This is a genomic window from Pseudomonas sp. Xaverov 259 (assembly GCF_019352915.1).
Taxonomy (GTDB): Bacteria; Pseudomonadota; Gammaproteobacteria; order Pseudomonadales; family Pseudomonadaceae; genus Aquipseudomonas.
Map to the genome: position 1 here is coordinate 294,329 of NZ_JAAAFV010000031.1, position 42,232 is coordinate 336,560.

Sequence of the window (42,232 nt, forward strand, 5' to 3'; positions counted from 1 at the left end):
AGACTTTTTGGTTACTTTTGTGTCTTTACAAAAGTGACCCGCCGTCAGGGCGGAACCCCAAGCCGCCATCACCGCAGCAACGGATATGTACACCACCAAAAGACCGCCACAGCACGCAAACCAGCCCCCACCTGCTCAGATCGCAGCTAACGCAACCGAGGTGGCAGCCGTGCGAGTTTCTACGCCGAGCTTCACATACACATGCTCCAAATGCTTGTTCACAGTGCGCGGGCTCAACCCCAGGATATCGCCAATATCCCGATTGGTTTTCCCACACGCCACCCAGCGCAGTACCTCCACCTCACGCTCGGTCAACTGAAACCTGGCCGATAACAGCCTCTGCGCCGGTGCGTCCTCCAGGGTCAACACACTCGGTTGCGTCGCCGCGCGTGCCGACAGCAGGATGCGCGACGTGCGCAAATGCGCCGCCACCCGCGCCAGCACTTCATCGGTCTGGATCGGCTTGGTCACGTAATCACTGCCGCCCACCTCAAAGCCCTGCACCACATGCTTGCTGTCGGTCAGCCCGGTCATGAACACCACCGGGATGTCCGCACTCTCAGGTTGCGCCTTGAGCCGACGGCAGGTTTCGAAGCCATCCAGGCCAGGCATCATCGCGTCCAGCAGTATCAGGTCGGGGCGCCTGCGTTGCACGCGGTTCAAGGCGCTGAGGCCATCGAGGGCCACCAGCACCATGTAGCCGGCGTCGTCGAGGGCGTCCGAGAGCATGGCGAGGTTGTCCGGTGTGTCGTCGACGATCAGCACCACGCCGGGTTCAGTGCTGCGGGTGAGTGCATTCATCTTCGGCCTCCTTAAGCGTTCGGTTGAGTTCATCCAGGCGGAAACCCTTGAGCAAACCACGCACTTTGCTGATGAAGGGTTCAGCGTCCGGGTTGCGTTCCAAGATAGTGTCGAGTTTTTCATGCAGGCCGCGCACATAGCCGATGGCGCTGAGTTCGGCGAGCACGGCGAGGTCTTCGCGGCTGGGCAGCACGCTGTGCCGCGCGGGTGCCATGAAGGTTTTGGTGCGGCGCAGCCATTGCAGGTCCAAATGCTGTTGCAGGCTCCCGAGCAGCTCCGGGGTGCGCACCGGTTTGGCCAGGTAGTCGTTGCAGGCGGCGGCAATACTGCGTTCACGGTCGTCGGTAAAGGCGTTGGCCGAGATCACGATAATAGGCGCGGTGGACAGCGCATTGCGGCGGATCAAGCGGCTGGTCTCATAGCCATCCAGGGTCGGCATCGACAGGTCCATCAGGATTAGGTCCGGCGCCATTAACGCCACCTGGCGGATCGCATCCTGGCCATTACTCGCCTGGATCACTTCAAAGCCCAAGGGCGTGAGCAGGCCGCTGAGCACTTTGCGATGGTCCACATGGTCGTCCACCACCAGGATGCGTCGGCGTGCGCCCTGATAACCGACAATGTCATGCTCCACATGCACCACCGCTTGCGGGGCGCGTACCTGGGACAGAAACAGGCGCACCTGGAAGCAGGTGCCCTTGTCCCGTTCACTGGTCACGCGCAGCTCGCCGCCCATCAGCGCGGTGAGCATGCGCGTGATGGTCAGCCCCAGGCCCACGCCCTTGTCCTGGCGCATCAGGTCGCCGCGTTCGAACGGCTGGAAGATCCGTTCGATCTGCTCCGGGTCAATGCCAATGCCGGTGTCGATGATTTCGAAGTTGGCGGTTTCGCGCATGTAGCTGACCCGCAGGCACACTTCGCCGCTGTCGGTGAAGTTCACGGCGTTGCCGAGCAGGTTGATCAGGATCTGTCGCACGCGTTTTTCATCACCGCGCACTACGGCCGGGATCTTGCCCACGCAGTCCAGGCGAAACCCCAGGCCTTTGTCCTGGGCCTGGGGCGTGAACATCTGTTCCAAGTCATGGATCAGCTCGGGGAAGGGGATTTCGGTAAGTTCCAGGCGCAGCTTGCCGGCTTCGATCTTGGCCACATCCAGCAAGCCATCGATCAGCGACACCAGGTGCGAGCCGCTGCGCAGGATGGTCGCCAGGGCGTCCTGATGTTGCTCGGGCATGGCCGGGTCGCGCTGCAGAATCTGGGTGAACCCGAGGATGCTGTTGAGCGGCGTGCGCAGTTCGTGGGACAAGCCAGTGACATAGCGACTCTTGGCCGCGTTGGCGGCTTCCGAGGCTTCCTTGGCCTGTTGCAGCGCCTGGTCGGTGAGGCTGTGGGCGTCGATTTCCTGCATCAGCAGCAGGGTCTGGCGGTCGGATTCTTCCTGGGCGACGCGCCGGCTTTCGCGGGTCAGCACCACCCACCAGGCGAGTACGGCGGCCAATACCGACAGGGTCAGGAAGGCCTTGAAGAAGGCTTGGTAAAGGGTTTCCGAATGCGGCAAACCCTGGGCAGCCTGCACGTAGATCAGCGCCAGTGCCCCCGCAAGCATCAGCACCAGCGCCAGCAACAACCCCAGGTAATGCGCTAACCGTGTGTGCAAACGCGGCATCAAGGTGTTGGGTAGTAACCCGCGCAACAGGCTTTCAAACTGGTTGGCCAGCCGCCCATGGGGTTTGCAGCGGTCACCGCAGCGCGCATCCAGTGAGCAGCACAACGAGCAGATTGGCGTGCTGTAGGCTGGACAGAACGCCATGTCGGCGGTTTCGAACGGGTTGCTGCACAGGCCGCAGACCGCGTGGGTTGCAGGCGCTATCGGGTGAATCAAATGCACAGGGCTGGTGCGTGCGATGTAGTACTTGCCGCGCGTCAGCCATGCGAGCAGCGGCGCCATCACCAGCGCCGTTCCCAGTGCCACGAACGGCGGTGCAGCCTCGGCCAGCGCGCCGAACAGGCCGAAGTGGGCGAGGATCGACAGCAGCGACGCGATCAGCATCGAGCCGACGCCCACCGGGTTGATATCGTAGAGGTGCGCGCGCTTGAACTCGATGTGTTTGGGCGACAGGCCCAGCGGCTTGTTGATCACCAGGTCCGCCACCAGCGTGCCGATCCAGGCAATCGCGATATTGGCGTACAGCCCCAGCACCTGATCGATCACATCGAATACGCCCAGCTCCATCAGCATCAGCGCGATGGCCACGTTGAACACCAGCCACACCACGCGGCCGGGGTGGCTGTGGGTAACGCGGGCGAAGAAGTTCGACCAGGCCAGGGAGCCGGCGTAGGCGTTGGTCAGGTTGATTTTCATCTGCGAAATGAACACGAACAGCACCATGGCACCGAGTGCCCATTCCGGCGAGCTGAACACGTAGCGGAACGCGACCAGGTACATCTGGGTCGGCTCGGCGGCGCGCTCCATGGGGATTTCATGTTGCAGGGCCAAGAATGCCAGGAACGCGCCGGCGAACATTTTCAATGCGCCGGGGATGATCCAGCCGGGGCCGGCGCAGAGCAGAGCGGCCCACCAGCGTTTGCGGTTGGCGGCGGTTTTTTCCGGCAGGAAGCGCAGGTAGTCGACCTGTTCGCCGATTTGCGTCACCAGCGACAGCGCCACGGTGCAAGCCGCGCAGAACGCCAACAGGTTAAAACTGCCGCCATCGCCGCTGCGCCCGACAAAGCTGGTCCAGTCGCTGAAAGCGTCGGGGTTTTTCCACCACACGAAGCCGTACGGCAGCACCAGCAACAGCAGCCAGATCGGCTGCGTCCACAGTTGCAGGCGGCTGATCAGGGTAACGCCATAGGCCACCAGCGGAATCACCAGCAGCGAACAGATCACGTAGGCGATGGCCAGCGGAATATGGAAATACAGCTCCAGCGCCAGGGCCATGATCGCCGCTTCCAGGGCGAAGAACAGGAAGGTGAAACTGGCGTAGATCAGCGAGGTGATGGTCGAGCCGATATAGCCAAAACCGGCGCCGCGGGTCAGCAGGTCCATGTCCACGCCGTAGCGTGCCGCGTAATAACTGATGGGCAGGCCGGTGAGGAAGATCACCAGGCTGATGGTCAGGATCGCCCAGAAGGTGTTGGTGAAACCGTAACTCAAGGACAGCACACCGCCGATGGCTTCGAGCGCCAGGAACGACACCGCGCCCAGGGCCGTGTTGGCGATGCGCAGTTCCGACCATTTGCGAAACGACTTGGGCGTGTAGCGCAGGGCATAGTCTTCCATGGTCTCGTCAGCGACCCACGTGTTGTAGTCGCGGCGGATCTTGATGATGCGCTGGGTGCCGGAAGGAGGGTGCACGGTGGGAGGCTCCGGGAAGAGGGCGGGTATAAATGAGCAAGTTCCATGCCCCGATTCAAAATGTGGGAGCTGGCTTGCCTGCGATGGCGCTGGGTCAGCCACTGCAGATGTGACTGGATAGACCGCTATCGCAGGCAAGCCAGCTCCCACATTGATCTGCGGTGGCGGGGCGGGCGCGATCCTGCCCTGAAAAGGTGCGCAGCGGCATACGTCAAATGACGTACCCCGTTACGTCAGGCTGCGTATACCCGTGCTGGCTGCCTGCCGCCATGCTGAACCCCTCATTGCAGAGGAGTCGCCCCATGGCATCACGATTGATTCGCTCCACACCGCTGTTGGCCTTGTCATTACTGGCGGCCGCTCTGTTCAGCCAGGGCGTGCTGGCCGATAACGAAGGCTTGGCCGTGACCCCCACCGAAGTCACTGTCGGCCAGTTGCACTCGGCCACCGGCACCATGGCGATTTCCGAGACCGGCTCGATCCAGGCCGAGCGCCTGGCCATCGAGCAGATCAACGCCTCGGGCGGGATTCTGGGACGCCAAATCAAGGTGATCCAGGAAGACGGCGCCTCCGACTGGCCGACCTTCGCGGAAAAAGCCAAGAAGCTGCTGGTCAACGACAAGGTCGCTGCCGTGTTCGGCTGCTGGACCTCGGCCTCACGCAAAGCCGTGCTGCCGATCTTCGAGAAAGAAAACGGCTTGCTCTACTACCCGACCTTCTACGAAGGCCTCGAACAGTCGAAAAACGTGATCTACACCGGCCAGGAAGCGACCCAGCAGATCCTCGCCAGCCTCGATTGGATCGCCAAGACCAAAGGCGCCAAGACGTTCTACCTGGTCGGCTCGGACTATATCTGGCCGCGCACCTCGATGAAGATCGCGCGCAAGCACATTGAAAACGTGCTGCACGGCACGGTGGTTGGCGAAGACTACTACCCGCTGGGCAACACCCAATTTGGTTCGCTGATCAACAAGGTCAAGCTGAAGAAACCGGATGTGGTCTTCGCAGCGGTCGTGGGCGGCTCCAACGTGGCGTTCTACAAACAGCTCAACGCGGCGGGTGTGAATTCATCCAAGCAAACATTGCTGACCCTGTCGGTCACCGAAGACGAACTGCTGGGCATCGGCGGCGAAAACATGGCCGGTTTCTATGCCTCGATGAAGTACTTCCAGAGCCTGGACAACCCCAACAACAAGGCCTTCGTTGCAGCCTTCAAGGCCAAATACGGCAAGGACGCGGTGATCGGCGACGTGACCCAGGCCGCCTACCTCGGGCCGTGGTTGTGGAAAGCAGCGGTGGAGAAGGCCGGCAGTTTCGACGTGGATAAAGTCGTCGCTGCAAGCCCTGGCATCGAGCTGAAAAACGCGCCGGAAGGCTACGTTAAGGTCCACGAAAACCACCACCTGTGGAGCAAGTCGCGCATCGGTGAAGTGCAGCCTGATGGCCAGTTCAAGGTGATCTACGAGTCGGATCTGATCGAGCCGAACCCGTTCCCCAAAGGCTATCAATAAGTTTCAGGCACCCACAGATCCAACTGTGGGAACTGGCCTTGTGTGGGAGCTGGCAAGCCAGCTCCTACATAAAGCACAAGCAGATTGCATTTCAACCTCCCGCTCAGGAGACCATCATCATGGAATGGCTATCGGAATTTGGGGCCATCGCGGCAATGCAGGGGTTCAACGGTTTGTCCGTGTTCTGCGTGCTGTTGCTGATGGCATTGGGGCTGGCGATTATCTTTGGTCAGATGGGCGTGATCAACATGGCCCACGGTGAGTTCCTCACCATTGGCGCCTACACCACCTACGTGTGTTCCAGCCTGACTGCGCACTTTGCGCCGAGTTTTCAACCCTATTACTTCTTCTTCGCCATCGCCCTGTCATTCCTGGTGGCCGGGGCCGTCGGCTGGCTGGTGGAGTGGGCGATGATCAGTCGCCTCTACAAGCGCCCGCTGGATACTTTGCTGGCCACCTGGGGCTTGTCGCTGGTGATGCAGCAAACCTTCCGTTCGGTGTTCGGCGCCCGTGAAGTCAGCGCCGAACCGCCGGCTTGGTTGATGGGCTCGGTGAACTTCACCGATGCCATCGAAATCCCGCGTAACGGCTTGTTCATGATGGGCCTGACCTTGCTGCTGACCGCTGCGATATTTTTGATGCTGTACCGCTCGCGCTGGGGCTTGCAGGTGCGCGCCACGGTGCAGAACCGCTTGATGAGCCGCGCAGTGGGCATCAACACGCGCAAGGTCGACCGCATGACCTTCGCCCTCGGCTGTGGCGTCGCGGGTGTGGCCGGTGCGGCGTTTACCACCATCGGTTCCACCGGGCCGACGGCGGGTTCGCAGTACATCGTCGACACCTTTTTGGTGGTGGTGTTTGGCGGCGCGCAAAGCCTGTTCGGCACCATCGCCTCGGCGTTCGTGATTGCCCAGACGCAATCGCTGTCGGAGTTTTTCCTCAGCGGTTCGATGGCCAAGGTACTGACCTTGTCGTCGGTGATTCTGATCCTGATGCTGCGCCCGCAAGGGTTGTTCTCCATCAAAGTGCGCAAGTAGAGGCGAGCAGATGAAGGCTTTAGACAAGCTGCTGGGTGGCCAGCAAAACCTGATCGGCATTGTGCTGTTGGCGCTGCTGATAGTGGTGGTATTCCCCCTGACGCTCGATGCGTTCCGCCTGAACATGGTCGGCAAGTACCTGACTTACGCGTTCGTCGCGGTCGGGCTGGTGCTGTGCTGGGGCTATGGCGGCATTCTCAGTTTGGGCCAGGGCGTATTTTTCGGGGTTGGCGGCTACTGCATGGCGATGTTTCTCAAGCTTGAAGCATCTGACCCCGAGAGCACTAAAATCCAGTCCACACCGGGCATTCCGGACTTTATGGACTGGAACCAGATCACCGAACTGCCCTGGCTGTGGCAGCCGTTCCACAGCTTCAGCTTTACCTTGGTGGCGGTGATTGCGGTGCCGGTGCTGCTGGCGTTTGTGATCGGCATGGCGCTGTTCAAACGGCGGGTGGGCGATGTGTATTTTTCCATCGTCACCCAGGCGATTGCGCTGATCCTTACGGTGCTGATCGTCGGCCAGCAAGGCCTCACCGGCGGCGTCAATGGCATCACCGACCTCAAGACCCTGCTCGGCTGGGACCTGCGCACCGACAGCGCGAAGCTGATTTTGTATTTTATCAACGCCGGTTTGCTGTTTGGCTGCATCTTTATCGGCCGGTTTATCCTCGCCTCTAAACTCGGCCGGCTGTTGATGGCCATGCGCGACAAGGAAGAGCGTGTGCGTTTTTCCGGCTATGACGTGGCCAGTTTCAAGATCTTCGTGTTTTGCGTGGCGGCTGCGTTTTCGGCGATTGGCGGGGCGATGTTTGCCTTGCAGGTGGGCTTTATGTCGCCTTCGTTTGTGGGCATCGTGCCGTCGATCGAGATGGTGATTTTCGCCGCAGTCGGCGGGCGCATGTCGCTGCTCGGCGCGGTGTATGGCGCGCTGCTGGTTAACTACGGCAAGACCTACTTTTCCGAGTCCTTTCCGGAGTTGTGGCTGTACCTGATGGGCGGGCTGTTTATTGCCGTGGTCATGTACTTTCCCAATGGTTTGGCCGGCTTGTGGGAAAGCCATGGGTGTCAGGCCCTGGCCAGGTTGCTGCGGCGCAAACCGGTGGTCAAAACTGCCACCAAAGCCGCCACTAAAACCAAGATCCTGGAGACCCAGCCATGACCGCCGTCGGCTTCGAAATGAAAAAACCGGTGCTGGCCATCGAAGGCCTCACCGTATCGTTCGACGGCTTCAAGGCAGTCGACAACCTCAACCTGTATATCGACCGCAACGAAGTGCGCGTGGTGATCGGCCCCAATGGCGCCGGCAAGACCACGGTGCTCGACCTGATCTGTGGCAAGACCCGCGCCACCAGCGGCAGCATCCAGTTCGATGGCCAGGAACTGACCAGGATGCGCGAGTACAACATTGTGCGCGCAGGCGTGGGGCGCAAGTTCCAGAACCCGTCGATCTACGAAAACCTCACGGTGTTCGAGAACCTCGAGATGTCGTACCCGGCGGGGCGCAAGGTCTGGGGTGCGCTGTTTTTCAAGCGCAGCGCCCAGGTGGTTGCGCGGGTGGAAGAAGTGGCCAGGGAGATCTTCCTCGGCGACTTGCTGCAACAACAGGCCGACCTGTTGTCCCACGGGCAAAAGCAGTGGCTGGAAATCGGCATGCTGTTGATGCAAGACCCCGAGTTGCTGATGCTCGACGAGCCGGTGGCGGGCATGAGCGTCAATGAGCGCGCGCAAACCGCTGAATTGCTCAAGCGCATCAGCCAGGGCCGTTCGGTGCTGGTGATCGAGCACGACATGGAGTTCGTCAAAAGCATCGCCCACAAAGTCACGGTGTTGCACCAGGGCAAGGTGCTTGCCGAGGGCAGCATGGAGTCGGTGCAAAGCAACCCTAAAGTCATCGAAGTGTATTTGGGCCACTGAGGAATCCGGCATGTTCAAGATCGACCAGTTGTCCTGCGGCTATGGCCAGAGCCAGATCCTTCATGACTTGGACCTCAACGTGGCCAAGCGCGAAATCGTTGCGGTGATGGGGCGCAATGGCATGGGCAAGACCACCTTGTTCAAGAGCCTGATGGGGATTTTGCCGCAGTGGAAAGGCCAGGTCAGTGTGGACGGGCACGACGTGTCGGCGCTGGAAACCCATGAGCGGGTGGAGCGTGGAATTGCCTATGTGCCCCAGGGTCGCATGATTTTCCCGAGCATGACCGTGCTGGAAAATATCCAGACCGGCTTGCCTGCATCCGCGCGCGGCAAGGTGCCGGAGGATTTGTATGCGCTGTTTCCGGTGCTGCATGACATGCAGTCACGCAAGGGCGGCAACCTTTCCGGCGGCCAGCAACAGCAGTTGGCAATTGCCCGGGCGTTGGCGACCAACCCCAAGGTGTTGTTGCTCGATGAGCCGACCGAGGGCATCCAACCGTCAATCATCAAGGACATTGCGCGCACGCTGAAGGAGATTCGCAACCTGCGGGATTTGACCATTGTGGTGTCCGAGCAAGTGCTGTCGTTTACCCTGGAAATTGCCGACCGGTTTTTGGTGATCGAGAAGGGCCGCTTCGTGATCGAAGAAACCCGCGACCGGGTGGATGAGGCGACTATCAGCCGCTACCTGTCCGTCTGAACAACACATGGCTTAATTGTGGGAGCTGGCTTGCCTGCGATAGCGGTCTATCAGTCACAGAAATGTTGACTGGACAACCGCTATCGCAGGCAAGCCAGCTCCCACTGTTTTGCGTGCGTGTCATACGTCATCCAACGTATTCCCCGTTTTACCCGGCTCGTCGAGACTGGATTCAACACTTCACACCATCCGTCCAGGAGCCTGTCCATGACCGAAACGCTGATCAAAGTCGACCTCAACCAACCTGTCACCGAGAACGAGCAGATCCATAACCGCTGGCACCCGGATATTCCGATGGCCTGTTGGGTCAAGCCCGGCGACGACTTCATCCTGGAAACCTATGACTGGACCGCCGGCGCGATCAAGAACAACGACGACGCCAGTGATGTGCGCGATGTGGACCTGTCCACCGTGCATTACTTGTCCGGCCCGGTGGGCGTGCACGGTGCCGAACCGGGCGACTTGCTGGTGGTGGATTTGCTCGATATCGGCGCCAAGGCCGACTCGCAGTGGGGCTTTAACGGGTTTTTCTCACGCCAGAACGGCGGTGGTTTTCTCACCGATCACTTTCCCAGCGCACAAAAAGCCATCTGGGACTTCAAGGGCATGTTCACCAGTTCGCGGCATATTCCAGGGGTTAATTTCGCCGGCTTGATCCACCCAGGGTTGATCGGCTGCCTGCCCGATCCGGTGATGCTTGCCGACTGGAACCGCCGCGAACAGGAACTGATCGACACCAACCCCACCCGCGTGCCGCCGCTGGCCAACGCGCCGCTGGCCGCGACCGCGCACATGGGCAAACTCAAGGGCCAGGCCCGCGACGATGCCGCCGCCACTGGCGCGCGCACCGTGCCGCCGCGTGAGCATGGCGGTAACTGCGACATCAAGGATTTGTCCCGTGGCTCGAAGATTTTTTTTCCGGTCTACGTCAACGGCGCCGGGTTGTCGGTAGGCGATTTGCACTTCAGCCAGGGCGACGGCGAAATCACCTTTTGCGGCGCCATCGAAATGGCCGGTTGGGTGCATATGAAGGTCGAGCTGATCAAGGGCGGCATGGCCAAATACGGGATTAAGAACCCGGTGTTCAAACCGAGCCCGATCACGCCGAACTACAAAAACTACCTGATCTTCGAAGGCATCTCTGTGGATGAGCAAGGCCAGCAGCATTACCTGGATGTCAATGTTGCTTACCGCCAGGCGTGCCTGAACGCGATCAACTACCTGACCAAGTTCGGCTATTCGCCAGCCCAGGGTTATGCGTTGCTCGGTTCGGCGCCGGTGCAGGGGCATATCAGCGGCGTGGTGGACATTCCCAACGCCTGCGCCACCTTGTGGCTGCCGACGGAAATATTCGAATTCGACATCAACCCCAACGCCAACGGCCCAACCAAGTTCCTTGACGGCAGTATCGACCTGCCCATCGCCCCGGACCTGTAGCCATGCCGACCTACGAATACGCCTGCCAGACGTGCGGCACCTTCACCCTGCTGCGCCCGATCGCGCAGCGCAACGAGCCCAGCCAGTGTCCGCACTGCGACGGGCCGGGAGGGCCGTTGCGGGTCTCAGCCCCGGCGCTGCAAACGCTGTCGGCCAACCAGCGCAAGGCCATCGCCGGCAACGAACGCAGCGCCCATGCGCCGCAGACCGTCGGTGAATATCAGCAGAGTCGCCGGCATCCGGCGGGGTGCAGTTGCTGTGGCACCAGTAAAAAAGTCGAGCCGAGCAAGGCCAACCCCTTGGGGCTCAAGACCAAGACCGGGCCACGGCCGTGGATGATCAGCCACTAGATCCCAATGCAAGATAGTTAATCAGCGAATTGTTGTTGTTGTTGTTGTTGTTGTTGTTGTTGTTGTTGTTGTTGTTGTGGCGAGCAGGCTTGCCCTGCGTTGGGCTGCGCAGCAGCCCCAAAACCAAGCACTGAGTTCTTGCAGGAAAAAACCGGCGCCTTTACTGGGGCTGCTTCGCAGCCCAACGCAGGGCAAGCCTGCTCGCCACAAGGGAACGTGGCGGCACACCTATGAACTTAATCAGGAGTGTTGTTATGCGTCATGGCGATATTTCCAGCAGCCCCGACACCGTCGGTGTCGCGGTGGTCAATTACAAAATGCCGCGCCTGCACAGCAAGGCCGATGTGATTGAGAACGCCAAAAAGATTGCCGAGATTATCGTGGGCATGAAGCAGGGCCTGCCGGGCATGGACCTGGTGGTGTTCCCGGAATACAGCACCATGGGCATCATGTACGACTACGACGAGATGATGGCCACCGCTGCGAGTATTCCCGGCGAGGAGACCGCGATTTTCTCCAGCGCCTGCCGCCAGGCGAACACTTGGGGCGTGTTTTCCCTCACGGGTGAGCGGCACGAAGAACATCCACACAAGGCGCCGTACAACACGCTGGTGTTGATCAACAACCTCGGTGAAATCGTGCAGCGCTATCGCAAGTGCATTCCCTGGTGCCCCATTGAGGGTTGGTATCCCGGCGATCGCACTTATGTGTGTGACGGGCCAAAAGGCATGAAGGTCAGCCTGATCATCTGCGATGACGGCAACTACCCGGAGATCTGGCGCGATTGCGCGATGAAAGGCGCCGAATTGATCGTGCGCTGCCAGGGCTATATGTACCCGGCCAAGGAGCAGCAGGTGCAGATGTCCAAGAGCATGGCCTGGGCCAATAACTGCTATGTGGCCGTGGCGAATGCCGCAGGTTTCGATGGGGTGTATTCGTACTTTGGCCATTCGGCGATCATCGGTTTTGACGGGCGCACCTTGGGCGAGTGTGGCGAAGAAGAAATGGGCATCCAGTATGCGCAGCTTTCGGTGTCGCAGATCCGCGATGCACGCGCCAATGACCAGTCGCAGAACCATCTATTCAAGTTGCTGCATCGCGGTTACACCGGCATGCATGCCTCGGGTGACGGTGACAAAGGCGTGGCAGACTGCCCGTTCGAGTTCTACCGCACCTGGGTGCTGGACGCGCAAAAGGCTCAGGAGAATGTCGAGGCGTTTACCCGCAGTACCGTCGGTGTCGCCGAATGCCCGGTGGGGCAGTTGCCCCATGGTGGCAAACAAAAGACGGCGGAGTAGGGCATGCGTTTTACCTTTGAGCCGGCCCAGGTCATGGCCTTGCTGCGCAGCCGTATCGTCGGCCAGGACGCAGCCTTGGCCCAGGTGGAAGGGCTGCTAAAAGTGGTCAAGGCCGATATCGGTGAACGCGATCGGCCACTGAGCGTCAACCTGTTCATGGGGCCGACCGGCGTCGGCAAAACCGAAATCGTGCGCCTGCTGGCCCAGGCGCTGCACGGTCGCGCCGACGGTTTTTGCCGCATCGATATGCACACGCTGGCCCAGGAGCATTACGCCGCCGCGCTCACCGGCGCGCCACCGGGGTATGTGGGCAGCAAAGAAGGCATCAGCCTGTTCAACAGCGAGTTGATCCAGGGCACCTACAGTCGTCCCGGCATTGTGCTGTTCGATGAATTGGAGAAGGCCAGCCAGGAGGTGGTGCGCAGCTTGCTGGGTATTCTCGAAAACGGCCAACTGACCCTGGCCGGAGGCACGCGAACGTTGGATTTTCGCAACAGCCTGATCTTCATGACCAGCAATGTCGGCGCGCAACAGGCGCGTCGGCATCGCCAACGGTTTGGCCAGGGTTGGCGGCGCTGGATACGCGCCTTGGTGCGGGGTGAGGCAGCGGTGCTGGAAGAGGCGCTGCACGCGCACTTCGAGCCGGAGTTCCTCAATCGCATCGACCGCATCCTGATGTTCGAACCTATCGACACTCAGTGGCTGAACGCGCTGCTGGAGGTGGAGCTGGGCAAGCTCAACCAACGCTTGGCAGCGCAACAGCGGTCATTGCATGTGGATGCGCAGGCGAGGGCGTGGCTGTGTCGTCGGCACGATGTGCGTTTTGGTGCGCGGTCGATGGGCCGACGCCTGCGGGTGGAACTGGAACCGGCGATTGCTGAATGCCTGCTGCGCGAACCCGCCGTGCAAGCGATGCGCGTGATCCTGCGTGGCGAGCAGTTGGAGGTTTCAGCGCAATAGCTTGCGAATTAGTAAATTATCGCTAATATAACCCGGGTAAAACAAATAACATCCGGGTAATAAGCTATGCCTACGCAAAACATACCGCTGTGCACTGCCTTTGTCCGTCACCAACGCGTGGCAGCCGGTGCCTATTCCCAGGTGGCCGAAGCGCTGGCCGGCCTTGAGCTGCCCACCGGCAGTTTCCTGGTCTTCGACGATGCCACCGGGACTCAGGTCGACTATCCGTGGCCTGCGGGGTATGCGCCTGTGCAAGCGACCCTGGCCGCAGTCGATGAAGAACAGCCTGCGGTACCTTCGGTCGGGCGCCCCAAGCTGGGCGTGGTTGCGCGGGAAGTTACCCTGCTGCCGCGCCACTGGGAATGGTTGGGCCAACAACGTGGCGGCGCGTCGGCGGCGTTACGCCGGTTGGTGGATGAAGCGCGCAATGTTCACGCAGCCCATGATCAAATGCGCCAGGCCAAAGAAGCCAGCTATCGTTTCATGAGCGCCATCGGCGGTGACCTGCCAGGGTTTGAAGACGCGTCACGGGCGCTGTTTGCGCAAGAGGGGGCTGACTTTTCCCATAAGATCGCGCATTGGCCGGTGGACGTGCAAACGTACCTGGCCTGGCTGTCACGCAATGCCTTTACTGCATAACAATAATTCTAGGATTCAAACCAGCATGGACGTCACCCCAAAGCGGCCGTTGTGGCAGATCTACCTGATGTTTCTGGCACCCATGGTGCTGTCCAACTTCCTGCAAAGCTTTTCCGGCACCCTCAACGGCATCTATGTCGGGCAGATGCTCGGCACCCAGGCGCTGGCGGCGGTGTCGGGGATGTTCCCTATCGTGTTTTTCTTTATTGCGTTGGTGATCGGCCTGGGGGCGGGCGCTTCGGTGTTGATCGGGCAAGCCTGGGGCGCCCAGGAAACCGCAATGGTCAAGGTGATCACCGGCGCCACCCTGACACTTGGCGCGCTGGTGGGCTTGATCGCGGCAGTGCTGGGCAGCCTGTTCGCGCGCCCGGCGTTGCAGGCGTTGGGTACGCCAATCGACGTGCTCGACGACGCGGTGGGCTATGCCCAGATGATGATGTTGATCATGCCGCTGCTGCTGGTGTTTATCCTCTACACCCAGCTGTTACGGGGCGTCAGCGATACGGTTTCGCCGTTGCTGGCGTTGATGGTCTCGACGCTGGTCGGCCTGCTGCTGACCCCGGCGCTGATTCGCGGCTGGATCGGCCTGCCGCCCATGGGGATTCAGAGTGCGGTGTATGCAGGCTTGGTGGGCAACGCGGCGGCCATGCTGTTTCTGATTTTGCGCTTGCGCCATAAAAACCATGTGATGGCGCCGGACCGTGAACTGCTCGCGGCCTTGCGCCTGGACCGGGCGATCCTCGGCAAAGTCCTGCGCATTGGCTTGCCAACCGGTTTGCAGATGGTGGTGTTGTCGCTGTCGGAGCTGGTGATTCTGGCGCTGGTCAACGGTCATGGCTCCCAGGCCACGGCCGCCTATGGCGCGGTGACGCAGATCGTCAATTACGTGCAGTTCCCGGCGCTTTCGATTGCGATCACGGCTTCGATACTCGGTGCCCAGGCGATTGGTGCCGGGCGCCTGGAGCGCATCGGTCCGATCCTGCGCACCGGGCTTATGATCAACCTGTGCCTCACCGGTGGCCTGATCCTGTTGGGTTACCTGCTGTCCCACTGGTTGCTGGGTTTATTCATCACCGACGACGCGGCGCGGCTCAATGCCGAGCACCTGCTGCATATCATGCTGTGGAGCATCCTGGTGTTCGGGTTCCAGGCGGTGATCGGCGGGATCATGCGCGCCAGCGGCGTGGTGTTGATGCCGGTGGTGATTTCAATCTTCTGTGTGCTGTGTGTTGAACTGCCGATGGCGTACCTGTTCAACGCGCACTTCGGCCTGGAAGGCGTGTGGATGGCATTCCCGGTCACCTACCTGGCGATGCTGGTGTTGCAGAGCGCCTATTACCGCTTGGTGTGGCGCCACAAGCAGATCAAACGGCTGGTGTGACGGGGTGCTTCAGGCCTTGCAGTAACAGTTCCAGCGCCTGCAGACCTTCTTGCAGGCGCAGGTTCGGTTGGTCATCGCGGGCGATCCACAGGGCCGTGTTGACCAGGCTGCCATTGATCAACTGAGCCAGCGCGACGCTGGGGGCTTGCGCAATGACACCGGCCTGCATCATCGACTCCAGCAACTGGCGCAGGGATTCCACGCACTGTTGCTGAGAGCCCGTATCACCGAGTACGGCAGGCGCATCCTGCAACACGATGCGTTGAATCTCGCCATCCTGAGCCATGCGCAAATAGGCGCGGCAGCGTTCGCAAAAGCCGCTCCAGGGCTCTTGCGCCTGGTCGCTGATGCCTTGCAGGCGCGCGTCCATTTCCGCGTCGAGTTGGGCGACTACCGCGGCCAATAAGCCTTTCTTGTCGCCGAAGTGGTGGTACAACGCACCGCGGGTGAGGCCGGCGCGCGCGGTAAAGTCATCCATCGAGGTGTTGGCGTAGCCTTGTGTAGCGAAAGCTTGGCGAGCGCTGGCGATCAGCCGGGCGCGGGTGGCGTCGATCATTTCGGTACGGGCTCGGCTCATGGGTAAGGCTCGTGTTAGCTCAGTGAGTGATTGACATACGCTGCGTATGTTACGCATGATTTGCCACATACGCACCGTATGTATTTTGCCTTGATACCTGCAAATCGCAAGGTTAAGGCGCTGAGGAAGAGGTTGAGCAGGATGGCAAATCCCTACGCCGAGTTATTCCAGGCCCCAGGCAGCCGGGCTTTTGTACTGGCGGGCATGCTGGCGCGCATGCCGATCTCGATGACCGGTATCGGCCTGATCACCATGCTCTCGCAGGTGCATGGCGGCTATGGCCTGGCAGGCTCGGTGGCGGCGGTGTTTGCCTTGGCGACGGCATTCTGCGCGCCGCAGGTATCGCGCCTGGTGGACCGCTATGGCCAGGGTCGGGTGCTGCCGGTTGCGGCGCTGATCGGCGGCGGAGCGTTGTTGCTGCTGTTGCTGTGCACACGTTTGCAGGCGCCAGCCTGGACGCTGTTTGTGTGTGCCGCACTGGCCGGGTGCATGCCGAACATGTCGGCCATGGTGCGGGCGCGCTGGACCGAGCTGTACCGCGGCCAGCCCAGGCTGCAAACCGCGTTTGCCCTGGAGTCGGTGCTCGATGAAGTGTGTTTCATCATCGGCCCGCCGATTTCGGTAGGGCTGAGCGTGGTGCTGTTCCCGGAAGCAGGACCATTGGTGGCAGCGGTGCTGTTGGCGGTTGGCGTCACCACGTTTGTGTTGCAGCGCGCGACAGAGCCGCCGGTGCATGCGCAGCAAGACCACCACGGCCGCTGGTTGATCGCCTCACCGTCGGTACTGATCCTGATGATCCTGCTGCTCGCCATGGGCGTGATCGTGGGTGTGGTGGATGTGGTCAGCGTGGCCTTCGCCCAACACCAGGGCCAACCGGCGGCGGCCAGTATCGTGCTGTCGGTGTATGCCATCGGCTCGTGCCTGGCAGGTTTGGCCTTTGGCACGCTGAAGCTGAAGGCTTCATTGCCGCGACAGTTTCTGTTTTGCGGCGTCGCCACTGCGTTGACCACCTTACCGCTACTGCTGGTGACCAATATCCCCGGTCTGGCGGCGGCGATTTTTATTTCCGGGCTGTTCTTTGCCCCAACGTTGATCGTCTCCATGGCCCTGGTAGAACAGGTGGTGCCGCCCAGCCGCCTGACCGAAGGCATGACCTGGCTGATCACCGGCCTGAGCATCGGCGTGGCCATTGGTGCGGCCAGCTCTGGTTGGATGATCGACCACTTTGGCGCTGCCAGCGGGTTCTGGGTGGCATTGGTGGCGGGCGCGGTGGTGTTGGGTTCGGCGGTGTTTGGGTATCGGCGCTTGGGCGGTCAGCCGAGCGTCGGTAGAGGTTCTGCGCAGTGATGTTGCAAAAACTCATTCAACGCCTGCCGCGTCAGGTCATTGAGTGTCACTTTCTTGCGCGTCGCCGCCAGGGCCGCCGCCAAATGCAGGTCGTGGCCGACGCGCACGTTGAATGAACCTTTACAGGGCTTCTCCGGGGTTTGCCCGAGTGTCTGACAGGTCACGAGGTAGTCATCCACGGCCTCACGGAACGCCGCGTCCAGCTCGGCGACGGTTTTGCCTTCGTAGCTCACCAGTGCCTTGATGAACAGCACCTTGCCGAACAGGCAGTTGTCTTCGAGGCTGGCTTCGATTGAGCCGATGTAGCCTTGGTGTTTCAGTTGGTTGTCCACTGAATCAGTTCTCCTGATTTCAATTGTTCGATGATCTGGCGCCGAATGTAGTGTTTCAGTTCGTTGCCGGGGTGAGGCCTGTGCAAGGTGATCATTGCACTGGGGATGCCGATATCGAATTTTACGCGGCTTCCAGCCCCTTCAATCTGTCTGTAGCCGAGCTGGTGCAGCAGCGTTACCAGCTCAGGCCAGGTAAAAGCCATGTGCTCATTGAGCAGTTTGGCGAGCAGCTTTTCATTTTTGGACACGGCGTTCCCTGCGTGTAACTAAATGTAGTTGCAAAAAGTGGTGTTCGTCAATGCTAGCTCGAGTTTGGGAGCTTTGGCTGAGATTGATGTAACCCTTGATGACACCGCGCTTCACGCCGCTTACGCCCCGCTAATTTTTCCTTGTCCGGTTCGTTTTATAGGGACGACGTGCCTTTGTGCTTCCTGCCTATTGTTCCGGACTCCAAGAAATGAATGCTGAAGACTCCTTGAAACTTGCTCGCCGGTTTATCGGGTTGCCCCTGGAAAAACGCCAGGTTTTCCTGCAAGCCCTACAGAAAGAAGGCGTGGATTTTTCCCGGTTTCCGATTCCGGCAGGGGTGGACGTGGAGGATCGCCAGGCGTTGTCCTATGCGCAGCAACGCATGTGGTTTCTGTGGCAACTGGATCCGGCCAGTGGCGCCTATAACCTGCCCGGCGCCGTACGTTTAAAAGGCGCCCTCAGCCTGCGCGCACTGGAGCAGGCATTCACAAGCCTGGTGGCACGTCATGAAACCCTGCGCACGGTCTTCCAGCGCCAGGCCGACGATCGCTTGCTGCAAGTTGCCATCGAGCCGTCGGTTGTCGTCGAGCATCTGGACTTCAGTGCGCTGGCCTTTGACGCGCGCGAGCAAGCCGTCAACCAGGCGGCGACCCGTCAATCGCTGTTGCCCTTCGACCTTGAGCACGGCCCGCTGCTGCGCGTGCAATTGCTCAAGCTGGATGTGAATGAGCATGTGCTGCTGCTGACCCTGCACCACATCGTCTCCGATGGCTGGTCGATGAATGTGCTGATCGACGAGTTCATTCGCTGCTACGACGCCCACGAACGCCACGAAACGCCGCAGTTGCCGGCGCTGCCGATTCAGTACAGCGACTACGCCCTGTGGCAGCGGCGTTGGCTGGAAGCGGGGGAGCAGGCGCGCCAGCTTGAATACTGGCAGGCCCGTCTGGGTGATGAACATCCGGTGTTGGAGCTGCCCACCGATCGCCCGCGCCCGGCCATGCCCAGCTACCTGGGCACCCGGCATAATTTCGCCATCGATTCCGGCCTCGCCGCGCAACTGCGCAGCTGTGCGCAAAAGCACAACGTGACCCTGTTCATGTTGCTGCTGGGCGCCTTCAACGTGCTGCTGCATCGCTACACGGGGCAGGGTGATATCCGTGTCGGCGTGCCGATCGCCAACCGCAATCGCAATGAAGTCGAAGGGCTGATCGGTTTTTTCGTCAACACGCAGGTACTGCGTACCGAGCTGACCGGCCAAACCCGTGTCGCCGAACTGCTGCAGGGCATCAAGGAGCATGCTCTCGGCGCCCAGGCTCATCAGGAGCTGCCGTTCGAACGCCTGGTGGAAGCCCTCAAGGTCGAGCGCAGCCTGAGCCATACGCCGCTGTTTCAGGTGATGTACAACCACCAGCCGGTGGTAGCGGACATTGCCTCGGTGAGCACCGCCTCTGGCCTGGAACTGGCGCTGGTGGAGTGGCAAGGCCGTACCACCCAGTTCGACCTGACCCTGGACACCTACGAAAAGTCCGGAACCTTGCAGGCTGCGTTGACCTACGCCAACGACCTGTTTGACGCGCCCTCCATAACGCGCATGGCAGAGCACTGGATCAGCCTGTTGCATGCCATGGTGGCCGGCGATGAACAACGCATCGGTGAGTTGCCGATGCTGGCCGCCGATGAGCAGCAGATGCTGATCCAGGCATGGAACCAGACGGCCCAGGCGTACCCGACCGAGCAAGGTATCCACTCGCTCATTGAAGAACAGGTGCAGCGCACCCCGGATGCTCCGGCGCTGGTGTTTGCTGAGACCACGTTGAGCTATGCCCAGCTCGACGCTCGCGCCAACCAGTTGGCCCATGCCTTGCGCGAGCAGGGCGTTGGCCCCGACGTGCTGGTGGGTATCTGTGTGGAGCGCTCGGTCGAGATGGTGGTGGGTCTGTTGGCGATCCTCAAGGCTGGCGGTGCCTATGTGCCGTTGGACCCGGAATACCCCCAGGAACGCCTCGCCTACATGATCGAAGACAGCGGCATCAAGCTGTTGCTCAGCCAGCAAAGCCTGCAGGCTTTGCTGCCGATTAATGGCGTGCAAGTGATCGTTCTGGACCAGGCGCCGGGTTGGCTGGACGGCTATAGCAACGAATCACCGGCCGTGGCCATCCAGGCGCTCAACTTGGCCTACGTGATTTACACCTCCGGTTCCACCGGCAAACCCAAGGGCGCCGGCAACAGCCATCGCGCGCTGGTCAACCGTTTGTGCTGGATGCAGCAGGCTTACGGTTTGGACGCCAGCGATGCGGTCTTGCAGAAAACCCCGTTCAGCTTTGATGTGTCGGTGTGGGAGTTTTTCTGGCCATTGATGACCGGCGCTCGCTTGGTGGTCGCAGCACCGGGCGAACATCGCGAGCCGGCGCGGCTGATCGAGACTATCGGTCGCCACGCCGTCACCACCTTGCACTTCGTGCCGTCGATGCTCCAGGCGTTTATCCATGAGCCTGGCGTGGGTGCCTGCACGAGCCTCAAGCGCATCGTATGCAGCGGCGAAGCCTTGCCGTTGGACGCGCAACTGCAAGTGTTCGCCAAGCTGCCAGCGGCGGGTTTGTTCAACCTCTACGGCCCCACCGAAGCCGCCATCGACGTCACCCACTGGACATGCGTCGACGAAGGCGCCGACAGCGTGCCCATCGGCCGCCCGATTGCCAACCTTGCCACCTATGTGCTCGACGCCCAACTCAACCCGGTGCCCGCCGGTGTCTCAGGCGAGTTGTACCTGGGCGGTGTCGGCCTGGCGCGCAGTTATCACCGCCGTCCCGGCTTGACCGCCGAGCGCTTTGTGCCGAGCCCTTTTGTTGACGGCGAGCGCCTGTATCGTACCGGAGACCGCGTGCGCCAACGTAATAACGGCGTGATCGAATACCTCGGCCGCCTCGACCATCAAGTCAAGCTGCGCGGCTTGCGTATCGAGCTGGGTGAAATCGAAACCCGCCTGATGCAACACCCGCAGGTGCGAGAAGCCGTGGTGCTGGTGCAGAACGGCAAACAGCTGGTTGCCTACCTGATTAACGAGGGTGAAGCGCCGAGCGACCTCAAGGCCTGGTTGCTCAGCAGCCTGCCGGAATACATGGTGCCCACGCACTTCGTCACCCTGGCCAAACTGCCGGTCACCGCCAACGGCAAGCTCGACCGCAAGGCGCTGCCGTTGCCGGATGCTGCGCCGCAGCAAGCCTTTGTCGCGCCTGAGAACGCCCTGCAAAAAGCTCTGGCAGCGATCTGGAGTGACGTGCTCGGCGCCGAGCAGGTGGGTCTGGACGACAACTTCTTCGAGCTGGGTGGCGACTCGATTATCTCCATCCAAGTGGTCAGCCGCGCCCGGCAGGCGGGGATTCGCCTCAGTCCGCGTGACCTGTTCCAGTACCAGAGCGTGCGCAGCCTGGCGCTGGTGGCGAGCTTTGAACAGGCGACGGTTATCGATCAAGGCCCGGTCAGCGGCGAGGTGATCCTCACGCCCGTGCAACACAGCTTTTTCGAGCAGGTGATCCCGGCGCGCCAGCATTGGAACCAGTCGCTGTTGTTGGCCCCGCGTGAAGCCCTGGAACCCGCGCGCCTTGATGCGGCCTTGACCCGATTGATCAATCACCATGACGCCCTGCGCCTGCGTTTTGTGCACCAGGCAGACGCTTGGCAGCAGACCCACGCCGAGCCGGTTGCAAGCGCTTCAGTGTGGCAGGCGCAGGTCGCTGACGAGGCTGAGCTGGCCGCACTCTGTGACGAGGCACACCGCAGCCTCGACCTTGAACAGGGTCCGCTGCTGCGCGCGGTACTGGTCTCGAGGGCAGACGGCGCCCAGCGCCTGCTGCTGGTGGTGCATCACTTGGTGGTCGATGGCGTGTCGTGGCGCATCCTGCTCGAAGACCTGCAACAGGCTTACCGCAACACCGCGTTGCCGGCCAAGACCAGTGCCTACCAGGACTGGGCGCAGCAGTTGCAGGCCCATGCGCTGACGCTGGGTGACCAACTGCCGTATTGGCAGGCCCAGACCGCGAGCGCCGATCTGCCCTGCGACAACCCCCAGGGCGGCCTGCAGAGTCGTCTGGGCAGCAAGCTCGAAATCCGCTTGAACGCCGAACACACCCGTCAACTGCTGCAAGACGCCCCGGCGGCCTACCGCACCCAGGTCAATGACCTGCTGTTAACCGCACTGTCGCGAGTGGTCAGCCGCTGGAGCGAGCAGCCTGCCGCGCTGATCCAGCTGGAAGGCCATGGCCGTGAAGACCTGTTCGCTACGCTCGACCTGAGCCGCACCGTCGGCTGGTTCACCAGCCTGTTCCCGGTGCGCCTGCACGCCGATGGCGAGCTGTCGGCGGCGATCAAGTCGGTGAAGGAGCAACTGCGCGCTGTGCCGCACAAAGGCATTGGCTACGGCCTGCTGCGTTACCTCGGCACGCCTGACGCCCGTGAAGCGCTCTCGAAGCTCGCCGCGCCACGCATCACGTTCAACTACCTGGGGCAGTTCGACCGCCAGTTCAACCAGTCGGCGCTGTTCGTTCCCGCCACCCAGGGCAGTGGGCAGGCCCAGGACCCGCAGGCGCCGCTGGCCAACTGGCTGACGGTGGAGGGGCAGGTGTACGGCGGTGAATTGGCCCTGCAGTGGGGGTTCAGCCGCGAGATGTTCGAGGTCGCGACTGTCCAGCGCCTGGCGGATGATTTCCAGCAGGAACTGCTGGCCCTGATCGCGCATTGCGTCGATCCGAAACACGGCGGCCTGACACCGGCCGACGTGACCCTGGCGCAATTGACCCAACCCCAGCTTGACGAGCTGGCACTGCCAGCAAGGGACGTGCAGGACCTGTACCCGCTGTCACCGATGCAGCAAGGCATGTTGTTTCACAGCCTCTACCAACAGGGCGAGGATGATATTTACGTCAGCCAGTTGCGGGCCGATGTGCACGGCCTGGACGTGGCGGTATTCCAGCGTGCCTGGGCGCAAGTGCTGGCACGGCATGACATGTTGCGCACCGGGTTTGTCTGGCAGGACGACCAGGGCCAGGCCCTGCAAGTGGTGCATCGCCAGGTCAGCTTGCCGTTCACTGAATTCGACTGGCGTGGGCGTCAGGACCTTCCCGCCGCCCTGGGTAGCCTGGCCGCCGAGCACCATCGCGAAGGCTTTGAGTTGGCGCGTCCACCGTTGCTGCGGGTGGCGTTGGTGCGTACGGCTGAAGACCGCTGGCACTTGATCTACACCAGCCATCACATCCTGATGGATGGCTGGAGCAATGCACTGGTGCTCAATGAAGTGCTGCAAGCCTGCAAGGGCCAGGCATTGGCGCCGGTGGGCGCGGCGTTTTCCCAGCATATCGCCTGGTTGCAACGGCAGGACCCGGCGTTGGGCGAGGCCTTTTGGCGCCAGCGCCTGGCGCAGTTGGACGAGCCGACGCACCTGGCGCGCAGTGTGGTCAAGAACGCAGCGCAGGGTGCGGGTGAATACGGTGAAGTGCTTTGTGAGTGGGATGTTATCCAGACTCAGCGCCTTTCGGCCTTCGCCCGTGCACACCAAGTGACCCTCAATACCCTGGTGCAATCGGCGTGGCTGTTGCTGCTGCAACGCTACACCGGCCAGTCCAGCGTCGCCTGTGGGGTGACGGTGTCCGGGCGCCCGGCACAGCTGGCGAATGTCGAGCAGCAAGTCGGCCTGTTCATCAACACCTTACCGCTGATTGCCGCTGCCAGCCCGGCGCAAAGCGTCAGCGATTGGGTGCGGTGCGTTCAGGCACTGAACCTGGAAATGCGCGAACATGAACACACGCCGCTGTTTGATATCCAGCGCTGGGCCGGTTCGGCCGGTGAGGCGTTATTCGATACGCTGGTGGTGTTCGAAAACTTCCCGGTGGCCAAGACGCTGGAGCAGTCGGGCGAGGGTGGTTTGCGTTTCAGTGGCGTCAGTCATCAGGAGCGTACCAACTACCCGCTGACACTGACCGTGCACGGCGGCGAGCGCCTGAGCCTGCACTTGGAATACCTGCGTGCGCAGTTCGACACCGACACCGTGCAGCACATCGGCACCTACTTGCAGGGTTTGCTGCAGCAATTTATCCAGGCGCCCGAGCAAGCCGTGGGCGCCGTCCCCATGTTGTTGGGGCATGAATACACCCGCGTGCTGCAAGACTGGAACCCACGCAGTGTCGCTCAACCGGCCAAGGCAAGCGTATTGCAGCGCTTCGAACAACAGGCCGCGTTGCACCCGCAAAACATCGCGCTGATCCTGGATCAGCAGCGTATGACCTACGCCGACCTCAACCTGCGCGCCAATCGCCTGGCCCATCGCCTGATCGCATTGGGCGTCGGCGCCGACACCCTGGTGGGCGTTGCCGTGGACCGTTCCCTGGAAATGATCGTCGGCTTGCTGGCGGTGCTCAAGGCCGGTGGCGCTTATGTGCCGCTGGACCCGAAATACCCGGCCGAACGCCTGCAATGCATGATCGAGGACAGCGGTCTGCAATTACTGCTGACCCAGCAGCCGTTGGTGGCGCATCTGCCGATCAGCAAAAACCTGACGCTTGTGTGCCTGGAGTCCGACGCAGACTGGTTGGCCGACTACAGCGCTGAAAACCCCGATTCGAGGGCGCAGCCGGCCAATCTGGCTTACGTGATGTTCACTTCCGGCTCCACCGGCAGGCCAAAAGGCGTGGGCATCGACCTCGCGTCCCTGGCCCGGCACGTGGAGGTGTTCACCGAACTGTTTGCGCTGCAAGCCCATGACCGCGTGCTGCAATTTGGCACCTTCAACTTCGACGGTTTTGTCGAGCAGCTCTACCCGGCGTTGTGCTGCGGTGCGGCGGTGGTGGTGCGTGGTGGCGAACTGTGGGACAGCGACACCTTCTACCAGCAGCTGATTGAACACGATATTTCCGTGGTCGACCTGACCACGGCCTATTGGTTGTCTCTGGTGCGCGACTTTGCAGACCTGGGCCCACGTGATTACGGGCGCCTGCGCCAACTGCACATTGGCGGCGAAGCCATGCCGCCTGAAGGGCTGAATGCCTGGCGCGCAGCGGGCTTGCAGCACGTGCGGCTGCTCAACACCTACGGGCCTACCGAAGCCACGGTGACCGCCACCGCCCTGGACTGCGCCGCGTATGTCGAGGGCCGTGAAGCCTTACCGTCGATGATGCCGATTGGCCGCGTGCTGGATGGCCGGGCCATTTACCTGCTGGATGCCAACCTCAACCCGGTGCCGGTAGGTGTTGCGGGCGAGTTGGTGATCGGCGGGCCGCTGCTGGCGCGGGGTTATTTCAAGCGTGCGGACCTGACGGCCCATCGCTTCATTCCCGATCCCTTCTGCGCTGACGGCGTCGGCCGTTTGTACCGCACCGGTGACCTCGCGCGCTATCGCGCCGATGGGATGATCGAGTACGTGGGGCGAATCGACCATCAGGTCAAGGTGCGAGGTTTCCGTATCGAGTTGGGTGAAATCGAGGCGCGCCTGCTGGCCCAGGCCAGTGTGCGCGAGGCGTTGGTGATCGCTGCGGACAACCAGTTGGTCGGCTACATCGTCGCCAGCCAGTCGTTGTCCGACACCGAGCAGGCTCAATTGCGCACGCAACTCAAGGCCTCGTTGCGCCAAGAGCTGCCGGACTACATGGTTCCGGCGCATCTGCTGGTACTGGAGCGCTTGCCACTGAGCCCCAACGGCAAACTGGACCGTGCCGCGCTGCCCAAGCCGGATATCAGCCAAGCCCTGGTCGATTGGGTTGCACCGGTTACCGAGACCGAGCAACGCGTCGCGGCTATCTGGGCCCAGGTGCTGGGCGCTGAACGGGTAGGGCTCAACGATCACTTCTTCGAGATGGGCGGGCATTCGTTGCTCGCAACGCAGGTGGTGTCCCGCTTGCGCCATGGCCTGGGGCTCGAAGTTGCACTGCGCACGCTGTTTGAGCAGCCCGTGCTGGGTGACTTTATTAACAATCTGGCGGGGGTTAACAATCTGGCCGCGGTCAGCGCTTCGGCGCCGGCAATGGTGGCGGCGGATCGCGATCAGCCATTGTTGCTGTCCTATGCCCAGGAACGGCAGTGGTTCCTCTGGCAACTGGACCCGCACAGTTCGGCCTATCACGTGCCGAGTGCGCTGCGCTTGAAAGGTCCGCTGGACCGCAGCGCCCTGCAACGTGCCTTCGATACCCTGGTGGCGCGTCACGACAGCCTGCGCACGCATTTTAAGCAAGAGGCCGACCGCACGGTGCAAGTGGTCAGCCCACAGGCGTGGGTCGAAATCGCGTCGCAGCTCACTGACCAAACGCAGCTCAAATCCACGGTTGAAGCGCTGGTGGCGCAACCGTTCGATCTGCGCCAGGGGCCGCTGATGCGTGTGAGCCTCTTGCGCCTGGCTGAAGACGAGCATGTGCTGGTCCTGGTGCAACATCACATCATCTCCGACGGCTGGTCGATGCAAGTGCTGGTCGACGAACTGGTGCAGCTCTATGCGGCCTACAGCCAAGGCCAGACCCTGCAATTGCCGGCGATGCCGATCCAGTATGCCGACTACGCCCGTTGGCAGCGCGATTGGATGGAAGCCGGTGAAAAAGCGCGCCAACTCGACTACTGGCGTGAACTGCTCGGCGGCGAGCAACCGGTGCTGGAGTTGCCTTTTGATCAGCAGCGCCCTGCGGTACCGTCCCATCGCGGCGCGCGTCTGTATATTGCGCTGCCGACCCCGTTGCTCGATGGCCTCAAGGTCTTGGCGCAGCGCGAAGGTGTGACGCTGTTCATGCTGTTGCTGGCCTCCTACCACGCGTTGTTGCATCGCTACAGCGGCCAGCGCGACATCCGTGTCGGCGTGCCGATCGCCAACCGCAACCGCGTAGAAACCGAACGACTGATCGGCTTCTTCGTCAACACTCAGGTGCTCAAGGCCGAGATCGACGCGCAAACCACCGTTGCCCAGTTGTTGCAGCAGGTCAAACAGCGCGCCCTGGAAGCCCAGGCCCATCAGGACCTGCCGTTCGAGCAACTGGTTGAGGCCCTGCAACCTGAGCGCAGCCTGAGCTTGAGCCCGTTGTTCCAGGTGGCGTTCAACCACCACATCAGCCTGGCCAGCGAGCATTTACAGCGCCTGGCGCAGTTGGACATGAGCCCGGTGAGCTGGGATGAAACGGCCGCGCATTTCGACCTTACCCTGGATATCGAGGAGTCCCGTGACCAGTTAAGTGCGTCCCTGAGCTATGCGACCGACCTGTTCGAAGCCTCGACGATTGAACGCATGGCCCGTCACTGGCAAAACCTGTTGCAGGCGATGGTTGCTGATCAGCAGCAGCCCATCAGCCAGTTGAAACTGCTCAGCCAGGACGAGCAACAGCACATCCTGCAACTGTGGAACCAGACCGACGCCGGCTTCTCGGCCGAGCGTTTTGTGCATGAATTGTTCGCCGATCGCGCACGGGAAAACCCGGAGGCGGTGGCGGTCAAGTTCGATACGCAAACCCTGACTTATGGCGAGCTGAACAACCAGGCCAACCGCCTGGCCCATGCGCTGATCGCCCGTGGCGTTGGCCCGGAAGTGCGCGTGGCGATTGCCATGCCACGCAGTGCGCAAATCATGGTGGCGTTCCTCGCGGTGATGAAAGCCGGTGGCGTGTATGTGCCGTTGGACATCGAATACCCGCGTGATCGCCTGCTGTACATGATGCAAGACAGCCGCGCGAAATTGCTGCTAAGCCACAGCAGTGCCTTGGCGCAATTGCCGGTAGCGGAAGGGCTCGAAACCCTGGCCATTGACCGCACCGAAGACTGGACCGGCTACAGCGATACCGCGCCGCAGGTGAATCTGGACGGCGATAACCTCGCCTACGTGATCTACACCTCCGGCTCCACCGGCATGCCCAAAGGCGTGGCGGTTTCCCACGGCCCGTTGGTAGCGCACATCATCGCCACTGGCGAGCGCTACGAAACCAGCCCAGCCGATTGCGAATTGCACTTCATGTCCTTCGCCTTCGACGGTTCCCATGAAGGCTGGATGCACCCGCTGATCAACGGCGCCAGCGTACTGATCCGCGATGACAGCCTGTGGCTGCCGGAATACACCTACGCGCAAATGCACCGTCACAACGTGACCATGGCCGTGTTCCCGCCGGTGTACCTGCAACAGTTGGCCGAGCATGCCGAGCGCGATGGCAACCCGCCCAATGTGCGCGTGTACTGCTTCGGCGGTGATGCCGTGGCACAGGCCAGTTACGACCTGGCCTGGCGCGCGTTAAAACCGACCTACCTGTTCAACGGCTACGGCCCGACCGAAACCGTGGTCACGCCGCTGCTGTGGAAAGCCCGTCGCGGCGATCCCTGCGGCGCGGTCTATGCGCCGATCGGCACGCTGTTGGGCAACCGCAGCGGCTACGTGCTGGACTCGCAACTCAACCTGCAACCCATCGGCGTGGCCGGTGAGTTGTACCTGGGCGGCGAAGGCGTGGCCCGTGGTTATCTTGAGCGCCCGGCACTGACTGCCGAACGTTTTGTGCCGGACCCGTTCGGCAAGCCTGGCAGCCGCGTGTACCGCAGCGGCGACCTGACCCGTGGCCGCGCAGATGGCGTGGTGGATTACCTGGGGCGTGTCGATCACCAAGTGAAAATCCGTGGTTTCCGTATTGAGCTGGGTGAAATCGAGGCGCGTCTGCGTGAGCAAGACAGCGTTGGCGAAACCGTTGTCGTGGCCCAGGAAGGCCCGAACGGCAAACAGCTGGTGGCTTATGTGGTTCCAGCAATCGCGCAGCCAAATGAAACCGAGTTCCGCGACAGCCTGCGCCGTGCGCTGAAAACCCGCTTGCCGGATTACATGGTGCCCACGCACTTCATGTTCCTGGCGCAGATGCCACTCACGCCTAACGGCAAGCTCGACCGCAAGGGCCTGCCCGAGCCGGATGCGAGCCTGATGCAGCAGCACTACGTGGCCCCGCAAAGTGCTCTGGAGCAGCAGATCGCCGCGATCTGGGCCGAGATTCTGCACCTGCCCCGCGTGGGCCTGGACGACAACTTCTTCGAAGTGGGCGGCCACTCCCTGCTGGCGATTCAGATCACCTCGCGGGTGCAGGCCGAACTGGGGCTGGAAGTGCCGCTGGTGGAAGTGTTCCAGACCGAAACGTTGCGCGCCTATGCCCAGGCCGCTGCCACCTTCCGCGCCGGCAGTGCGGAAGATTTTGATGATCTTCGTGACTTTTTGAGCGAACTAGAGGCGATTTGAACCATGCTTTCCAACCCTAATATCGATCTGGTTTCGCGCTTTCTTCGCCTGCCTCTGGAACAGCGTCAACAGTTCTACCAACGCCTGCAAAGCCGTGGCATGAGTTTCGCGCAACTGCCGATCGCCTCGATTCGCGAGGACGGCCAGCACGCACCGCTGTCATATGCCCAGGAGCGCCAGTGGTTTCTCTGGCAACTGGACCCGGACAGCGCGGCCTATCACGTCCCCGGCGCCTTGCGCCTGAGTGGGCGCCTGGACAAGGCCGCACTGCAACGCAGCTTCGACACGCTGGTGGCACGCCATGAGAGCCTGCGCACCCGTTTGCACCTGGAGGGCGAGCAGCGTGCTCAGCAAGTGTTGGCCCAGGCTGTGGTCGAGATCGCTGAACGCCCCGTCGACGAGGCCGGGCTTAAAGCAAGCGTCGAAGCTGAAATCGCCCGGCCTTTCGATTTGCAGCAAGGTCCGTTATTGCGGGTCAGCTTGCTCGGCCTGGGCGAAGAAGAGCATGTGCTGGTGCTGGTGCAGCACCATATCGTCTCTGACGGTTGGTCGATGGGCGTGATGGTGCAAGAGCTGATGCAGCTGTATGCCGCCTACAGCCAGGGCCAGGACTGCACGTTGGCACCGCTGCCGATCCAGTACGCCGACTACGCGGTGTGGCAACGCCGCTGGATGGAAGCGGGGGAGAAGGCCCGCCAACTGGATTACTGGCGTGAGTTGCTCAGCGGCACGCAGCCGGTGCTGGAACTGCCGCTCGATCACCCGCGCCCGGCACAGCAGAGTTTCCTCGGCGCACGCCAGGACATCGCCCTGGAACCCGCCCTGGTCGCCGGTCTCAAGGCCCTGGCGCAGCGTGAAGGGGTGACGCTGTTCATGCTGCTGTTGGCGTCGTTCCAGGCATTTCTGTACCGCTACAGCGGGCAGTCGGACATTCGCGTCGGCGTGCCGATCGCCAACCGCAACCGCGTCGAGACCGAATCGCTGATCGGCTTTTTCGTCAACACCCAGGTGCTCAAGGCCGATCTCGACGGCCACATGACCTTCGCCAAACTGCTGCAACACACCAAGCGCCGCGCGCTGGAAGCCCAGGCCCATCAGGATTTGCCCTTCGAGCAACTGGTCGAAGCGCTGCAACCCGAACGCAGCCTTAGCCATAACCCGCTGTTTCAGGTGATGTTCAATCACCAAGCCAAGACCCAAGCCGCAGAGCAGCAACTGCCGGGCCTGCGTGTGGCCAGCCTCGAACTGGAAACCCAGAGCGCCCAGTTTGACCTGAGCCTGGATACCCAGGAAACCGGCGACGGCCTCTGGGCCTCCCTGACCTATGCCACCGACCTGTTTGGCGCCGCGACCGCCTCGCGCATGCTCGGCCATTGGCTGAACCTGTTGCGCGCCGCCGTGGCCAACCCTGCATTGGCCTTGCAGGACCTGGCGACGCTGGACACCACAGAGCGCCAACAGCTGATCTATCAGTGGAATGCCACCGAGCGTGCTTACCCGCAAGGCCAGTGGGTGCATCAGCTGATTGAAGCGCAGGTGCTGACGCAGCCGGATGCACCGGCATTGCGCTTTGGTGACGTGGCGCTGAGTTACGCCGAACTGAACCGCCGCGCCAATCGCCTCGCCCATCGTTTGATCGAGGCCGGCGTTGGCCCGGATGCGCTGGTGGGGCTGGCGGTGGAGCGCTCCATCGAGATGGTGGTGGGGCTGCTGGCGGTGCTCAAGGCCGGTGGCGCGTATGTGCCGCTGGACCCGGAATACCCGCGTGAACGGCTGGCCTACATGCTTGAAGACAGTGGCGTGAAGCTGTTGCTGACTCAGGCGCATCTGCTCGAACAGTTGCCGATCCCGTCAGGATTGGAAACTTTGGTGCTGGGTGAAACTGGCTTCGAAGGCTACAGCGACGCGAACCCGGACATTGTGCTGGATGGCGAAAACCTCGCCTACGTGATCTACACCTCCGGTTCCACCGGCCAGCCCAAAGGCGCCGGCAACCGACATTCAGCGCTGCTCAATCGCCTGCAATGGATGCAGGAAGCCTATGGCCTGGATGTCAGCGACACTGTGCTGCAAAAGACCCCGTTCAGCTTTGACGTGTCGGTGTGGGAATTCTTCTGGCCACTGATGACCGGCGCGCGCCTGGTCGTTGCAGCACCGGGCGATCACCGTGATCCGGCCCGGTTGGTCAGCCTGATCGCCGCCGAACAGATCACCACGCTGCACTTTGTGCCCTCGATGTTGCAGGCGTTCCTGCAAGATCCGGCGGTTTCGACCTGCCACAGCGTGCAGCGCATCGTGTGCAGCGGCGAGGCACTGCCGATGGATGCGCAACAGCAAGTCTTGGCCAAGCTGCCGCAAGCCGGGCTGTATAACCTGTACGGTCCGACCGAAGCAGCCATCGACGTGACCCACTGGACCTGCGTCGATGAAGGGCGTGACGCCGTGCCGATTGGCCGTCCGATTGCCAATCTGGGCTGCTACATCCTCGACAGCCATTTCGAACCGGTACCGATTGGCGTGCTGGGCGAGCTTTATCTGGGCGGCGTCGGGCTGGCCCGTGGTTATCACCGCCGTCCTGCATTGACCGCCGAGCGTTTTATCGCCCATCCCTTTGTCAGCGGCGAGCGTCTGTACCGCAGCGGCGACCTGGCGCGGTATCGCGCAGACGGCGTGATCGAATACGCCGGGCGGGCCGATCATCAGGTCAAGTTGCGTGGCTTGCGTATCGAATTGGGCGAAATTGAAGCGCGTTTGCTGGAGCACGATTACGTCCGCGAAGCGGCCGTGTTGGCGCCGGACAGTAAATACCTGGTGGGCTACCTGGTGCTGCAAAACGCAGCTGACGATTGGCGCGATGTGCTCGTCGCTCATCTGGCCGAAACCCTGCCGGATTACATGGTGCCCGCACAATGGATGCTGCTGGAGCAGATGCCCCTGAGCCCCAACGGCAAGCTTGACCGCAAGGCGCTGCCAGCGCCCGAAGCCACGCAGCAATATGAAGCCCCGCAAAGCGCTCTGGAGCAGCAGATCGCCGCCATCTGGGCCGATGTGCTGGGCATCGAGCATGTGGGGTTGAACGACAACTTCTTCGAGCGCGGCGGTGACTCGATTATCTCGATCCAGGTGGTCAGCCGCGCGCGTGCCGCCGGTATTCATTTCACCGCCAAGGCGTTGTTCCAGCATCAAACCGTGCGCAGCCTCGCGCGGGTGGCGCAGTTGCAAACCGCGCGGTTGATCGACCAAGGCCCGGTACAAGGTGAGACACCGTTGCTGCCGTTCCAGCAGTTGTTCTTCGAGATGCAGTTGCCGGACCCGCATCACTGGAACCAGTCCTTCTTGCTGACGCCGCGCCAAGCGCTCCAGGGCGATCGTCTGGAAGCCGCGTTGCAGGGCCTGATCGCCCATCACGATGTGCTGCGTTTGAACTTCAGCCAGCACCCTGAGGGTTGGAGGGCCGAGCATGCCGCAGCCGGCACGCCGGTACTCTGGCAAGCCACGGTGGCGGATGCCAGCGAGTTGACCGCGCTGTGCGAAAAAGCCCAGCGCAGCCTCGGCCTGCAACAGGGGCCATTGCTGCGCGCAGTACTGGCCGAGCTGGCAGACGGTTCCCAGCGCCTGTTGCTGGTGATGCACCACTTGGTGGTGGATGGCGTGTCCTGGCGGGTATTCCTCGAAGACCTGCAAGCGTTGTATCGCGAACAAAAATTGCCGGCCAAAACCTCGTCGTTCAAAGCCTGGGCCGAGCGCTTGCAAGCCCATGCCCGTAGCGCTGCGATGGCGTCCGAGCAAGCCTTTTGGCTGCAACAGCTGCAAGGTGCGGCCACCGACTTGCCGTGCCGCGACCCGCAAGGCGCGCGTCACGGCCGACTGGCCCAGACCGTGGTCAGCCAACTGGATGCCGAACGCACCCGGCAATTGCTGCAACAGGCGCCCACGGCCTACCGTACCCAGATCAACGACCTGCTGCTCACGGCCCTGGCGCGGGTGATCTGCCAGTGGACGGGCCAGGCCTCGAGCCTGATCCAGCTGGAAGGCCATGGCCGTGAGGACCTGTTTGACGACATTGACCTGACGCGCACCTTGGGGTGGTTCACCAGTCTGTTTCCGGTGCGCCTGACTCCGGACGCGTCCTTGGCGGTTTCGATCAAACAGATCAAGGAGCAACTGCGCAGCGTGCCGCATAAAGGCCTGGGTTTTGGCGCTTTGCGTTACCTGGGCGATGACGCCACACGTGAGGCGTTCAGTGCCTTGCCGGCGCCGCGCATCACCTTCAACTACCTGGGCCAGGTCGACGGCAGTTTTGACCAGCCGCACACGCTGTTCGCGCCCGCCGCAGAAAGCGCCGGTGCCGAACAAAGCCCGGACGCGCCGCTGGGTAACTGGCTGACGCTCAACGGCCAAGTCTATGGCGGCGAACTGCAACTGGGCTGGACGTTCAGCCCGCAGATGTTCGACCCTGCTGTGATCGAAACGCTGAGCGCGGCCTACACCCGCGAACTCAACGCGCTGATAGAACATTGCTGCACGCCCGGCAATGGCGGTGTGACCGCCTCCGATTTCCCGTTATCGCGCTTGAATCAATCGCAGCTGGAGTCGTTGCCGCTGGCCTTCGATGCCGTAGAAGACCTCTACACCTTGTCGCCCATGCAACAGGGCATGCTATTTCACACCCTCTATGAGCAAACGGCGGGCGACTACATCAACCAGATCCGCGTGACGGCCGAGGGCCTGGACGTGGCGCGCTTCCAGCACGCCTGGGATGCCACGGTGCAGGCCCATGATGTACTGCGCAGCGGGTTCTTCTGGGAAGGCCAGCTGGAGTGGCCGTGCCAGGTGGTGTACCGCGAGGCGCGGTTGCCGATACAGGTTCTGGATTGGCGCGCCATGCCGGAGCGCGAACTTGAACTGCGCAAGCTGCAACAGGCCCAGCGCAATCAGGGTTTTGACCTGGCCAAGGCACCACTGGTGCGCCTGGTACTGGTGCGCACCGATGAGCAGCGCTACGAATTGATTTACACCAACCACCACATCCTGATGGACGGCTGGAGCAATTCGCGGCTGTTCGGCGAAGTGCTGCAACGCTATGCCGGCGTGGCGGTGCCGGAAGCGGCCGGGCGCTATCGCGATTACATCGGCTGGCTGCAACAGCGTGATGCCGCTGCGACCGAAGCCTTCTGGCGCGAGCAGTTGAGTGCGTTGCAAACCCCAACTCGGCTGGGCAGCAGCCAACCAATGGCGGTGCAAGGGCATGGCGAGCATCAACTCGATCTTGACCGCACACTCACTGCACGATTGGAGTCGTTTGCCCGCACCAACAAGGTCACGCTCAACACTCTGATCCAGGCGGCGTGGCTGATCCTGTTGCAGCGTCACAGCGGCCAGGCGGTGGTGGCTTTCGGTGCCACCGTGGCCGGGCGCCCGGCGGAGCTTGCGGGCGTTGAACAGCAGATCGGTCTGTTCATCAACACCTTGCCGGTGATCTGCGCGGTAGAGGGGCAGGTGACGGTGGCCGACTGGTTGCAAGCGGTGCAGGCGCAAAACCTGGCCTTGCGTGAGCATGAACATACCGGCCTGTATGACATTCAGCGCTGGGCCGGGCAGGGCGGTGAAGCCTTGTTCGACAATATCCTGGTGTTCGAGAACTACCCGGTGTCCAAAGCCCTGGAGCAAAGCGGCGGCAGCGGCATTCAGTTTGGCGAGCCCCATGCCCATGAACAAACCAACTTCCCGCTGACAGTGCTGGTGGATCTGGGCGAAACGCTGTCGGTGCAATTCAGCTTTGCCCGCGCGCATTTCCATGAAAGCACGGTGCAAGCCTACGGCCGGCATCTGGTTAACCTGCTGCAAGCGATGCTTGAGGGCGGGCAGCAACGCCTGGGTGAGCTGGCGATGCTCGACGCTACTGAGCGCCAGCAGGTGATTCAGGACTGGAACGCAACATCCCGCGATTACCCGTTGCAGCAAACCGTGCATCAACTGATTGAAGCGCAGGTTGCGCTCACGCCAGAGGCTCCGGCACTGGTGTTTGCCGAGCAACGCTTGAATTACGCCGAGCTGAACCGCCGCGCCAATCGCCTGGCCCATCGTCTGATCGAAGCGGGCGTTGGCCCGGACTCACTGGTAGGGCTGGCGGTGGAGCGTTCCATCGAGATGGTGGTCGGCCTGCTGGCGGTGCTCAAGGCCGGTGGCGCGTATGTACCGCTGGACCCGGAATACCCGCGTGAGCGCCTGGCCTATATGCTTGAAGACAGCGGCGTGAAGCTGCTGCTGACTCAAGCGCATCTGCGTGAGCAGTTGCCGATTCCACACGGTTTGGAAACGCTGGTACTTGGCGAGACGGGGTTCGACAGCTATAGCGCAGAGAATCCGGGTATTGCCCTGGACGGTGAAAACCTCGCCTACGTGATCTACACCTCCGGTTCCACCGGCCAGCCAAAAGGCGCCGGCAATCGTCATTCGGCCCTGACCAACCGCCTGCAATGGATGCAGGAAGCCTATGGCCTGGATGTCAGCGACACTGTGCTGCAAAAGACCCCGTTCAGCTTTGACGTGTCGGTGTGGGAGTTCTTCTGGCCACTGATGACCGGCGCACGCCTGGTCGTTGCTGCGCCCGGCGATCACCGCGACCCGGCCAGGCTGGTCAGCCTGATCAATGCCGAACAGGTCACCACGCTGCACTTTGTACCCTCGATGTTGCAGGCATTTATGCAAGACCCCACCGTTGCGACTTGCCACACCTTGCACGGCATCGTGTGCAGCGGCGAGGCACTGCCGGTGGATGCGCAACAGCAGGTATTCGCTAAGCTGCCGCAAGCCGGGCTGTACAACCTTTACGGCCCGACCGAAGCCGCCATCGACGTGACCCACTGGACCTGCGTTGATGAAGGCCGCGATGCAGTGCCGATTGGTCGCCCGATTGCCAACCTGGGCTGCTACATCCTCGATGGCAACTTTGAGCCGGCGCCGGTGGGCGTGTTGGGCGAGCTGTACCTGGGCGGTGTCGGCCTGGCCCGAGGTTACCATCGCCGCCCGGCATTGACCGCCGAGCGCTTCATTGCCAACCCGTTTGTCAACGGAGAGCGCCTGTATCGCACCGGCGACCTAGCGCGCTATCGCGACGACGGTGTGATTGAGTACGCCGGGCGTATCGACCACCAAGTCAAGCTGCGTGGCCTGCGTATCGAGTTGGGTGAAATTGAAGCGCGCCTGCTGGAGCACGAATGGGTGCGTGAAGCCGCGGTGCTGGCCGTCGACGGCAAATACCTGGTGGGCTACCTGGTGCTGCAACACGCCGCCGACGACTGGCGCGACGTATTAAGCGCGCACTTGGCCCAACACCTGCCGGACTACATGGTCCCCGCTCAATGGATGTTGCTGGAGCAGATGCCCCTGAGCCCCAACGGCAAGCTCGACCGCAAGGCGCTGCCCAAGGTGGACGCCAACCTGCAGGCGCGCGAATACGTGGCGCCGGGCAGCGACCTGGAACAACAGATCGCCGCGATCTGGGCCGAGGTGCTCGACGTGCAGCGAGTGGGCCTGAACGACAACTTCTTCGAGTTGGGCGGGCATTCCCTGTTGGCCACCCAAGTGGTGGTGCGGCTGCGCGAGCAGTTGCACGCCGAATTCGACGTCAAATCGATCTTCACCACCCCGACCCTGGCGGATTTCAGTGCCTATGTAGCCGCCCAGCAAACAAATAATTCGCCGGTGCAGGACGCATTGGCTAAATCCTTGGAGGCCCTCAAACGTCTATCAGCAGAAGATTTGGATAAATTGATTTCCTGAGGGGCGTGGCGTGCAAGCATTAATCGAGTCGGTAGGTTCACTTTCTGCGCAACAAAAGAAAGCGTTGGCGGTAATGCTCAAGCAGCAAGGCATCAACCTGTTTGAGATTGCCCCGGTTTTCAAGCGTCAGGAAGGCGAGCCGCTGCGACTCTCTTATGCCCAGGAGCGGCAGTGGTTTTTGTGGCAGTTGGAGCCGCAGAGCCCTGCCTACCATTTGCCGCGCGCCCTGCGGTTGAAAGGTCGACTTGATCGGTCGGCCTTGCAGCGCAGCTTTGACACCTTGATTGCCCGTCACGAAAGTTTGCGCACCTGCCTGCATCAGGACGTCGACCAGGTGTTACAGGTGGTGAAACCGGACATGCACCTTGAGATCGCTGAGGGTGTGGGTGAGCACACGCAACTCGAAGCTCAAGTGCAAGCCGAAGTCGCCAAACCCTTCGATCTGCAGCAGGGCCCGCTGTTGCGGGTGAAGTTACTGCAGCTGGCGCCGGATGAGCATGTACTGGTGCTGGTGTTGCACCACATTGTCTCCGACGGCTGGTCGATGCAGGTCATGGTCGATGAGCTGGTGCAGTTGTACGTAGGCTACAGCCAGGGCCAGGATGTGCGCTTGCCTGAGTTGCCGGTTCAATACCCCGACTATGCCTTGTGGCAGCGCAGTTGGATGGAAGCCGGCGAAAAAGAGCGCCAGCTGGGTTATTGGGTTGAGCTGTTGGGCGGTGAGCAGCCGGTATTGGAGTTGCCCCTGGATCATCCGCGCCCGCCGGTGCAAAGCTATCGCGGCGCGCATCTGGACATGGACCTGGACGCGGTGTTGGTCAGCAGCCTCAAGGCGCTGGCTCAACGCGAAGGCGTGACGTTGTTCATGCTGTTGCTGGCGTCATTTCAGACGCTGTTGTATCGCTACAGCGGGCAGTCGGATATCCGCGTCGGTGTACCGATCGCCAACCGTAATCGCGCAGAAACCGAGCGCCTTATCGGCTTCTTCGTCAATACCCAGGTGTTCAAGGCCGATATCGACGGGCAGATGCTCTTCAGTCAGTTGCTGGCCCAGGTCAAGCAGCGCGCACTCCAGGCGCAGAGCCATCAGGATCTGCCGTTCGAGCAGCTGGTCGAGGCGCTGCAACCGGAACGCAGCCTGAGCCACAACCCACTGTTTCAGGTGATGTTCAACCACCAGACTGAAGCGCATAAGTCGCGTGGCGAGCTGCAATTGCCGGGCCTGGCACTTGAGGCGCTGGAGTGGGGCAGTCAGAGCGCACAGTTCGACCTTAGCCTGGATACTCAGGAATCCCCGCAAGGTATCTGGGCTTCGCTGACCTACGCCACTGACCTGTTTGACGCGCCCACTGTGCAGCGCATGGCCGAGCATTGGCAGCGTTTGCTGCGCGCGATAGCCGGGCGTGCGGACACCCGTGTGGCGCAGCTGGCAATGTTGATCGATGCGGAACAGCGTGATTTGCTGAATGCCTGGAACCAGGGTGGCCCTGCGTTCGAAGCGGCGGCAGGCGTTCACGGGTTGTTCGAGGCTCAGGTGCAACGCCGCCCGGAGGCGGTTGCCCTGTGCCTGGGCGAGCACGCAATCAGTTATGCCGAGCTGAATCACCAGGCCAATCGCCTGGCGCATGCGCTGATCGCGCGCGGTGTCGGCCCGGAAGTGCGGGTGGGTGTAGCGGTCGAGCGCTCGTTCGAGATGGTGGTCGGTTTGTTGGCCGTGCTCAAGGCTGGCGGCGCCTATGTGCCGCTGGACCCGCAATACCCACGTGAACGCTTGCTGCACATGCTTGAGGACAGCGGTGTGCGTTTGGTGCTGACGCAAGCCCATGTGCCGATGCCGCTGCCCGAGGGCATGATGACGCTGGACGTGGCGGAGTCGGGGCTGGCCCACTACGGCGAGAGCAACCCGCAGGTCAAGGTCGACAAACACAACCTGGCCTACGTGATATACACCTCCGGTTCCACCGGCAAGCCCAAAGGCGTGGCCATCGATCATGCGGCGCTGACCGAGTTTTCGCGGATGGCCGCCGACTATTCGCGCCTGACCCAGGATGACCGCGTACTGCAATTCGCTACCTTGAATTTCGACGGTTTCGTCGAACAGCTCTACCCGGCACTGACCCACGGCGCGACGGTGGTCCTGCGCGGGCCGCAGCTGTGGGACAGCGCTCGGCTGTACGACGAAATCATCGCCCAAGGCATCACCCTGGCTGACTTGCCGACCGCTTACTGGAACCTGTTCCTGCTCGACTGCCTGGCGGCGGGGCCACGGTCTTATGGCGCGCTTCGACAGGTGCACATCGGTGGCGAAGCCATGCCACTGGACGGCCCAGCACAGTGGGTGAAAGCCGGTCTTGGCCATGTGCGCTTGCTCAATACTTATGGCCCTACAGAAGCAACCGTGGTGTCGAGTGTGCTGGATTGCACATCGGCTGCTGAAATCGTCGGTGCCACCGCCAGCCCGATTGGCCGTTCCTTGCCAGGTCGCGCCCTTTATGTGCTGGACCGCGACTTGAACCTGGCGCCGTTGGGGGCGGTGGGCGAGCTGTACATCGGTAGCCGCTGCGGTTTGGCGCGCGCCTATTTGAACCGCGCACTGCTCACGGCTGAGCGCTTTGTGCCGGACCCGTTCGGCGCAACCGGCGAGCGCCTGTACCGCACCGGCGACCTGGCACGCTATCGCGCCGATGGGGTCATTGAGTATGTCGGGCGGGTCGATCATCAGGTCAAGATTCGTGGTTTTCGTATCGAGCTGGGTGAAATCGAGGCGCTGTTGTTGGCCCAGCCCAGCGTGCGCGAAACATTGGTGCTGGCCGTCGACAATCAATTGGTCGCCTATCTGGTTGCCGAACAGCAAGACGCTGCAACCCTCAAACTGACGCTGCGCGAACAACTGCCGGATTATATGGTTCCGGCCCACCTCATCTTCCTTGACCGCATGCCGCTGAACCCAAATGGCAAGCTGGACCGTCACGCGCTGCCCAAACCCGACGCCAGTGAGTCGCAGCAGGCATGGGTGGCACCGGTGACTGAACTGGAGCAGCAGGTCGCCGCCGTATGGGCGCAGATCCTGGGTGTCGAACGCGTAGGGTTGACCGATCACTTCTTTGAAATGGGCGGGCATTCGCTGTTGGCCATGCAGGTGGTTTCGCGCCTGCGGCATACGCTGGGGCGCGAAGTACCGCTCAAGCTGGTGTTCGAGCAGCCACGCCTGGAAGGTTTTGCCAGCGCCTTGCACGCCGTGGAAGGGGGCTTCGGTGAGCAGGCGCCGGCACTGGTGCCGGTCGGTCGTGATCAGCCGCTGCCACTGTCCTACGCCCAGGAGCGTCAGTGGTTCCTTTGGCAACTGGCCCCGGACAGCGCCGCCTACCATATCCCCAGTGCCTTGCGCCTCAAGGGGCGGCTGGATACGGTGGCGTTGCAGCGCAGTTTCGATGTGCTGGTCGCTCGTCATGAAAGCCTGCGCACCTGCGTTGAACAGCACGCGGACGGTGCGCGGCAAGTTATCCGTGCGCAGGCGCAGTTACCTATCCTTGGCGTTGACGTGCAAGAAGCCGATCTGCAAGCGCAGGTAGAAGCCGAAATCGCCCAGCCGTTCAACCTGCAAAGCGGACCGTTGCTGCGTGTGACCTTAATGCGTGTGGCGCAGGATGATCATGTTTTGGTGCTGGTGCAGCATCACATCGTCTCTGACGGTTGGTCGATGCACGTCATGATCGACGAGCTGGTACAACTCTATGCGGCATTCAGCCAGGGCCAGGCAGCACAGTTGCCGGTGATGCCGATCCAGTACGCCGACTTTGCCGTATGGCAGCGTACATGGATGGAGGCGGGTGAAAAGGCCCGGCAACTGGACTATTGGCGCGATTTGCTCGGTGGCGAGCAGCCGGTGCTGGAGTTGCCATTTGACCATCAACGCCCGGCGCAGCAAAGCCATCGCGGCGCGCGCCTGGATGTGCCGTTGCCCGCCAGCCTGGCGCAAGGTCTTAAAGCCCTGGCGCAAGCGCAGGGCGTGACGATGTTTATGTTACTGCTGGCCTCGTTTCAGACGTTGCTGCACCGCTACAGCGGCCAGCAAGATATTCGCGTAGGCGTGCCGATCGCCAACCGCAACCGTGTGGAAACCGAGCGGCTGATCGGCTTTTTCGTCAACACTCAGGTGCTCAAGGCCGATATCGACGGGCACATGACGGTTGCCGAGTTGTTGGCCCAGGTCAAGCAGCGTGCGCTGGAGGCTCAGGCCCATCAGGACCTGCCGTTCGAGCAATTGGTCGAGGCCCTGCAACCCGAGCGTAGCCTGAGCCTGAACCCGCTGTTCCAGGTGATGTTCAACTATCAGAGCGAAGGACGGCTGGGTGTGCAGGCGCTGTCGGATTTGCACATCGAAGGCCTGGAGTGGGAGCGCCGTACCGCGCACTTCGACCTCGACATGGATGTGCATGAAAGTACCGAAGGGCTGTGGGCCTCGCTGGGGTATGCCACCGATCTGTTTGAAGCCGCCACTATCGAGTGCATGGCGCGCCATTGGCAGAATTTATTACAGGCGATGGTTGCCGATCAGCAGCAGAACATCGGCCAGTTGAACCTGCTGGATAGCGACGAGCAGCAGCACATCCTGCAACTGTGGAACTGCACTGATTCTGGCTTCTCGGCCGAGCGTCTGGTGCATGAGCTGTTCGCCGATCGCGCGCGGGAAAACCCGGATGCGGTGGCGGTCAAGTTCGATGCGCAAACCCTGACTTATGGCGAGCTGGACCGCCAGGCCAACCGCTTGGCCCATGCGCTGATCGCCCGTGGCGTTGGCCCGGAGGTGCGGGTGGCGATTGCCATGCCACGCAGTGCCGAAATCATGGTGGCGTTCCTCGCGGTGATGAAAGCCGGTGGCGTGTATGTACCGCTCGACATCGAATACCCGCGTGATCGCCTGCTGTACATGATGCAAGACAGCCGCGCGAAATTGCTGCTAAGCCACAGCAGTGCCTTGGCGCAATTGCCGGTAGCGGAAGGGCTTGAAACCCTGGCCATCGACCGCGCTGAGGACTGGACGGGCTACAGCGACACGGCACCAAGCGTCAATTTGGACGGCGACAACCTCGCCTACGTGATCTACACCTCCGGCTCCACCGGCATGCCCAAAGGCGTGGCCGTTTCCCACGGCCCGTTGGTGGCGCACATCATCGCCACCGGCGAGCGCTACGAAACCGGCCCTGCCGATTGCGAATTGCACTTCATGTCCTTCGCTTTTGATGGTTCCCATGAAGGCTGGATGCACCCGCTGATCAACGGCGCCAGCGTGCTGATCCGTGATGACAGCCTGTGGCTGCCGGAATAC

General features: G+C 61.7%; 20 protein-coding genes. 15 read left to right on the plus strand and 5 right to left on the minus strand.

Features of this window, described 5'->3' with window-relative positions; translation table 11 throughout:
- Positions 1-135 precede the first annotated feature (135 nt).
- Positions 136-801, minus strand: coding sequence for a response regulator (locus K0H48_RS11925; RefSeq protein ID WP_219267605.1), 666 nt, complete (start codon positions 799-801; stop codon positions 136-138).
- Positions 776-4,159, minus strand: a complete 3,384-nt coding sequence (locus K0H48_RS11930) for an ATP-binding protein (protein ID WP_219267606.1) — start codon at positions 4,157-4,159, stop codon at positions 776-778. Before K0H48_RS11930 ends, K0H48_RS11925 begins: the two co-directional genes overlap by 26 nt.
- A gap of 302 nt (positions 4,160-4,461) precedes the next feature.
- Here K0H48_RS11930 and urtA point away from each other — a divergent pair, with 302 nt between their 5' ends.
- The 11 genes from urtA to K0H48_RS11985 all read left to right on the plus strand — a co-directional run bounded on the left by urtA (position 4,462) and on the right by K0H48_RS11985 (position 15,389).
- A complete protein-coding gene (gene urtA / locus K0H48_RS11935) occupies positions 4,462-5,670 on the plus strand; it encodes an urea ABC transporter substrate-binding protein (RefSeq protein ID WP_219267607.1) in 1,209 nt (402 codons plus the stop codon).
- A gap of 119 nt (positions 5,671-5,789) precedes the next feature.
- Positions 5,790-6,707: an urea ABC transporter permease subunit UrtB gene (urtB, locus tag K0H48_RS11940; RefSeq protein ID WP_053256607.1), complete on the plus strand. Its 918-nt coding sequence runs from the start codon at positions 5,790-5,792 to the stop codon at positions 6,705-6,707.
- Positions 6,708-6,717: 10 nt separating this feature from the next.
- On the plus strand, positions 6,718-7,869 hold the full coding sequence (gene urtC, locus K0H48_RS11945) for an urea ABC transporter permease subunit UrtC (protein ID WP_219267608.1): 1,152 nt from the start codon (positions 6,718-6,720) through the stop codon (positions 7,867-7,869).
- Positions 7,866-8,624 carry an urea ABC transporter ATP-binding protein UrtD gene (urtD, locus tag K0H48_RS11950; RefSeq protein ID WP_138815131.1) on the plus strand — a complete coding sequence of 253 codons (759 nt, stop codon included), beginning with the start codon at positions 7,866-7,868 and terminating at the stop codon, positions 8,622-8,624. Before urtC ends, urtD begins: the two co-directional genes overlap by 4 nt.
- Before the next feature lie 10 nt (positions 8,625-8,634).
- Positions 8,635-9,324: an urea ABC transporter ATP-binding subunit UrtE gene (urtE, locus tag K0H48_RS11955; protein ID WP_138815132.1), complete on the plus strand. Its 690-nt coding sequence runs from the start codon at positions 8,635-8,637 to the stop codon at positions 9,322-9,324.
- A 207-nt stretch (positions 9,325-9,531) separates the two neighbouring features.
- Positions 9,532-10,761: a formamidase gene (gene fmdA, locus K0H48_RS11960; protein ID WP_138815133.1), complete on the plus strand. Its 1,230-nt coding sequence runs from the start codon at positions 9,532-9,534 to the stop codon at positions 10,759-10,761.
- A gap of 2 nt (positions 10,762-10,763) precedes the next feature.
- On the plus strand, positions 10,764-11,111 hold the full coding sequence (locus tag K0H48_RS11965) for an FmdB family zinc ribbon protein (RefSeq protein ID WP_219267609.1): 348 nt from the start codon (positions 10,764-10,766) through the stop codon (positions 11,109-11,111).
- A 254-nt stretch (positions 11,112-11,365) separates the two neighbouring features.
- The gene (locus tag K0H48_RS11970; protein ID WP_219267610.1) at positions 11,366-12,409 is read left to right on the plus strand and encodes an aliphatic amidase; all 1,044 of its coding nucleotides are present in this window, start codon (positions 11,366-11,368) and stop codon (positions 12,407-12,409) included.
- A gap of 3 nt (positions 12,410-12,412) precedes the next feature.
- Positions 12,413-13,369: an AAA family ATPase gene (locus K0H48_RS11975; RefSeq protein WP_219267611.1), complete on the plus strand. Its 957-nt coding sequence runs from the start codon at positions 12,413-12,415 to the stop codon at positions 13,367-13,369.
- A gap of 66 nt (positions 13,370-13,435) precedes the next feature.
- Complete coding sequence (locus K0H48_RS11980; protein WP_219267612.1) at positions 13,436-14,008, plus strand: DUF2239 family protein; 573 nt, start codon at positions 13,436-13,438, stop codon at positions 14,006-14,008.
- A gap of 25 nt (positions 14,009-14,033) precedes the next feature.
- The gene (locus K0H48_RS11985) at positions 14,034-15,389 is read left to right on the plus strand and encodes an MATE family efflux transporter (RefSeq protein ID WP_219267613.1); all 1,356 of its coding nucleotides are present in this window, start codon (positions 14,034-14,036) and stop codon (positions 15,387-15,389) included.
- Here the strand turns inward: K0H48_RS11985 and K0H48_RS11990 are convergent.
- Positions 15,373-15,966 carry a TetR/AcrR family transcriptional regulator gene (locus K0H48_RS11990; protein WP_219267614.1) on the minus strand — a complete coding sequence of 198 codons (594 nt, stop codon included), beginning with the start codon at positions 15,964-15,966 and terminating at the stop codon, positions 15,373-15,375. The two genes, K0H48_RS11985 and K0H48_RS11990, sit on opposite strands and share 17 nt — an antisense overlap.
- A 141-nt stretch (positions 15,967-16,107) precedes the next feature.
- On the opposite strand from K0H48_RS11990, the gene K0H48_RS11995 reads away from it, so the two are divergent.
- The gene (locus K0H48_RS11995; protein WP_219267615.1) at positions 16,108-17,313 is read left to right on the plus strand and encodes an MFS transporter; all 1,206 of its coding nucleotides are present in this window, start codon (positions 16,108-16,110) and stop codon (positions 17,311-17,313) included.
- Here the strand turns inward: K0H48_RS11995 and K0H48_RS12000 are convergent.
- Positions 17,280-17,645 carry a type II toxin-antitoxin system HicB family antitoxin gene (locus K0H48_RS12000; protein ID WP_219267616.1) on the minus strand — a complete coding sequence of 122 codons (366 nt, stop codon included), beginning with the start codon at positions 17,643-17,645 and terminating at the stop codon, positions 17,280-17,282. The genes K0H48_RS11995 and K0H48_RS12000 overlap by 34 nt on opposite strands.
- A complete protein-coding gene (locus K0H48_RS12005; protein ID WP_219267617.1) occupies positions 17,630-17,893 on the minus strand; it encodes a type II toxin-antitoxin system HicA family toxin in 264 nt (87 codons plus the stop codon). Before K0H48_RS12005 ends, K0H48_RS12000 begins: the two co-directional genes overlap by 16 nt.
- Before the next feature lie 209 nt (positions 17,894-18,102).
- Here K0H48_RS12005 and K0H48_RS12010 point away from each other — a divergent pair, with 209 nt between their 5' ends.
- The 3 genes from K0H48_RS12010 to K0H48_RS30730 all read left to right on the plus strand — a co-directional run.
- A complete protein-coding gene (locus K0H48_RS12010; protein ID WP_219267618.1) occupies positions 18,103-29,118 on the plus strand; it encodes a non-ribosomal peptide synthetase in 11,016 nt (3,671 codons plus the stop codon).
- Positions 29,119-29,121: 3 nt separating this feature from the next.
- A complete protein-coding gene (locus K0H48_RS12015; protein WP_219267619.1) occupies positions 29,122-36,903 on the plus strand; it encodes a non-ribosomal peptide synthetase in 7,782 nt (2,593 codons plus the stop codon).
- A 73-nt stretch (positions 36,904-36,976) separates the two neighbouring features.
- On the plus strand, positions 36,977-42,232 hold a 5,256-nt coding region (locus tag K0H48_RS30730; protein WP_257626954.1), incomplete at its 3' end, for a non-ribosomal peptide synthetase.

Bases quoted from the DNA above. Each gene is read 5' to 3' on its own strand.
- K0H48_RS11925 (WP_219267605.1), bottom strand. From the start codon at position 801: ATGAATGCACTCACCCGCAGCACTGAACCCGGCGTGGTGCTGATCGTC.
- urtA (WP_219267607.1), top strand. From the start codon at position 4,462: ATGGCATCACGATTGATTCGCTCCACACCGCTGTTGGCCTTGTCATTA.
- urtB (WP_053256607.1), top strand. From the start codon at position 5,790: ATGGAATGGCTATCGGAATTTGGGGCCATCGCGGCAATGCAGGGGTTC.
- urtC (WP_219267608.1), top strand. From the start codon at position 6,718: ATGAAGGCTTTAGACAAGCTGCTGGGTGGCCAGCAAAACCTGATCGGC.
- urtD (WP_138815131.1), top strand. From the start codon at position 7,866: ATGACCGCCGTCGGCTTCGAAATGAAAAAACCGGTGCTGGCCATCGAA.
- urtE (WP_138815132.1), top strand. From the start codon at position 8,635: ATGTTCAAGATCGACCAGTTGTCCTGCGGCTATGGCCAGAGCCAGATC.
- fmdA (WP_138815133.1), top strand. From the start codon at position 9,532: ATGACCGAAACGCTGATCAAAGTCGACCTCAACCAACCTGTCACCGAG.
- K0H48_RS11965 (WP_219267609.1), top strand. From the start codon at position 10,764: ATGCCGACCTACGAATACGCCTGCCAGACGTGCGGCACCTTCACCCTG.
- K0H48_RS11970 (WP_219267610.1), top strand. From the start codon at position 11,366: ATGCGTCATGGCGATATTTCCAGCAGCCCCGACACCGTCGGTGTCGCG.
- K0H48_RS11975 (WP_219267611.1), top strand. From the start codon at position 12,413: ATGCGTTTTACCTTTGAGCCGGCCCAGGTCATGGCCTTGCTGCGCAGC.
- K0H48_RS11980 (WP_219267612.1), top strand. From the start codon at position 13,436: ATGCCTACGCAAAACATACCGCTGTGCACTGCCTTTGTCCGTCACCAA.
- K0H48_RS11985 (WP_219267613.1), top strand. From the start codon at position 14,034: ATGGACGTCACCCCAAAGCGGCCGTTGTGGCAGATCTACCTGATGTTT.
- K0H48_RS11990 (WP_219267614.1), bottom strand. From the start codon at position 15,966: ATGAGCCGAGCCCGTACCGAAATGATCGACGCCACCCGCGCCCGGCTG.
- K0H48_RS11995 (WP_219267615.1), top strand. From the start codon at position 16,108: ATGGCAAATCCCTACGCCGAGTTATTCCAGGCCCCAGGCAGCCGGGCT.
- K0H48_RS12010 (WP_219267618.1), top strand. From the start codon at position 18,103: ATGAATGCTGAAGACTCCTTGAAACTTGCTCGCCGGTTTATCGGGTTG.
- K0H48_RS12015 (WP_219267619.1), top strand. From the start codon at position 29,122: ATGCTTTCCAACCCTAATATCGATCTGGTTTCGCGCTTTCTTCGCCTG.